47 protein-coding genes and 1 tRNA gene are annotated in these 57,671 nt (G+C 45.5%); 22 read left to right on the top strand and 26 right to left on the bottom strand.

The window, feature by feature from the left end:
- Nucleotides 1-1,246: 1,246 nt before the first annotated feature.
- The gene (locus tag C7H79_RS18710; RefSeq protein WP_242447122.1) at nucleotides 1,247-3,607 is read right to left on the bottom strand and encodes a TPR domain-containing protein; all 2,361 of its coding nucleotides are present in this window, start codon (nucleotides 3,605-3,607) and stop codon (nucleotides 1,247-1,249) included.
- Between the two features lie 231 nt (nucleotides 3,608-3,838).
- On the opposite strand from C7H79_RS18710, the gene C7H79_RS03655 reads away from it, so the two are divergent.
- Nucleotides 3,839-4,243 (top strand): hypothetical protein, encoded by a 405-nt coding sequence (locus C7H79_RS03655; RefSeq protein ID WP_106705943.1) that lies wholly within the window; start codon nucleotides 3,839-3,841, stop codon nucleotides 4,241-4,243.
- 53 nt (nucleotides 4,244-4,296) lie between these two features.
- On the opposite strand, the gene C7H79_RS03650 is transcribed toward C7H79_RS03655, so the two are convergent.
- Nucleotides 4,297-4,545 (bottom strand): type II toxin-antitoxin system PemK/MazF family toxin, encoded by a 249-nt coding sequence (locus C7H79_RS03650; protein ID WP_242447127.1) that lies wholly within the window; start codon nucleotides 4,543-4,545, stop codon nucleotides 4,297-4,299.
- On the opposite strand from C7H79_RS03650, the gene C7H79_RS18705 reads away from it, so the two are divergent.
- Complete coding sequence (locus tag C7H79_RS18705; protein WP_242447128.1) at nucleotides 4,493-4,708, top strand: hypothetical protein; 216 nt, start codon at nucleotides 4,493-4,495, stop codon at nucleotides 4,706-4,708. The two genes, C7H79_RS03650 and C7H79_RS18705, sit on opposite strands and share 53 nt — an antisense overlap.
- Nucleotide 4,709: 1 nt before the next feature.
- Here C7H79_RS18705 and C7H79_RS03645 read toward each other — a convergent pair whose 3' ends face one another.
- The 3 genes from C7H79_RS03645 to C7H79_RS03635 all read right to left on the bottom strand — a co-directional run bounded on the left by C7H79_RS03645 (nucleotide 4,710) and on the right by C7H79_RS03635 (nucleotide 5,545).
- Nucleotides 4,710-4,964, bottom strand: coding sequence for an AbrB/MazE/SpoVT family DNA-binding domain-containing protein (locus C7H79_RS03645; RefSeq protein WP_106705942.1), 255 nt, complete (start codon nucleotides 4,962-4,964; stop codon nucleotides 4,710-4,712).
- A gap of 66 nt (nucleotides 4,965-5,030) precedes the next feature.
- The gene (locus tag C7H79_RS19400) at nucleotides 5,031-5,270 is read right to left on the bottom strand and encodes a restriction endonuclease subunit S (RefSeq protein WP_374057996.1); all 240 of its coding nucleotides are present in this window, start codon (nucleotides 5,268-5,270) and stop codon (nucleotides 5,031-5,033) included.
- Between the two features lie 199 nt (nucleotides 5,271-5,469).
- Nucleotides 5,470-5,545, bottom strand: a tRNA-Thr gene (locus C7H79_RS03635).
- 221 nt (nucleotides 5,546-5,766) lie between these two features.
- Here C7H79_RS03635 and aroQ point away from each other — a divergent pair.
- The 7 genes from aroQ to C7H79_RS17865 all read left to right on the top strand — a co-directional run bounded on the left by aroQ (nucleotide 5,767) and on the right by C7H79_RS17865 (nucleotide 14,196).
- Nucleotides 5,767-6,219: a type II 3-dehydroquinate dehydratase gene (gene aroQ / locus C7H79_RS03630; protein ID WP_106705940.1), complete on the top strand. Its 453-nt coding sequence runs from the start codon at nucleotides 5,767-5,769 to the stop codon at nucleotides 6,217-6,219.
- Between the two features lie 68 nt (nucleotides 6,220-6,287).
- On the top strand, nucleotides 6,288-6,767 hold the full coding sequence (gene accB, locus C7H79_RS03625) for an acetyl-CoA carboxylase biotin carboxyl carrier protein (protein WP_106705939.1): 480 nt from the start codon (nucleotides 6,288-6,290) through the stop codon (nucleotides 6,765-6,767).
- 2 nt (nucleotides 6,768-6,769) lie between these two features.
- Entirely contained in the window at nucleotides 6,770-8,131 is a 1,362-nt protein-coding gene (gene accC / locus C7H79_RS03620) for an acetyl-CoA carboxylase biotin carboxylase subunit (protein ID WP_106705938.1), read from the top strand.
- 35 nt (nucleotides 8,132-8,166) lie between these two features.
- Nucleotides 8,167-9,084: a 50S ribosomal protein L11 methyltransferase gene (prmA, locus tag C7H79_RS03615; RefSeq protein ID WP_106705937.1), complete on the top strand. Its 918-nt coding sequence runs from the start codon at nucleotides 8,167-8,169 to the stop codon at nucleotides 9,082-9,084.
- An 89-nt stretch (nucleotides 9,085-9,173) separates the two neighbouring features.
- A complete protein-coding gene (locus tag C7H79_RS03610) occupies nucleotides 9,174-10,016 on the top strand; it encodes a zinc-ribbon and DUF3426 domain-containing protein (RefSeq protein WP_106705936.1) in 843 nt (280 codons plus the stop codon).
- 71 nt (nucleotides 10,017-10,087) lie between these two features.
- Nucleotides 10,088-13,798 (top strand): methionine synthase, encoded by a 3,711-nt coding sequence (gene metH, locus C7H79_RS03605; RefSeq protein ID WP_106705978.1) that lies wholly within the window; start codon nucleotides 10,088-10,090, stop codon nucleotides 13,796-13,798.
- A gap of 224 nt (nucleotides 13,799-14,022) precedes the next feature.
- A complete protein-coding gene (locus tag C7H79_RS17865; RefSeq protein WP_172592343.1) occupies nucleotides 14,023-14,196 on the top strand; it encodes a hypothetical protein in 174 nt (57 codons plus the stop codon).
- Between the two features lie 198 nt (nucleotides 14,197-14,394).
- On the opposite strand, the gene holA is transcribed toward C7H79_RS17865, so the two are convergent.
- The 4 genes from holA to C7H79_RS03585 form a co-directional block, all read right to left on the bottom strand.
- The gene (gene holA / locus C7H79_RS03600) at nucleotides 14,395-15,429 is read right to left on the bottom strand and encodes a DNA polymerase III subunit delta (protein WP_106705935.1); all 1,035 of its coding nucleotides are present in this window, start codon (nucleotides 15,427-15,429) and stop codon (nucleotides 14,395-14,397) included.
- A gap of 33 nt (nucleotides 15,430-15,462) precedes the next feature.
- Nucleotides 15,463-15,978 (bottom strand): LPS-assembly lipoprotein LptE, encoded by a 516-nt coding sequence (locus tag C7H79_RS03595; RefSeq protein WP_106705934.1) that lies wholly within the window; start codon nucleotides 15,976-15,978, stop codon nucleotides 15,463-15,465.
- A gap of 20 nt (nucleotides 15,979-15,998) precedes the next feature.
- Nucleotides 15,999-18,599 carry a leucine--tRNA ligase gene (leuS, locus tag C7H79_RS03590; protein WP_106705933.1) on the bottom strand — a complete coding sequence of 867 codons (2,601 nt, stop codon included), beginning with the start codon at nucleotides 18,597-18,599 and terminating at the stop codon, nucleotides 15,999-16,001.
- A gap of 212 nt (nucleotides 18,600-18,811) precedes the next feature.
- Nucleotides 18,812-19,018, bottom strand: a complete 207-nt coding sequence (locus C7H79_RS03585) for a dodecin (protein ID WP_106705932.1) — start codon at nucleotides 19,016-19,018, stop codon at nucleotides 18,812-18,814.
- Nucleotides 19,019-19,196: 178 nt separating this feature from the next.
- On the opposite strand from C7H79_RS03585, the gene C7H79_RS03580 reads away from it, so the two are divergent.
- Nucleotides 19,197-19,982 carry a M48 family metallopeptidase gene (locus C7H79_RS03580; protein WP_106705931.1) on the top strand — a complete coding sequence of 262 codons (786 nt, stop codon included), beginning with the start codon at nucleotides 19,197-19,199 and terminating at the stop codon, nucleotides 19,980-19,982.
- Between the two features lie 4 nt (nucleotides 19,983-19,986).
- Here C7H79_RS03580 and C7H79_RS03575 read toward each other — a convergent pair whose 3' ends face one another.
- Nucleotides 19,987-20,376, bottom strand: a complete 390-nt coding sequence (locus C7H79_RS03575) for a VOC family protein (RefSeq protein ID WP_106705930.1) — start codon at nucleotides 20,374-20,376, stop codon at nucleotides 19,987-19,989.
- 314 nt (nucleotides 20,377-20,690) lie between these two features.
- On the opposite strand from C7H79_RS03575, the gene C7H79_RS03570 reads away from it, so the two are divergent.
- Nucleotides 20,691-21,206: a chemotaxis protein CheW gene (locus C7H79_RS03570; protein ID WP_106705929.1), complete on the top strand. Its 516-nt coding sequence runs from the start codon at nucleotides 20,691-20,693 to the stop codon at nucleotides 21,204-21,206.
- Between the two features lie 43 nt (nucleotides 21,207-21,249).
- Nucleotides 21,250-22,974, top strand: coding sequence for a methyl-accepting chemotaxis protein (locus tag C7H79_RS03565; protein WP_106705928.1), 1,725 nt, complete (start codon nucleotides 21,250-21,252; stop codon nucleotides 22,972-22,974).
- A gap of 474 nt (nucleotides 22,975-23,448) precedes the next feature.
- On the opposite strand, the gene C7H79_RS03560 is transcribed toward C7H79_RS03565, so the two are convergent.
- The 6 genes from C7H79_RS03560 to C7H79_RS03535 form a co-directional block, all read right to left on the bottom strand.
- Entirely contained in the window at nucleotides 23,449-24,417 is a 969-nt protein-coding gene (locus C7H79_RS03560) for a septal ring lytic transglycosylase RlpA family protein (protein WP_106705927.1), read from the bottom strand.
- A complete protein-coding gene (gene rodA / locus C7H79_RS03555; RefSeq protein ID WP_106705926.1) occupies nucleotides 24,414-25,514 on the bottom strand; it encodes a rod shape-determining protein RodA in 1,101 nt (366 codons plus the stop codon). The genes C7H79_RS03560 and rodA overlap by 4 nt, the downstream gene beginning before the upstream one ends.
- Before the next feature lie 52 nt (nucleotides 25,515-25,566).
- A complete protein-coding gene (gene mrdA, locus C7H79_RS03550) occupies nucleotides 25,567-27,480 on the bottom strand; it encodes a penicillin-binding protein 2 (RefSeq protein ID WP_106705925.1) in 1,914 nt (637 codons plus the stop codon).
- Nucleotides 27,477-27,968 (bottom strand): rod shape-determining protein MreD, encoded by a 492-nt coding sequence (mreD, locus tag C7H79_RS03545; RefSeq protein ID WP_242447121.1) that lies wholly within the window; start codon nucleotides 27,966-27,968, stop codon nucleotides 27,477-27,479. Before mreD ends, mrdA begins: the two co-directional genes overlap by 4 nt.
- Nucleotides 27,969-27,999: 31 nt before the next feature.
- Nucleotides 28,000-28,899 (bottom strand): rod shape-determining protein MreC, encoded by a 900-nt coding sequence (mreC, locus tag C7H79_RS03540; RefSeq protein ID WP_106705923.1) that lies wholly within the window; start codon nucleotides 28,897-28,899, stop codon nucleotides 28,000-28,002.
- Nucleotides 28,900-28,969: 70 nt separating this feature from the next.
- Nucleotides 28,970-30,028: a rod shape-determining protein gene (locus tag C7H79_RS03535; protein WP_106705922.1), complete on the bottom strand. Its 1,059-nt coding sequence runs from the start codon at nucleotides 30,026-30,028 to the stop codon at nucleotides 28,970-28,972.
- A 128-nt stretch (nucleotides 30,029-30,156) separates the two neighbouring features.
- Between C7H79_RS03535 and gatC the strand changes: the two genes are divergently transcribed.
- The 3 genes from gatC to gatB all read left to right on the top strand — a co-directional run bounded on the left by gatC (nucleotide 30,157) and on the right by gatB (nucleotide 33,471).
- On the top strand, nucleotides 30,157-30,444 hold the full coding sequence (gatC, locus tag C7H79_RS03530) for an Asp-tRNA(Asn)/Glu-tRNA(Gln) amidotransferase subunit GatC (protein WP_106705921.1): 288 nt from the start codon (nucleotides 30,157-30,159) through the stop codon (nucleotides 30,442-30,444).
- Between the two features lie 92 nt (nucleotides 30,445-30,536).
- Nucleotides 30,537-31,985, top strand: a complete 1,449-nt coding sequence (gene gatA, locus C7H79_RS03525; protein WP_106705920.1) for an Asp-tRNA(Asn)/Glu-tRNA(Gln) amidotransferase subunit GatA — start codon at nucleotides 30,537-30,539, stop codon at nucleotides 31,983-31,985.
- 31 nt (nucleotides 31,986-32,016) lie between these two features.
- The gene (gene gatB / locus C7H79_RS03520) at nucleotides 32,017-33,471 is read left to right on the top strand and encodes an Asp-tRNA(Asn)/Glu-tRNA(Gln) amidotransferase subunit GatB (RefSeq protein ID WP_309477318.1); all 1,455 of its coding nucleotides are present in this window, start codon (nucleotides 32,017-32,019) and stop codon (nucleotides 33,469-33,471) included.
- Nucleotides 33,472-33,544: 73 nt separating this feature from the next.
- Here gatB and C7H79_RS03515 read toward each other — a convergent pair whose 3' ends face one another.
- The 4 genes from C7H79_RS03515 to C7H79_RS03500 all read right to left on the bottom strand — a co-directional run bounded on the left by C7H79_RS03515 (nucleotide 33,545) and on the right by C7H79_RS03500 (nucleotide 39,271).
- The gene (locus tag C7H79_RS03515; RefSeq protein WP_106705918.1) at nucleotides 33,545-33,916 is read right to left on the bottom strand and encodes a thiol-disulfide oxidoreductase DCC family protein; all 372 of its coding nucleotides are present in this window, start codon (nucleotides 33,914-33,916) and stop codon (nucleotides 33,545-33,547) included.
- Between the two features lie 631 nt (nucleotides 33,917-34,547).
- Nucleotides 34,548-37,283, bottom strand: coding sequence for a multicopper oxidase domain-containing protein (locus C7H79_RS03510; protein ID WP_106705917.1), 2,736 nt, complete (start codon nucleotides 37,281-37,283; stop codon nucleotides 34,548-34,550).
- 35 nt (nucleotides 37,284-37,318) lie between these two features.
- Nucleotides 37,319-38,320 (bottom strand): multicopper oxidase domain-containing protein, encoded by a 1,002-nt coding sequence (locus tag C7H79_RS03505; RefSeq protein ID WP_106705916.1) that lies wholly within the window; start codon nucleotides 38,318-38,320, stop codon nucleotides 37,319-37,321.
- 171 nt (nucleotides 38,321-38,491) lie between these two features.
- Entirely contained in the window at nucleotides 38,492-39,271 is a 780-nt protein-coding gene (locus C7H79_RS03500; protein WP_106705915.1) for a response regulator transcription factor, read from the bottom strand.
- Nucleotides 39,272-39,753: 482 nt separating this feature from the next.
- Here C7H79_RS03500 and C7H79_RS03495 point away from each other — a divergent pair, with 482 nt between their 5' ends.
- The 6 genes from C7H79_RS03495 (at nucleotide 39,754) to C7H79_RS03470 (ending at nucleotide 51,315) form a co-directional block, all read left to right on the top strand.
- Nucleotides 39,754-40,584 (top strand): inositol monophosphatase family protein, encoded by an 831-nt coding sequence (locus C7H79_RS03495; protein ID WP_106705914.1) that lies wholly within the window; start codon nucleotides 39,754-39,756, stop codon nucleotides 40,582-40,584.
- Between the two features lie 161 nt (nucleotides 40,585-40,745).
- Entirely contained in the window at nucleotides 40,746-42,029 is a 1,284-nt protein-coding gene (locus tag C7H79_RS03490) for a dicarboxylate/amino acid:cation symporter (protein ID WP_106705913.1), read from the top strand.
- 200 nt (nucleotides 42,030-42,229) lie between these two features.
- A complete protein-coding gene (locus tag C7H79_RS03485) occupies nucleotides 42,230-45,403 on the top strand; it encodes an AfsR/SARP family transcriptional regulator (protein ID WP_106705912.1) in 3,174 nt (1,057 codons plus the stop codon).
- Nucleotides 45,404-45,675: 272 nt separating this feature from the next.
- Entirely contained in the window at nucleotides 45,676-47,640 is a 1,965-nt protein-coding gene (locus tag C7H79_RS03480; RefSeq protein ID WP_106705911.1) for an FG-GAP repeat protein, read from the top strand.
- Nucleotides 47,641-47,716: 76 nt separating this feature from the next.
- A complete protein-coding gene (locus C7H79_RS03475; RefSeq protein ID WP_106705910.1) occupies nucleotides 47,717-49,045 on the top strand; it encodes an integrin alpha in 1,329 nt (442 codons plus the stop codon).
- A 551-nt stretch (nucleotides 49,046-49,596) separates the two neighbouring features.
- Nucleotides 49,597-51,315, top strand: a complete 1,719-nt coding sequence (locus tag C7H79_RS03470; protein ID WP_172592342.1) for a hypothetical protein — start codon at nucleotides 49,597-49,599, stop codon at nucleotides 51,313-51,315.
- Nucleotides 51,316-51,395: 80 nt separating this feature from the next.
- On the opposite strand, the gene scpB is transcribed toward C7H79_RS03470, so the two are convergent.
- The 6 genes from scpB to C7H79_RS03440 are packed head-to-tail and all read right to left on the bottom strand — an operon-like array spanning nucleotide 51,396 to nucleotide 56,262.
- Nucleotides 51,396-52,022, bottom strand: a complete 627-nt coding sequence (gene scpB / locus C7H79_RS03465; RefSeq protein ID WP_106705908.1) for an SMC-Scp complex subunit ScpB — start codon at nucleotides 52,020-52,022, stop codon at nucleotides 51,396-51,398.
- Entirely contained in the window at nucleotides 51,994-52,803 is an 810-nt protein-coding gene (locus C7H79_RS03460) for a segregation and condensation protein A (protein WP_106705907.1), read from the bottom strand. The genes scpB and C7H79_RS03460 overlap by 29 nt, the downstream gene beginning before the upstream one ends.
- Before the next feature lie 36 nt (nucleotides 52,804-52,839).
- Complete coding sequence (locus tag C7H79_RS03455; RefSeq protein ID WP_106705906.1) at nucleotides 52,840-54,042, bottom strand: tryptophan--tRNA ligase; 1,203 nt, start codon at nucleotides 54,040-54,042, stop codon at nucleotides 52,840-52,842.
- A gap of 26 nt (nucleotides 54,043-54,068) precedes the next feature.
- Nucleotides 54,069-54,734, bottom strand: a complete 666-nt coding sequence (locus C7H79_RS03450; protein ID WP_106705905.1) for a site-2 protease family protein — start codon at nucleotides 54,732-54,734, stop codon at nucleotides 54,069-54,071.
- Entirely contained in the window at nucleotides 54,727-55,359 is a 633-nt protein-coding gene (locus tag C7H79_RS03445; RefSeq protein ID WP_106705904.1) for an L-threonylcarbamoyladenylate synthase, read from the bottom strand. Before C7H79_RS03445 ends, C7H79_RS03450 begins: the two co-directional genes overlap by 8 nt.
- A 51-nt stretch (nucleotides 55,360-55,410) precedes the next feature.
- Entirely contained in the window at nucleotides 55,411-56,262 is an 852-nt protein-coding gene (locus C7H79_RS03440; protein ID WP_106705903.1) for a 3',5'-nucleoside bisphosphate phosphatase, read from the bottom strand.
- 127 nt (nucleotides 56,263-56,389) lie between these two features.
- Here C7H79_RS03440 and C7H79_RS03435 point away from each other — a divergent pair, with 127 nt between their 5' ends.
- A complete protein-coding gene (locus C7H79_RS03435) occupies nucleotides 56,390-57,613 on the top strand; it encodes an NnrS family protein (protein WP_106705902.1) in 1,224 nt (407 codons plus the stop codon).
- Nucleotides 57,614-57,671 lie beyond the last annotated feature (58 nt).

The following is a 57,671-nucleotide window of genomic DNA, read 5'->3' as shown; positions in this document are numbered from 1 at the left end:
CAGGTCAGTATCCTCCAAGTCAAGATATTCTGAAAGATCGCGATAGTGCGAATAAAGAGAACTAATTAAGTGTGGCTTTAGTAGTTTTGAAGGTATTATCAAGTTAAGTCAAATTGAGCTGATCTTTGCCTCTTGGCATAATTGCCAATACAGATCAATTAGATAGTTACAAATTATTGTATCGGCGTTTGCTCAAATTTTCTTAATTTGACAATACCTCAAATAAAAAAATAGCCACATGTAATTTACCAATATCGTCATCGTCTATGAAGATTCTCAAGCAACACATAAAAGTTACTGCTTTCAGTATTATTTAGCGTATAAACAAAAAGCAAAATTATTTATATTGTAATTCTTGTTTGAAGCTTATTGTGTCAGATTGTGGACGAAATACCATCGCTTGAGACTTCGTGGCGCTGACCATTCGCCCAGAATAAGTACAAGAAATTGATTTTTGATGTCTATCATTATAAATTACGTTTCGTAATCACTATACCTGAGGTTCGACTCATCTCAACTTCACGGCAAAATAGCCAGTCGTATAGCATCACAAAACTTGTTCATTTTATGTAAACGTAGCTCAAAGATTAGTTGATAACTTCAGTTATTGTTAACAAACTTTACTCTTATAACTGGTCACTCAGCACATAGTCATTATAAAACAATATTATTTCAATTTAGTGCCTGAAAGCGCGGTCATTTGTGCATCCGCCTAAGAATCGGCTTTTGGCGGAAAAGGCAAAAGATCATCGATATTCTGCAGAGTGCAGTCTTTAAAGTTTTTTCCAGTTTTAACGAAATCATCAAAGCTTGCTTCAATGTCGTGTCATTTAAAGCTTCTTGTTTATTCTCAGCAGTTCGATTGCAACACACGGCAATATGGCCCAGCTATAAATGTGCTTTTCTCTGACTTGTTCAACGGTTGATTTAGGTTATAACGATTTTTATAGAGATTGATTTAAAACTGTTAACCATGTTGCCGATCATTAACCCAGATGCCTAAACATTCGACATACTCCCCCGCTGTTACAGAAGCAGCGGAGCCAATTACTGTTATTAGTTCTCAATGCGCTTTGACCTTGACGCGCAAAACACAGAAACTTGATGATTCGCTATGAAAGATGATGCGCTCCATTGATTCCTGTAGCGTTTTCAGTGGATTATCAGCAGAGTGCTGAGACTTGGAAGATCTATTCATCAGATCATCGATATAACTAGTAAACTTGACTGGCTTTGTTTATACAACTTAACGACCACAACATTTTTTGAATTTCTTTCCACTGCCACAGGGACAAGGATCATTGCGACCAGTCTTTTGAGGTGTCTTTAACGAAGATGGATGCAACGCTGGCAAATCGTCTCTGCCCAGGCTTCGCCGCAATTGATTGTAAAGTTTAGCGAAATCTTGCCCAAAGTTTGATTGTGGCACAAGAAATTCCCAGTCGGCTAATTGATTGAGCGCATCTGTCAATATCTGGAATGCCTCTTCATTGGCGTCATTTAGAACAAGTGCATTAGCCAGCATCAGTTTGACATCAATAGCAGCAGGCTCCAATTGCAGAGCTTGTGACAAAGCCTGTATTCCGGCCTTCGGTCTATTGATATAGGCAAGAATCTTTCCCAATTGAAACCATGCGCTGGCATCATTAGGAGACTTGGCGACATGTTCTCTTAGCTTCTCCAAAGCAGTGGCGGCGGGTAATGTATGGCCATCTACTTGACAGCTCATCGTTGTAATGCGTGTGCTCGGTTGTTGTTCGTTCTCATGCGCCGCTTTCATCATCAGCATTTCAGCAGTCAGTGACGTCAATGCTGAGGATGTCAATTCAAACTCAACGTACTGGCCGCAGGATGCGCAGGGGAATTCATCATTGATCAAGTGTGGAATTTTTTCATCTTGATTTTTGCCGATAATAACGCCCTTGACTGCATACTGGTTGACGCCATTGCATGACGGGCAGTGTAATTCCAGATAGAGCGAATCGTTGGATAAGTCTCCAGATTCGAAAGACTTTCTGTTCCTTGCTTGTCTAGTCAAGTCTGCTATCGCGCGCTTCTTGGCAGCCTGTATTTCATCATCATCCTGGTCCAAGAGACGTGCAAGAATATAGCAGGCGCAATCAATTAGAGGTTGCTGGCGACGCAGTTCCGGCTTTAAGCGATCCAGCAAGCGTTTATCTGGAGCGGCTAATGCTAATTTACAATAAAACTCCACATTATCAGCCATCAATGTGTCGAAATGTTCATAAGCAAAATCTGCCGCTGCTTTGCCGCCGATATCGCTGATTACCGGAAGGCCAAATATTTGTTGAGACCAATCTAATTGATCCCAAAACTCAATCAAAGCTGCTTGGGCCGAGATACCTATTTTTTTCAATGCTGTTTGTGAGGCTTCACAGAGATAATCTCCTTGATCTTGCGTAATTGAGTCGATTAGGCATGGCACGAACTCTGCCCAGGCCAAATCACCCATAACTTCGGCCAATTGCACGCCACCATAGGTGTGTCTAACATAAGGTAAGCGAGAAATTAATGCGGTTGTAATATCTTGCTGATCATAGGTACGCAAATGCGCTAATAAAGCGGGATACCAATGCGGTTTCAAAAAGTCTCCCGACAACAAATCAACTGTTTCCTTGAGGTCGGGAGCCAGATTCTCGAATGTTGTCCGTGCAAAACCATGAATGCAGGTGGCTACAACGAGTTGAGATCGAATGGCATCAGGCAATTGCCGTTTGATTCTCGATGAATCCTTCAGTAAGCTTAGAATTCTTTTGCAACCACTTGATTGATAGGAAATTTTCTCCAGCATTGGGATAACCTCGGAGAAAGCAGGTGGTGAATCCAGCCACTGATCAAGTTGTGTCAGTGGTGTTTCTTCTTGAAATAAATAGACTAATGATTCAAGGTGTTGCTCTGATTGTTTCTCGCTACGATCAAAAACTATATCCAGGTATTCTTTATGACCGAACACACCTTGAATTAAGGCTATTAACACACTTCTGCGACGATCATTATCTTCACAACTTTGAAGCGCAGCTTCTAGCAAAGATGCGTGCATATCGAAAGATAAGCCGTTGCCTAGACGTAACAGGGATGGCAGAAAAAACATCCTGCCAAAATGAATCTTTGGGAGTAACAGAACTTTCTGACAAAGCCTATTTAATAATGGTTGGTACGACGTATCGATCCCAGTCTCTGATAACTCATAAATACTCAGGAGGCGTTCGATTTCAAAGGGAGCACCTTGCTCAACCTTATTCAAATAGCTTTCAAGCAAATGCAAAAGTTCTTTAGGTGCATTGACGGCTAGAATCTGTATCGTCGCATTAGCCAAAGAAGTAGGCCATTCGAGCCAGCGCTTGATGATCAGATTCGTAAATGAAGAGAAATGCTGGGCTGGTAACGTATTAAATAGGCGAAGCAATGTTTCTGTTTCATTTCGTTCGATTAGCTGTGCGATGAAAAGATCATGAAACCATGAAGATTCAATATGGGCCTTTTCTTCACGATTATTTTCGGGCAGATCTTTATAGTAACGTAGCGCCCACTCCAGCATGAGCGGGTCATCTAATTTTTCTTTTGCATTGAGAATAGGATCAATCATAGCGAATGATTCGTGACATCAGATTTAAAGACCATCATTTTACTTGATTGATTTTTGGCGCGGATTCAATTTCTAGGCGCAACGCCTAACGGTGATTTACTGGCGCTGGAATTGTGCATTCCGACAATTCCAGAGCAAACCAAAAATCGCTAACTTCCTCACGGCAGTAGATGAAAAAATCACTCAACTCACGCAAAAACACGACTTACTAAAACAATACAGAAAAGCGTCATGCATCAGCTTCTTAGCCAGAGGCTGCGGTTTAAGGATGAGGATGAGGATGAACGAGAGTTTCCGGAATGGGAAGAGAAATTCGGCAACGAAGTTTTCGATAGCATTACAGATAAAGATCACAATTCTGATTTGCCTGTTTTAGCAATTTCTCAGGAACTTGGTGCCGTTCCCCTTAAAATGATCGATTACAACATTTCTGCAGCCGAAAAAAGAATTGAAACTTACAAAGTTGTTCAAATTGGTGGTTTTATTATTAGTCTCCGTTCTTTTCAAGGGGGTATTGAGTATTCGGCATGCAAAGGCATATATAGCCATGCCTATGTGATTTTAAGGCCATCGATTGAAATTAATCGAATATTCTTCAGATTTTATTTGAAGACAAAAAATTATGCGGCTTTATGATCAATGCGCACCCGCGCATTTCATGCGTTGAAGCTGCTCAATCAGGCATTGTTTCAAAGCAAACTCGGATTGTGTAGACAATAAAGCTGAATGATTTGATTGAGTCGTTCGCAAACCTGTACAAACAAGTTATCGCCAAGCTTGCCCAATGGATGAGGCGTGGCACTCCGTGCCCGCCAATCAAATGATTTTGGTTGATGGCATAGCACATAACTGGTTTGCTCTATCTTGCGCTTGGATGTTTTACCAATGGCAACAGCAAAAGGATTGTCGGCATTATATGCAGCGGTGGTCGTGGGCAAACCGATTACCAGCGAAGTTTTATCGTTAAAGATGCTTGGCGAATACCAGAAAGGGATGAATATCGCGCATTTCCTGCTCGGCCTGCGGGTTGCAGTTGATCCAGATAATGTTTTGGCGCTCGGGTATCTACACACCGGCGCTGGCTGCTTTTGCCATTGCTAGGCTACCATTTCTCAGCGCCCAAGGGCTGGGTAGGTGTCATTACTTCACTGCCATGCTTGGCAGGATCAAATTGCGCCAAACGTTGTTCCAGCGTCAGCGGTTTATCCTGCACTGGGGTGATGATGATCTGGCCACCTGAAACGGTCAGCTTTACCTGTTGATCGGCATGCACATGAGCTTCACGTGCAATGGCTGCGGGCAGTCGCACACCCAGATTATTGCCCCATTGTTTGATATCCAGAATCACTTCGACCATGACGACACCTCAAGATTAAAATGTTTACACATAAGTATAAACATAGCTTAAACAGTAATCTAATGATCAAACAAATAATTGCTGTAAAAATTCTTTTTTGTACAACTTTAAAGCATTGAGCTGAATTTTGGTGTGGGTGATCTTGTCGATGATAGCGGCGAGGAAGTTGGCGATTTTGGTTTGTTCCGAAAGTGAGGGAAAGGGTAATAGTATTTCCGAGAAATATTTACAGCTAATCACCTTTTCATCACGAATACCTTCAATATTCCGATTCAATTCTTTAATGTAAGGCAGAAACAGAAAAATCGGAGAAAGTTGCTTAACTGGATTGCCCAGAATTAGTTGATCAAATCAATCTATCTTGGTGTTTTTAAGCATATTATGTCCAAAGATGTCCAGTTGTAGCCAAGATACTTACTGGGATTAAAACTGGGTCTAATTTTACGATAATCAATAAAATTGTTAAGATGTTATCGATTCAATATCTGTAATTTATTGATTTAATTGGTGCTGTTGAGAGGAGTCGAACCTCCGACCTACTGATTACGAATCAGTTGCTCTACCAACTGAGCTACAACAGCCCGGCTTAAATCAAGCGAGGTATTATAGATGGTTGGAGAATTGCGGGCAAATGATAAAGGGTTGAATTCAATAGTTTGTGTTTTATAGATATTTTTTATTGCAATAAATTGAACTTTTTCTAAAATACCAAATTCAATATTTATCTGACAATTTTCGCTTAAGTTCGGTTAATTTCGTCAAAAATCTGTACTTTCTGGCTGCAACGGTACATAATTCGCAAATGGATTCAAAAAAGATTAAAGTTGATAATATCTTGATTATTCATGGGCCCAATTTGAATTTGCTGGGTGTTCGTGAGCCGGAGGTTTATGGCGGTGCAACATTGCAGGATATTAACAGAAATTTAAGTGAATTAGTTGAAAACACTGAATTTAAACTTGATTTCTTTCAGAGTAATGCGGAATCGGCGTTGATTGAAAGAATACAGCTGACTATGAATGATGGGACTAGCTTCATCATCATCAATCCAGCTGCCTATACGCACACCAGTATTGCAATGCGTGATGCAATTGCTGCGGTCAAACTGCCATTTATCGAAGTGCATTTGTCGAATATATATTCTCGTGAATCTTTTCGTCAACATTCCTATTTTTCGGATTTGGCGATTGGTGTTATCAGTGGCTTGGGTGCTAAGGGTTATGAATTGGCACTAAAATATGCGATGACATATTGATGATCTGATGCCGTTGAAAATAGTTATAAAACTTCCTTACAGCGAGATGATATCTCGGGAGATTGGATATGGATTTAAGAAAACTTAAGAAACTTATTGAGTTGGTTGAAGAGTCGAGTATTGCTGAGCTGGAAATTACGGAAGGCGAGGAAAAAGTACGAATCAGTAAATCTGGTTCCGGTGTGCAGAACTATGCTTTCATGCCGCCTATGGCGGCAGTTATGCCCCCGGCTTCGCAACCCGTGTCGGCGGCAATCTCTGAAGTCAATACATCTAATGAAGCATCAGGCTCAAATAATAAATTAGTCCCGGATGGGCATATTGTCAAATCTCCGATGGTTGGTACATTCTATCGATCGGCATCGCCTGGAGCCAGCCCATTTGTTGAGGTTGGCCAGAGTGTGAAGGTTGGAGATACTTTATGCATTATTGAGGCAATGAAATTGCTGAACGAAATTGAAGCGGATAAAAATGGTGTGATCAAAGCGATCCTGCCAGAAAATGGGCAGCCCGTTGAGTACGGTGAGCCTTTATTCGTGATTCAATAATTATGTTTGAGAAGATTCTTATTGCAAATCGCGGCGAAATAGCGTTGCGGATTCAGCGTGCCTGTCGTGCGATGGGTATCAAAACAGTGGCAGTGCATTCGGAAGCCGATGCGGAGGCGAAATACGTAATGCTATCTGATGAATCAGTATGCATTGGTCCAGCTCCTGTCGGGCTGAGCTATCTTAATATTCCTGCCATTATCAGTGCCGCCGAGGTGACCGATTCGGAGGCTATTCATCCGGGTTATGGATTTTTGTCGGAGAATGCGGATTTTGCCGAGCGGGTAGAAAAAAGCGGATTTGTATTTATTGGTCCACGATCAGAAACAATTCGTTTGATGGGCGATAAAGTCAGCGCAAAAAATGCCATGAAAACTGCCGGTGTGCCGTGCGTTCCAGGATCGGATGGTGCGCTACCGGAAGACCTTGATGAGACAAGAAAGATAGCCAAGGAGATCGGCTATCCCATTATTCTTAAAGCCGCAGGTGGAGGTGGTGGGCGTGGGATGCGAGTGGTGCATACCGAAGCTGCACTATCCAATGCAGTCATCATGACCCGCAATGAAGCGCAATCAGCTTTTGGCAATCCGACAGTTTATGCAGAAAAATTCCTGGAAAACCCACGCCATATCGAATTTCAGTTATTGATTGATGAGCATGGAAATGCTGTTCATCTGGGCGAAAGAGATTGTTCATTGCAACGCCGCCACCAGAAAATTCTCGAGGAAGCGCCTGCGCCTGGTATCTCTGAGAAATTGCGCAATAAAATCGGTGAACGCTGTGCCGATGCCTGTCGCCGGATCAAATATCGCGGCGTCGGTACGTTTGAGTTTCTGTTTGAGAACAATGAGTTTTACTTCATTGAAATGAATACCCGCTTACAAGTGGAACATCCGATAACGGAAGCGATCACGGGTATTGATCTGGTACAGGCGCAAATAAATGTTGCGGCTGGTAAGGTTTTGCCGATGCACCAGAAAGATATTGTATTCAAGGGGCATGCCATAGAATGTCGCATCAATGCGGAAGATGCATACAAACTGACACCTTCTGCCGGGCGTATCACACAATATCATGCGCCGGGAGGCCCAGGGGTGCGGGTCGATTCGCATGTTTATCATAACTATATGGTGCCGCCCTATTATGATTCGATGATTGGCAAAATCATTACCTATGGCGATACGCGCGAGCAAGCAATTGCGCGGATGCGGATTGCGTTGTCTGAAATGGTGGTTGCCGGGATCAAAACTAATATTCCATTGCATAGAGACTTGATGAATGATGCATCATTTTTGCGCGGTGGTGTTTCAATTCATTATCTGGAACAAAAACTTGCATTGCATAATAAAACTAAAATCGATTGAGAAGCGGATTTGATCGCAGATTTCTTATATCAAGTATGTCCTGGGTTACGCTAATTATCCAAGCTGATGCAACGAATGCCGAGTTGCTGAGTGATGCATTGATGGAACAGGGCGCATTATCGGTGGACATTCATGATGCGGCGGTTGACACCCAGGACGAGCAAATGCTGTTTGGAGAACCCGGAGAGCCCTGCGGAGAAATCTGGCAAAACGCTGAGGTTTCAGCCTTGTTCGATCAAGCTGTCAATATCGATGAAGTTATGCACAGTCTGACAAATATTGCCCCATCGAGCGGCCAACTGAATTTCCGTCTGGAGCGTGTTGAAGAGCAGGATTGGGTGCGTCTGACCCAATCACAATTTGATCCAATTCAAATCTCGCAGCGTTTATGGATTGTTCCTACTTGGCATCAGGCACCTGATCCTGAAGCGATTAATCTGATACTTGATCCAGGCTTGGCATTTGGTACCGGCAGTCATCCCACGACCCAATTGTGTTTGAACTGGTTGGATCAAAATTTGCGGCCAGGGACTAAGATTATTGATTATGGTTGTGGCTCCGGAATATTGGCGATTGCTGCGCTAAAACTGGGTGCCAGCCATGTCACCGGCATTGATATCGATCACCAGGCAATTAAAGCCAGTCAGGAAAACGCAGCCAGAAATCATTGTGTTGCTTCAAAATTCTATTTCACAACAACTCATCAGGCTGCTGCACGGTATTTGCAGCCGCAAGAGTATGCGGATGTTGTGGTTGCCAACATTCTGGCAAATCCTTTAATCATGTTGGCGCCAGTTCTGGCGCAATTGGTTCGGCAACAGGGCACCATTGTACTATCTGGAATTTTGCACCAGCAAGCTGCAGAAGTTAAACATGTATATCAACAGTGGTTTGATATGCACAGCGACAATGAACAGCAAGGATGGGTGTTGTTAACCGGCTGCAAAAGATGAAATAATTATCACTTCTATCGAGCTCCTGAGCTTGGTAAATACATAGTTCACTGATTATTAATGTGACGATTCAATACAGGCAATAACCTATGGCGCTTGTAACACTTTGTCCAGGTTGCAGTACTACTTTCCGTGTGAATGCTGCGCAATTACAGGCGCATGGAGGCGATGTACGTTGTGGGTACTGCCAACGGATATTCAATGGATTTGCCACGCTGATTACGGTCAATGAATCGTCCATTGAATATACTTCTCAAATTCAACTGTATACTTTCAGCACACCTGAAGCTGCAACAGAAGAACAGATCAATCCGGAGAATTTAGACAATGTAACCGAGCCGCAAGCTTTTTCGGAGTTGAATCAAGAAACAACTGAAACGGCTGACATCACTCAAACAACCGAGATAATTGAAACATCAGATCAACTGTTTGGAGATGAGAAGCCGGATAAGCTGTCGTATGTGCAGTGGATATCGGTGAATGCATTTCTGGCGTTGCTCTTGATCAGTCAGATTGCCTATAGCTATCGCACCGAACTGACTATGATGGCACCTGAAATCAGGCCTCGTTTGGAGCGGTTATGTGAATTCTTGTCGTGTACAGTACCCTATTCGCAAGATATCAATCTGATCGGCATCGAATCATCCGAATTGCAGAAAAATCCTGCGCAACAGCCCGAGGTGGCCACAATGTATGCGACTATTCATAATTACGCGTCTTTTCCACAGGCTTGGCCCGTATTGCAATTGTCATTGCTGGATGCACGAGAAGAATTAATTGCCAGCCGTGTTTTCGCGGCGCAGGATTATTTGCAAGAAGCAGACAAGTCGTTGCAATTTATTCAGCCACATCAAGAGATAGAGGTTCGATTGGATTTTGATAGCAACCAGCTGGATGCACTGGGTTATCGGCTGCTGTTGCTTTATCCCTGATCGGTGACGCAGAAGCAGGCGTGCACTGAGGTATAATGGTCAATTCAGTTCCTTTTAAAACATGTTTTTCGATGAATAAAAATCCCCGCACTACTTTACTGGAAAGCTTATTTGCGCAACGCATCCTGATTCTGGACGGTGCGATGGGTACGATGATTCAGACATTCAAACTCTCTGAGGCAGATTTCCGCGGGCAGCGATTTGCTGATTTTCCGCATGATTTGAGAGGAAACAATGATTTGCTGACGTTGACTCAGCCGGATATTATCAAATCGATTCATGGCGGATATCTGGAAGCCGGTGCGGATATTATCGAAACCAACACGTTCAATTCCACTGCAGCTTCGATGGCTGATTACCACTTGCAGGATGTGGTGTATGAGTTGAATGTTGCTGCGGCAAAATTGGCATGCGAAGCGGCACAGGCGTATGAAGAAAAAACACCGGAGAAGCCGCGTTTTGTTGCCGGTGTGCTCGGCCCTACCACGAAAACCGCATCTATTTCTCCTGATGTCAACGACCCGGGTTTTCGCGGCATAACATTCGATCAATTGGTGGCTGATTACACTGAGTCGATTCGCGGATTGGTCGACGGTGGGGTTGATATTCTGCTGGTTGAAACCATTTTCGATTCACTTAACGCAAAAGCGGCTCTATTTGCTATCGATCAATACTTTGTCGATCATGACATACGATTGCCGATCATGATTTCAGTCACCATCACCGATGCATCCGGGCGTACATTGTCAGGACAAACACCGGAGGCTTTTTGGAACTCGATCAGCCATACCCGACCGTTATCGGTTGGTATCAACTGCGCCCTAGGTGCGGAATTGATGCGTCCGTATATTGAAGAGCTGGCAGGTGTGGCAGATGTGTATACCAGCGTGCATCCCAATGCCGGCCTGCCGAATCCTTTATCTGAAACAGGCTACGACGAGTCGCCGGAATATACTGCGAACCAGATCAAAGGATTTGCGGAATCTGGTTTTGTCAATATTGTCGGTGGATGCTGTGGTACCACACCGGCGCATATCAAAGCGATTGCGCAGGCAGTTGCCGATATCGCGCCACGCCAGGTACCCGAAATTCCGAAGAAATTGCGTTTGTCCGGCTTGGAACCTCTGAACATCGGCGATGATTCATTGTTTGTCAATGTTGGCGAACGTACCAATGTTACCGGCTCCCGAGCATTTGCTCGTTTGATTCTCAGCGACGATTACGCGGAAGCGTTGAACGTGGCACGCAGTCAAGTGGAGAATGGTGCGCAGATCATCGATATCAATATGGATGAGGCCATGTTGGATTCGCAGAAAGCCATGGTGACCTTCCTGAATCTGCTGGCGGCCGAGCCGGATATCTGCAAGGTGCCGATCATGCTCGACTCCAGCAAATGGACCGTAATTGAGGCTGGTTTGAAATGCGTGCAAGGTAAACCCATTATCAATTCCATCAGCATGAAAGAAGGTGAAGCGGAATTTTTTCATCATGCCAAGTTAGCTCGTCGTTATGGTGCGGCAGTGATTGTGATGGCGTTTGATGAGCAGGGTCAGGCCGATACCTTGCAGCGTAAGGTGGAGATTTGCACTCGTAGCTATCGTTTGCTGGTAGATAAGATAGGTTTCCCACCCGAAGACATCATTTTTGACCCGAATATTTTCGCTATTGCAACGGGCATTGAAGAGCATAATAACTACGGCGTCGATTTCATCGAGGCGATCCGTCTCATTAAGCAAACGCTGCCGTACGCCAAAATAAGCGGCGGAGTTTCCAATGTCTCGTTCTCCTTCCGTGGCAATGAACCGATTCGTGAAGCGATTCATACCGCTTTTTTGTATCACGCGATCAAAGCTGGTATGACAATGGGTATTGTCAATGCCGGTCAATTAGGGGTGTATTCGGATATCCCGGCAGAACTGCTGGAAAAGGTGGAGGATGTCATCCTCAACCGGCGTGCGGATGCAACCGAGCGCTTGGTTGAATTCGCCGAGAACTTTAAAGGCAAGAAAAAAGAACAGGTTGAAGATCTGGCGTGGCGTGATGAGCCCTTGCAGCAGCGCTTGACACATGCTCTGGTTAGGGGTATTTCCACCTATATTGTGGAAGATACCGAAGCCGCGCGCTTAGAAATCGATAAACAGGGCGGACGCCCGATTCAGGTGATCGAAGGTCCGCTGATGGAAGGCATGGGCGTGGTTGGCGATTTATTTGGCGCTGGCAAGATGTTTTTGCCGCAGGTGGTCAAATCGGCGCGCGTGATGAAGCAAGCGGTGGCGCACTTATTGCCGTTCATCGAAGCCGAAAAGAAATTATCGGGAGACAATAAGCCCAAAGGAAAAATCGTTATCGCTACTGTCAAAGGTGATGTGCACGATATTGGCAAGAATATTGTTACCGTGGTTTTGCAATGCAATAACTATGAAGTGATCAATATGGGTGTGATGGTACCCAGTGCACAAATTCTTGATATGGCGCGGCGCGAGAAAGCCGACATTATCGGTTTATCCGGCTTGATTACCCCTTCTTTAGAAGAAATGGCACATGTCGCCAAGGAAATGCAGCGCGAGGGATTTACCATTCCGTTGCTGATCGGCGGTGCAACTACGTCGCGAGTTCATACGGCCGTCAAAATTGCACCGCACTATGAAGGCCCAACCGTTTGGGTGCCAGATGCCAGCCGTGCAGTAGGTGTGTGCAGTAATTTGCTATCACAGGATTTGCGGGCAAGTTATGTGCAAGAAATAAAAAACGAATACGAAAAGGTGCGCACCCAGCACAAAAATAAGAAAGGGCCCGCGAAACTGTTAACACTCGCTGAAGCCCGCGCCAATGCGTTTAAAACTGATTGGGTAAATTATCAGTCTTATCAACCGGAGCTGATAGGTATTCGTACGCTGAATAATTACCCGCTGGAAAAGATTGTGCCGTATATCGACTGGACGCCGTTCTTTCAGGCATGGGAGCTTGCCGGACGTTATCCTGATATCCTGCAAGACGAAGTGGTTGGAGAAACAGCAAGTCAGCTATTTCGCGATGCACAAACGATGTTGAAGAAAATAATCGAACAAAAATGGTTGAGCGCGAACGCAGTAATTGGCTTGTTTCCGGCCAATTCTGTCGGCGACGACATCGAAATTTACACTGATCCGTCACGCAATAAGCTCGCCATGACTTATCATTGTTTGCGACAACAAGACCAGAAGCCATCAGGTAAACCGAATCGATGCTTGTCTGACTTTATCGCTCCCAGGGAAACGGGTATTCAAGATACGATTGGACTGTTTGCGGTTGGTGCGGGATTTGGTATTGACGAGCGAGTGAAGGCTTTTGAAGATGCCAATGATGACTATAGCGCGATTGTACTCAAAGCATTGGCAGATCGTCTGGCGGAAGCGTTTGCTGAACACATGCATGCGCGGGTACGGCGCGAATTCTGGGGTTATGCAAAAGACGAGACTTTAACCAACGCGCAACTGATCAACGAAGAATATCGCGGTATCCGTCCTGCTCCTGGCTACCCCGCGTGCCCGGATCATACTGAAAAAGGCGCGCTGTTTGCGACATTGAATGCTACCGCAAATGCCGGCATCGTCATCACCGAATCGTTTGCCATGGTTCCTACTGCTGCAGTATCTGGCTTCTATTTCGCGCACCCTGATTCAACATTTTTTGCTGTCGGAAAAATTGGTAAAGACCAGGTGGAGGACTATGCGAAAAGGAAATCCTGGGTAGTAGAGGAAGCCGAGCGATGGTTGGCACCGGTGTTGGCGTATGAGCGATAAATGTCACAATATTGCAATTACTTTTCGCCTCGTTAAGTAACTGTAAAATCCCGGTAATGTTATAACACACTACTGGGAGATTATTCCCTAAGCGACTTTCTCTTGTGCCTCAAGCATCATATAAGTTATAGTGAGGATTCGAATTAGTCATATGCTCATGTATTAATTAGGTTACTGATTATAATATATATTTCATGTATTGATAAATTTTGTTGGAGGCTGCGATGAAATCAAAGTTGATGCACTACTTGGCAATTTTACTCGTGATCCCACTGATGTCGGGATGCTGGCTGCTTGCTGCAGGTGGCGCCGGAGCATACGGCGGCTACAAGGCTAAGGAAGAAGGCTATGAGCTGCGGAATCCTGTCACAAAGGAAAAGAAGATTAAGACCGAGTGACAGCGGCACGAGTAGGAACATTCCGAATTACCCCCCTGCTTGCCTCGGATTCTTGTTCAGGTGAGCAAGGTCGGGGTTGATGGGATCTAACTCGTTTAATTGGCGCAGAAAGCGATAATTGCCAGCTAAGAGCGTTAATTCTTCTTCTCATCCGAGAATTATTCTTTTAACCTGTAATGGGTGGGATTTGAAATAAAGTTACTTAGTAACTTTTGCGAAATTCTTATTTTCGTGAATTGTAAGTCGCAAACCCAATTGCAACAATTCATCCCAAACATCTCCCTGTGCTACCCCTTTGATCATCCGGTCTATTTCTGCGGCATCCGATAATCCCTGCACAAGAGTTGGCAGGCTGATGCGTTTGGCCGCAGCTTGTACTGGTTTTTGTCGGTCGCCCCAGATTCTGGTGGCCTGCAGTAACTGTGCAAGTGGTTGGCCATTGTCGAGGCCTTTTCGAATGGTAATCAATTGTCGTATTTGCTCGGTCATGGTGGCGAGTAAAAGCAGCGGAGCAATGCCTTCACCTTGCAAGCCCGATAGGATACGGATAAAGCGCAAGGCATCCGCATTAATCATGGCGTCTGATAATTGAAATGCATCATAACGTGCCACATTCAGTACTGCATCTTTTACTTGCTCGAAGGTTAAGTTGCCATTGGGGTACAGTAGTGCGAGCTTCTGGATTTCCTGATGTGCGGCGAGTAGATTACCTTCCACCTGATTCGCTAGAAACTGTAATGTAGCAGAATCAGTTTTTTGTTGATGTTTGCCGAGACGCTGCTCGATCCAATCGGATAATTGATTACGCTCGATCGTGTAGGCTTGGACTAAAACGCCGGCAGTCTCAAGCGCTTTGAACCATTTCGTTGCTTGCCCCTGCTTATCGATCCGGGGTAGCGTGAAAAGAGTGAATGTGTCGGGTGGTAACGCACCGCAATAGGTTTCGATTGCTTTGCCGCCTTCCTTGCCGGGTTTGCCGGAGGGGATACGGATATCCATGATTTTGCGATCAGCAAACAAGGACAGGTTATTGCCTGCATTTAACAGATCAGACCAATCGAAGTGCTGATCTACAGTGAATAATTCACGTTCGGTATACCCATGCTGGCGTGCATGGGTGCGGACTAAATCTGCAGCTTCCTGAATCAGCAGGGGTTCGTTGCCAAATAAAGTGTACAGTGACGCGGGTTGCTTTTGCAGGGATTGCGATAATTGCTCGAGCTTTATACGCATGGTGATGAGGCATTATGCGAAACGATCACGGAATTACTGTGTACTTTCGGTGGGAAGCTTAACTGTTGATAAGCGCCATAGAATTTGTTGAATTGCATCGGATTGCATATCTTTTAGCAACAATCTCTCTTCCGCTTCCTTGGCGAGAATTTGTGCATCCAGAAAAGGTAGAATCCGGGTTAAGGTGATTTCAGTATGCGGCATGATTTCGATGCCTTTGTTATTCAATACGCGATAAATTACCCGATAAATCAAATTAAAGTCCCGCACGCGACCACCACCGGACAAAGATAGAATTGCTCTTTCATTAATCGCGCTAATAATATCCAGGGTCGCTTCGGCTTCTGTAGCGTTGGCAACTAAGTGGGTTGTCGGCGTGGCTTTGATCATGCGTTCCATCTCGATGCCGATCGTATGTCCATCCGGTGCAGTGACATACATTGTCTTGAACGGCAGTGCAGTCGCTTGTCCGCGCAACTTAAAACCGCAGGCTGACAGCAAGATCACGACGATCAGAATAAGTAATTGTTGTTTGTGTGTTTTTATCATGAGTGAAGGATGCAAATTATTTATACGACGATATTAACCAGTTTGCCGGGTACCACAATGATTTTTTTTATGGTTTGTCCTAGGGTAAATTTTTGCACCTGTTCATTGGCCAAAGCGGCTTTCTCCACAGCTTCTTTTTCAGCATTCAAGGCCACACAGATTTGCCCGCGTAGTTTGCCATTGACCTGCACAATTAATTTGATTTCCTCCTGTACCATGGCGGCATGGTCTGCTTGTGGCCAGGGTTGTGCAAAAAGCTCGGTGCCTGGTCTGAGTTCATGCCAAAGTTCATGGCAGATATGCGGAACAATCGGAGAGAGCAATAGCACAATATTTTCCAGCGCTTCCTGCATCAGATTACGGCTGGCAGGGTCGTCATCCTGATCCTTTGCCAAGGCATTCATAAGTTCCATTACAGCAGCAATGGCGGTATTGAACGTGTGGCGACGCTCCAGATCATCTGTTACTTTTGCGATGGTCTGGTGCAGTTGATAACGCAAATCTTTCAGTTCCGGGGGTAACGCTTGGAGTAATGCGGGATCAATCTTTATCACACCCGACTGAACATGAATATAAGCCTGTCGCCATAAGCGTTTGAGAAAACGGTAAGCGCCATCGACACCGGCATCTGCCCATTCCAATGTCTGTGTAGGAGGGCTGGCGAACATCATAAACAGACGGGCAGTGTCGGCACCATACTCTTCCACCAGATTTTGTGGATCAACGCCATTATTTTTGGATTTCGACATAGTGCCGATGCCACCTGATTCAACCGGTTGGTTGTCAGCCAATAAAATCGCACCGCAGCGCTTGTTTTGTTCGTCATACTGAATCTGAACTTGAGAAGGATTATAATATACAACTCGCCCGCTGTCGGTTCTGCGATAATAAATTTCATTCAGCACCATGCCCTGTGTCAACAGATTGGCAAACGGCTCATCCAGAGCCAACAAACCAAGATCGCGCATAACCTTGCTCCAGAAGCGCGAGTACAGCAAATGCAGAATAGCGTGCTCAATACCTCCGATGTATTGATCAGCCGGCAGCCAGTAATTAACGCGCTCGTCAGTCATTGCCTGGTATTGATCCGGGCAAGCATAACGTGCGTAATACCAGGATGAATCGACGAAGGTATCCATGGTATCGGTTTCTCGGCGTGCGGGCTTGTCGCATTTGGGGCAGGTACATTCGTAAAAAGACGGAGTTTTTGCTAGCGGGTTGCCCGAGCCATCGGGCACCAGATCTTGCGGCAACACTACCGGCAATTGATCATCCGGCACCGGCACCACGCCGCAATCGGCGCAATGAATCAGTGGAATCGGACAGCCCCAGTAACGTTGACGTGAAATGCCCCAGTCACGCAAGCGATATTGCACGCGTTTATTGCCTAAATCCTTTTTGGTAAGCGCCGCTGCAATAGCGTCTACTGCAGCTTGAAATTCCAATCCAGAAAACTCGTCCGAATCAAATGTTCTGCCATATTTTTCATAAGCTTGTGTCATCGGTAACTCCAGTTCGGAGTCTAAGGGTTTGATGACAGCCCGAATCGGAAGGGAGTATTTTGTGGCGAACTCAAAATCACGTTCGTCATGCGCAGGAACCGCCATGACGGCTCCCTCTCCGTAACCCATCAAGACATAATTGGCAATCCACACAGGTAGTTTCTGGTCATTGAGAGGATGGATTACGAATAAACCGGTATTCATACCTTTCTTTTCTTGTGTGGCCAGATCTGCTTCCTTGGCAGAACCGAGTTTACATTCTTGGATAAAAGCCTGTAGTGATGGATTATTGTGAGCAGCATACAGAGCGATCGGATGTTCAGCAGCAACTGCTACATAGGTGGCGCCCATCAGAGTATCTGCGCGGGTAGTAAATACTTTCAGATCCTGCGGCGTACCGGATTCGATATCGGCGGGGAAGGTAATGTCGACACCGTAGCTTTTGCCGATCCAATTAGCTTGCATGGTCTTGACTCGTTCTGGCCAGCCGGTCAGCGTATCAAGAGCAGTAAGCAATTCGTCTGCATACTGGGTGATTTTCAGGTAATACATTGGAATCTCGCGTTTTTCCACCGGGGCCCCAGTGCGCCAACCGCAGCCATCAATCACTTGCTCATTGGCCAGCACTGTTTGGTCAACCGGGTCCCAATTGACCGTGCCGGTAGTTTGATACGCCAGCCCCTTTTCCAGCATGCGCAGGAATAGCCACTGATTCCAGTGATAATAGCTTGGGTCACAAGTAGCGATCTCGCGTTCCCAATCAATACCCAGCCCCAGGCTTTTCAGTTGCTTGCGCATATAGGCAATGTTGTCGTAAGTCCATTTAGCAGGGGATACATTATTCTGCATAGCAGCATTTTCTGCGGGAAGGCCAAACGCGTCCCAACCCATTGGCTGCAATACATTAAAGCCCTGCATACGACGGTATCGCGACAATACGTCGCCGATAGTGTAGTTTCGTACATGACCCATATGCAACTTGCCGGAAGGATAGGGAAACATCGACAAGCAGTAGTACTTAGGTTTTTCGGGAGCCTCGATTGCTTTGAATGCGGATGTTTGTTCCCAATATTGTTGCGCGTTTTTTTCAATTTCCTGGGGATGGTATTTTTCTTGCATGGGCGTGGTGTTTAGCTTTTTCTTAAGATAGCCAATTATAGCGTGAAGTATTTAGATGAATTGCGTCTATTATGGACTCTTGTTGGTAGACCATATATGTTTTGAGTCTATATGGAATTCTTTGTTTTAGTATAATAAGCTGCAATTGAGTAGAAATCGGAATTTCACTCCATTGCAGCCTCAATGCACTGAACCATTATCTTGATAATTGACTACTCCAGTCGAAAGCCGATTTTAAGTTTGACTTGATAGTGTGCAACTTTGCCATCAATAATATGCCCGCGCGTTTCCACTACTTCAAACCAATCCAGGTTACGCACACTTGTTCCAGCTTTTGCAACCGCTAATTGAATGGCATCATCACTGCTTTTGGTTGATGAACCAACAATTTCGATGATTTTATAAATATGATCGTTCATTTTGGACTCCCTATGCTATTGTTGAGAGTTAAGTTATATCATATTCTTGGCTGACAACTGAATTAGTCTTTGTGATAAGGATTAATCAAAAGAATTTGCATATCCTTATGTTTCAAACTTGTATCATGGTCAAAGCGAGCTAAAATCCCACTGGTCCAACTTACGGAGAATATTAATCATGAAGTTTAGATTATTACTAATTCTGTTTATTATCGTTTTACTTGTGGCATGTGCAACCACACCCACGGGGCGAAGCCAGCTGGCTTTTATGCCTGACAGTGAGCTAGATGCTATGGGGCTGCAGGCATTTACAACTATGAAGAATGAAAAAGAGATAAGTCAGAATACGCGAGAAAATCAGTTTGTGCGCTGTGTTGCAAATGCCATCACGCGAGAGACTGGAGGTGATTGGGAGGTGGTGGTGTTTGAGGATAATACTTTGAACGCCTTTGCCTTGCCAGGAAACAAAATTGGCGTGCATACTGGATTAGTTGATTTAGTGGACAATCAAGATCAGTTAGCTTCCGTGATTGGCCATGAGATCGGCCATGTAATGGCGAAACACAGCAATGAACGGATGTCGCAGAAACTGGGAGCGCAAATGGGGATGTCCATCATCGCTGCGGTTGCTGCGCCGACTACTCCCATGGGGCAAACTGCATTAGGCTTGCTTGGAGTCGGGACACAATATGGATTGATTATGCCATTTAGCCGCCTGCATGAAAGTGAAGCCGATGCAATTGGTATTGAATTGATGGCAAAGGCCGGATTCAACCCTGCGGAAAGCATTACACTGTGGCAAAAAATGGCACAGGCAAGCCAAGGTGCACAACCGGTTGAATTTTTGTCGACTCACCCATCTCATGAAACGCGTATTGAAGATTTGAGAGCGCTTTTACCTAAGGCGAACAAGATAATGGGACAAGCGCGATCAACCGGCAAGAATCCAGCTTGTAAGAAATAAACCGTTATTGCCGAGGTTCTGGTTCGTCTGCAGAAAAATCAAGCTCAACTTTTGCGCCATCGGGATCATGGCAGAATAATTGCCAAATTTCCAATTCCTTCATGCGATGCAATTCATAGTCAATATTATGCTGCTTTAGAGTATCAACAACAGCTTGCAGGTCGGATGCAGTGAAAGCCATGTGATCAATCACGCCCGCCGCCTGGACTGGCATGGGCCTCCCTGCCATGATATGCAGGATAGATTGATCCCCGGCGGCATAAAGCCACGCACCCGGCATTGCAAGCGGTGGACGATAACCTTCTTTAAGCCCCAGAATATTAATATAAAATTCCTTGCTTCTCTCCAGATCGCTGCTTAACACGGTGAAATGATTCATATCTGCGATCGCCATATTGCTGTTCTCCTTCATAAATGTGGTTTAGATATAGTACGAAATTAAATAAGTAGGCGCTACCGATTCAACGGAGGTGGCGAGAAATAGATCCATTGGATCGATTAGTTAATCAGCGATTTTCTTCGGGTCAATATACATTATCTTTATAGAAAACAGGTGCTTTTGTTTTCTTTTTCCACGCTTTGTCGGTTGCTGCTTGTAATAAAATTTGCAAGCCCGTTTAAGAAAATCTTCTTTCTTCCGTAATTCATATCCTTGAAGCTAGTAATGTGATGGTGATTTTTTGTATAGAGATAACTGGAGAGGGCTTTATGTTGCAAGAGCGAATTGCAAGTTTAACTGCTGAGCAGGCTGGTCAAGTAGTTAATCATTTAACCAACGAGTTTCTGACTTTCCGTCTAGGAAACGAAGAATATGGGATTGAGATTCTCAAAGTACAAGAGATTCGAGGCTATGACGCGATTACTCAAATTGCTAATGCGCCTGATTTCATCAAAGGTGTTGTCAATCTGCGCGGGATTATCGTGCCGATTATTGATATGCGGATTAAATTCCAGCTAAGTGATGTGAAGTATGATCAATTTACCGTAGTGATTATTTTAAATGTAGCCGGTCGTGTAATAGGAGTCGTTGTGGACGGTGTGTCGGATGTAATCACTTTGGAAGCCGGACAGATGCGACCTACTCCGGAATTGGGTTCAGTAATCAATACAGAGTACATCATGGGGCTTGGTGCTGTCGATGAACGCATGTTGATATTGATAGATATCGAGAAACTGATGGATAGTAGTGATATGGGAATATTGGATCGAAGTATCAATTTGTAAATGTGGCAGTTTGTTAAATAAGACCTAATTAAAGGAAAAGTTTATGCTTAATAACATGACGATTAAATCACGACTGGTATTTGTCATTGGTATGCTATCTGTTTTGTTGGTTGGTATCGGTAGTATGGGGATATATGGCTTAAATCAAACCAATGATTCTTTTAGAGGCGTTTATGAAGATCGTGCGGTTCCATTGGGGGACCTTGGTTTGGTTTTGGATCGTATGCAACGTGCAAGGCTTAATGCGGCAATGTCCGCTTACGGGAGAAGTGCTGAAATTGTAAAAGAACGGCAAGTTATGACGATTCAGCGAGATGCAGAGGTTGCCGATCTTTGGAAAAAGTATATGGCCACTACTCTAACACCTGATGAAGCGGCACTTGCTGAAAGCTTTAATCAGCAGTGGAGGATATATACAGAATCGCGTAATCACACATTGAATTTAGCTGCTGCAGGAGATTATGATGCCGCGATTGAAAATTTGACACATGATGCCGGTGCTAAATTCGATGCAGTCCATGGAACCATGCTGAATCTGTTGGAGCTGCAACGTAATGTGGCGGCTAAGGAATATGCTGAAGCTCAAAGTAACTATAACAGCATTTTTGTGGTTTCTTCTACAGTGATTACGTTGGGAGTATTATTGGCTGTCATAATGGGTTTCTTGCTGATACGAGCGATTGTGGGTCCGTTAAATGAAGCAGTTGCGGTTGCGAATGCGGTGGCATCGGGTGATTTGACCAGTCGAATCGAAGCCAAATCGACCAATGAAACAGGTCGTTTGCTTCAAGCTCTTAAGACCATGAACGAAAATTTGGTTGATCTGGTGAGTAAAGTGCGTACAGGTACAGATCAAATTGTTACAGCTTCCGGTGAAATTGCTTCAGGTAATTCTGACTTGAGTCAACGCACTGAAGAGCAGGCGTCCAGCTTGGAAGAAACAGCATCTTCCATGGAGGAATTGACTTCTACTGTGAAACAAAATGCCGATAATGCGCGCCAAGCCAACCAATTGGCGGCCGGCGCTTCCGAGGTTGCTGTGAAAGGCGGCGCAGTCGTTGGTCAGGTAGTACAAACCATGAGCGCCATTAATGAAAGTTCCAAGAAGATTGTTGACATTATCAGTGTCATAGACGGCATTGCATTTCAGACTAATATTCTGGCGCTGAACGCTGCGGTCGAGGCAGCGCGAGCAGGTGAACAGGGTCGTGGTTTTGCCGTAGTTGCGACAGAAGTACGTACCTTGGCGCAGCGTTCTGCAGCGGCGGCAAAGGAAATTAAGGAATTGATCAGCGATTCGGTAGCTAAGGTAGAAGATGGTACACGATTGGTTGATGAAGCTGGTGCCACAATGGATGAGATTGTAACTTCGGTTAAGAGAGTAACAGATATCATGAGCGAAATTTCCGCAGCTTCACATGAACAAAGCTCAGGCATTGAGCAAGTAAATCAGGCTGTGACGCAGATGGATGAGGTTACCCAGCAAAATGCTGCTCTGGTCGAAGAAGCGGCTGCGGCGGCTGAATCCATGAATGATCAAGCACAAGCTTTAACCCAGGCAGTTAGTGTCTTTAAGTTATCTGGTGGTATTGGTTCTTCACAGGGAATGCCAATTAAGAGAAGTAACCGCCCATCTGCCACAGTTGCCAAACTGCCAAATCGCATGCCTGCGATGAAAAAAGCAGCAGCGAAGCCCAACGAGAGCTCCATTTCAGGGCAGCCACGCAAAGTGGCGTCTGGTGGTGGAGATGATTGGGAGGAGTTTTAACGCGAAGGTAATCAGTCCGATCAAATAGTTGCTCATGACTACCGAATGATCAGACTTAAGAAATTTTTGCAATAAGCACCACTCAGTACCTGAGTGGTGCTTTTTTATTCAGTCTGATCAACTGCATATTGTTCATATTGGCTTTCCGTTAGCTCCAATCTGTTACGTGGCAACACTTCAATGTGTTCTGGGTGTCTGATTGAATTCTCACTATATCTTTAACAGTATGTGACAAAAATTACAGTCATAAGTAAGATATAAAGTTATTTTCCCCCTTTGTTTTTAACTTCAAAAGTGTTCGGTAGGTATTAAACTTATAAACAGTTGTCGCAATATCGAAACCGGAATTTAAAAAATGTATCGATATCTTTACTGAGGAAGATGCTTTACATTTGACCGTTGATGGCGATGGATGATTTTATGACGAGGCCCTTTAATCCCTATTGCTTGCAATAGGGATTTTTTTTATCCTATTCAGTCATTCACCATAACAGGCGTTATCGCAAGCTGTCGACCGATCGTATTGGCTGCCAACTTTGCTACAGTAAGATCAGGATAAGGACCGGCGTGTATTTTGTACAACCCCTTATTCTTGGTAATACTCACCGTATCTCTGAGCGAAGGGAGTCTCTTATGTATGTGAGTGAGAAAGTTCCGCGCATTATCCGATGAACCAAACGCAGCTAATTGTAGATAAACCATGCTCATCTCTGCATTACTGTCGGCTACAGACAACGTGGGAGATGTTTTTGGAGCTGCCATCATACCTTGTCCATCATTGGGCATGAGAGTTTCAACTTCCACCTGACCGCTGCCACCGGCCAGTATTCCCAATTTATATGCCGCAGTATAAGAAAGATCAATGATGCGATCAGAAAGAAAAGGGCCTCGATCATTTAAACGCACGATCACCGTTTTGCCGTTTTCCAGATTAGTGACTCGGGCATAGCTGGGTAGCGGCAATGTGGGGTGAGCAGCCGTCATTGCATACATATCATAAACTTCTCCCGAGGCTGTATTGTTTCCATGATAGCGACGCCCATACCATGAAGCAATTCCGCGTTTTTTATAAGGTTCTAGTTCAGTCATTGGCTTAAAATATTTTCCTAATGCAACATAAGGTTGCATATTGGCTGTACGCAATGGCTCAGCTTTAGGCACGGCATCTGGGACAAGATGTAAGTTTGGTGGAGGATTATCTCCCGGACCATCGTCCAGATAGTACCCACCTCCGCGCCTAGTAATTCCATTTGCGCTGGTACCTGATAAATTGGTTGTTGTAGTTTTCTTCTTCTGCTCTTGAATGCTGCTACTATATTGTGGTGTACTGCCGCACGCAGCTAAGAGCACATAAATCAATGCAAATGCCAATCCAGAAATTGGTCTTGATAGTAAAGATAAATATTTGTCCGCTTCAAAGTATGAAAAATTAGTGTTTGTCATGTTTTTACTAGTTTAGGGTGTGTCTGAATACTCATCAAAATACCAAAACCAAGCAGCATTGTAACCATAGATGTACCGCCATAACTGATCAACGGAAGCGGTACACCTACAATGGGTAGGATGCCGCTCACCATTCCCATATTAACAAATATATAAGTGCAAAAGGTCAACGTAATTGATCCAGAGATCAAACGTGTAAACTGTGTTGAAGCATTTGTAGTAATCGCTATGCATCGTCCAATCACTAGCAGATATAGTAATAATAATACAGTATTCCCAATTAGCCCGAATTCTTCTGAAAAAACAGCAAAAATAAAATCGGTGCTTTGCTCTGGCAAAAAATCTAATTGAGTCTGTGTGCCATTCTGCCACCCTTTACCGGCAACTCCACCAGATCCTATTGCAATTGAAGATTGTATCGTATGATAACCAGCGCCCAGCGGATCTTGTGTTGGATCAAGCAATGTCATGATACGCTGTCGTTGATAATCGTGCATCACTGACCAAATTACCGGTAAACTTGCGGCCGCTGCCGTCATCAATCCAACAATGATACGCCAAGACAATCCAGCCAGAAACAGAACATAAAAACCGCTAGCGGCAATTAGCAATGCAGTACCTAAGTCCGGTTGTCGTAAAATCAGTAACACTGGCAACAATAACAATATCGTAGCCCCAAAATAATCTCTCAAACGTAAAGCAATTTCATGTTTATCGAAATACCAAGCCATCATCAGCGGTATCGCAATTTTCATCAATTCAGATGGCTGAATGCGAGTAACCCCAATGTTCAGCCAGCGCCTGGCGCCATTGTTTATTTCTCCAAATAACGCCACGCCGATAAGTAAAATCAATCCCAGCATATACATCGGTAATGCTAGGCGCATTATTTGTTGCAGCGGAATATTTGCAACTAACCACATAATTACCAGCGCTATCAGCATATTGATTGCTTGATTGCCGATTTTGGATATATTTCCACCCGTAGCGCTATATAGCACAATCAGCCCTATCGTCATTAATATTAGGATTACGGCCAGCAGAAAGCTATCCATATAGCGTGTAAGATAGTGCCAGATTTTTCTAATTGCAATCATGCATTACGTATGTCGGACGATAGCTAGTTTGTTGAATGTATAATGATTTTTCTCAGAGATGATCATGCGCGTGATCTTGAATGGGCTCAATCAAATGTGCAGGATCCGTTTCAGGTAATGTACCTAATAAGAAATAATCAAATACTTGCCTTGCAATAGGAGCTGCTGTTGAACCGCCGGTTCCAGTATTTTCGACCAGAATTGCCAAAGCAATCTTGGGATCGTCTGCTGGGGCATAGGCGATAAACATCGCATGATCGCGGTGACGTTCATTGATCAATTTTTCATTGTAACGCTCTCCCTGTTTAATGCCGACAACCTGCGATGTACCCGTTTTGCCAGCAAAAGTATAGGCTGCATTGGCACCCGCTTTCGCTGCCGTGCCACCAGGGCGGGTGACATCCACAAGTGCATTTTTGACAACCTCAAGATTTTTAGGCGTAAGATTCAAACTATAGTGCAGTTTAGCTGGGATATCCTCAACTTCACCGGTTTGACTATTTTGTATTTGTTTAACCAGGTGGGGTAAATATGCCTTGCCATTATTTGCGATGATCATCGTGGCGAAAGCGAGTTGAAGCGGCGTAGTCAAATTATATCCCTGTCCAATTGAAACCGAAATAGTATCTCCAGCGTACCATTTTTGTTTATGTTGCCTCATTTTCCAGGCAGAAGAAGGCAATAACCCGGATGCTTCTCCTTCGATGTCAATTCCCGTTTTACTTCCCAGCCCGAACTGACTGATAAAATTGTGTATATTGTCTATTCCCAGATCGTTAGCAAGACTGTAGTAATAAGTGTCGCAAGAAACAACTAAAGATTTGTGCAAATCGACTCTGCCATGTCCACCGGGTTTCCAGTCGCGATAGCGGCGGCTGACGCCGGGTAGTGAAAAGTATCCGGGATCACTCATACTATATTCGGCCGTGCGCTTTCCCAGTTCAAGTGCGGCTAGCGCCATAAAGGGTTTGAATGTAGAGCCTGGAGGATAAACTCCCCTTAGTGCTCGGTTATTGAGGGGACGGTCAATCGAATTGTTAAGAATACTCCAGTTTTCTTGATCAATGCCACCGATAAAGAGATTATTGTCGTAACCTGGTTTACTAACGAAAGCAAGCACTTCCCCATTATTTGGATCCAAAGCAACCAGTGCGCCACGGCGATCACCAAATGCGATTTCCGCGGCCTCCTGCAAACCAAGATCTAAAGTAAGAATTAAGTTATTGCCAGGAATGGGCGGTGTTCGAGACAAAACGCGAATAGAGCGACCTGCTGCATCTGTTTCAACTTCTTCAAATCCTGTGACGCCATGTAATTGTTTTTCATAGCTCTGCTCAACGCCAATTTTCCCAATGTGATGAGAACCGCGGTAATTGTGAAGCTCACCACTGCTTTCGAGTTGCTCGAGATCTTGATCATTGATACGGCTGATGTAGCCGATGACATGTGAAACAATCTCTTTTTCAGGGTATTGACGGTATACTTGGGCATTGATTTCAATGCCTGGGAAACGATACCGATTAGCTGCAAAGGTAGCAATCTCGACATCTGTCAAACGATTCTTAATAGGTAGGCGTTTAAATCGTTTGCTCTCTTTGAGCAATTTCCTGAATCTCTGGCGGTCCGTAGGGGTGATCTCAATAATTGCTGCCAGCTCATTCAATGTCGATTCAAGATCCTGAATTTTACTGGGCACTACCTCCAACGTATAAGCTGAATAATTTTGCGCCAATACCTTTCCATTTCGATCGGAAATTAGTCCTCGATTGGGAACCAGTGGCAAAATGGAAATACGATTCGCTTCTGCCAGTGTATGATAATGCTCTTGCTGAATAACCTGTAAATAATAGAAGCGCGCATAGAGAAATAGGAACAGAACAAAAACGAAGCCTGCGCTGATGGCAAGCCGCAAACGAAACTTGTACAGCTCGACAGGGTGGTTCCGCAGTTCTACACGTTGTTTCATAATGCGTTAGGATCTTGTTTTGGCTTTAATAGCAGCGTTATCAGAAAAGAAGTTGGTGCCCACAGTAAAGTACCTGTGACAGTAGCTAGAAAATATTTCCAGCCGGGCAGTGTTGATCCGCTCGATAAGGCTATCAGAACGATGACTATTTGCATTAGAAGTAAGAAAAAGCCAATTTGGGGTGCTTGCTCTAACAAACTGAATAGTCTCAAACGTCGACCGGAAATCAGCGTCAGATAAAAAATGACAGAATAAGCCAGAGCATGTTGTCCCATAATTCCTGCGCTGCCCACATCCATCATTAACCCCATGCCAAATGCCACACTCATCCCTAATTTGTATGGATGATTGACATTCCAATAGGCTATTGCAAGCGCTACAAAATCAGGGCGCGAAATTAAAAGTTGGCCTTGCAATGGCAGAAAGTTGAGGATAAGTGCGATCACTAGGCTTATAGCAATAAACCAACTACTGGCAGGTACATACATATCCTGCCCCAAGTAGTTCTCTTTAATTGAGTTACTTACTTTGATTCTTTCCTGATTCAATTGTTGAAGTCTCTAGAGAGTCGTCGGATTCAATCTGCGCCAAAGGCAAAATTAAAACCTGTCGATTGCGATTCACACCAGCGATCGGTATGCTGGTAACTAGCGCAAAATCACTCGCAGGGTCCTGCTTAATTTTGAGCACAATTGCAACTGGAATCCCTCGAGGATACACTCCTCCAATCCCGGAAGTAACTAATATATCACCTTGCTGAATATCCGTATTTATTGATATGTAACGCAATTCCAGCTCATTACTCTTGCCAGTTCCAGATACAATCGAACGTAAACCATTGCGAACAACTTGAATGGGAACAGCATGATCTTTATCAGTCAGCAGTGTCACTTCAGACGACCAAGGATATAGTTGAGTAATTTGCCCGATGATACCCTTGTCATCAATCACTGCTTGACCGAGCTGAATATCATGATAACTACCTTTGCTCAAGGTGACTTTATGATTGAACGGATCACGCGGAGTATACTGGATTTCTGCTAAAACTACTTTCGTTTTGGTAGTGGTTTCAACTTGCTGCGCCGCGCCTAACAATCTGCGTAAGTGAATATTTTCTGCCTCCAGCGCATCTAATTTCAAAAGCTGTTCACGGCGTTCCAGATAAAGATGTCTCAATTTGACATTCTCTTCGAGCAAGTTAAGGCTGGTAATGAATTTCTCAACTCGATCATATATATCCGATGGGATATAAGCAATTTTTTGTATAGGAAAGACAATCACACCAATTGTTTGACGCAACTGAGGAAAATATTTAAACCGCGTATCTTCTGCAATCAGCAAACAGGATAGTAACGCAATAATAAACAACCGCGTAAATGGTCCGGGGCCATTCCTGAAAAACTGTGGTGCTGTTTCCATTACGTCTCCTCTTCAAGAGAAAGACTTGGTTTTGTGTCAGAGAAAAAAGTAATTTGTAATTAATCAACAGTTAATCACGAGCAAAAATGCCAATAGATCGATCCATATTTTCCAGCGCGACGCCAGCTCCTCGCACGACACAGGTCAGCGGATCATCGGCAACAATGACCGATAAGCCGGTTTCTTCCATTAATAGTCGATCAATATCGCGTAGCAGAGCTCCGCCTCCTGTCATAACCATACCTTTATCAGCAATATCCGAGCCCAATTCTGGTGGTGTATGTTCCAAAGCAGATTTAACTGCACTGATAATACTATTGATCGGTTCAGCCAATGCCTCCAGGATTTCATTGCTGGAAATTGTAAAACTGCGCGGTATTCCTTCCGCAAGATTACGACCTTTTACCTCAATTTCCCGCACTTCGGAGCCTGGAAAAGCTGAACCAATTTCCTTCTTAATGATTTCTGCCGTAACTTCACCGATCAACATGCCATAATTGCGACGAATATAGTTGATAATCGCTTCATCAAATTTATCTCCTCCAACGCGTACAGAGTTGGAATAAACGATACCACCCAAAGAAATAACGCCAACTTCTGTAGTGCCACCACCAATGTCAACCACCATCGAACCGGTCGGTGATTCCACAGGAAGATCAGCTCCTAATGCAGCTGCCATCGGTTCTTCGATCAACTCAACCTTGCGCGCACCAGCGCCATAAGCTGCTTCACGAATTGCACGGCGCTCCACTTGCGTAGAGCCATAAGGTACACATATTACAATGCGCGGATTGGCGGAAAATAGGCGGGGCGGATTTACTTTGCGGATAAACATCTTTAGCATCTGCTCCGTCACGGTAAAATCGGCAATCACACCATCTTTCATAGGACGGATTGCGGTAATGTTACCAGGGGTACGGCCTAGCATTTGCTTGGCTGCTAGACCGACCTGCTGGATCATTTTCTTACCGTTGGCTCCACTTTCTGTGCGGATAGCCACTACTGAGGGCTCATCCAGCACAATACCTTGACCGTGGACATATATTAGCGTATTTGCTGTGCCCAAATCAATCGCCATGTCTGTTGAGAAATAGCTTCCGAGAATGCTGTTGTTCAAGAAATTAAACATTGTGGCAATATCCGATATTAGTAATTATGTGAGAGCGAATAATAAATAAAACCATCAAAAATAATACGCCAGTTAAACTGCGGCATGATACCCTAATACTTCTTTGAATATAAGGTTACCTATTTAAAATGACTTTATCGGTTAATGACGTTAAACGGATTGCTGATCTTGCCTATATTGAGATTAACGATGTCGAGGCGAAAGAAACTCTGGATCAGTTATCCGGTATTTTTGATCTAATAGAAACCATGCAAGCCGTCGATACTTCAACAGTAGAGCCCATGTCTCATGCGCAAAGTGTCTTGCAGCGCCTACGCGAGGATGAGGTCACTGAAGCTGACCAGCACGAATTATATCAATCGAGTGCACCCCAAGTCGAAGCCGATCTCTATCTGGTTCCTCAAGTCATTGAATAAAAAAATAATTGAATGAAATTCAAAGAATTTCATAAGCTCATAAAGCATAGCCATTATACGCAACAATTTATTTCTCTCTAATCAGTAAATCCATGTTTAATGCCAGTCTTAAACAACTCTCGATCCAGCTTGCCGAAAAAGAAATTTCCAGCACTGAACTAACCACTCAATTTTTGCAGCGTATCAAACAACACAATCCTGAATACAATGCGTTTATTACAGTCAACGAAGAAATAAGTCTTGCGCAAGCAAAGGCAGCAGACAAAATGATTGCCACTGGGCAGGCCGGTCCATTAACCGGGATTCCGATAGCGCAGAAAGATATTTTTTGCGCCAAAGGTTGGTTGACCACTTGCGGCTCAAAAATGCTGTCAAATTTTGTTTCTCCGTATGATGCCGGTGTCATTGAGCGTTTTAATCAGGCTGGTGCAATCAATATCGGTAAGACCAACATGGACGAATTCGCCATGGGATCAAGCAATGAAACATCCTATTATGGAATAGTAAAAAATCCTTGGGATATTGCAGCAGTGCCTGGAGGCAGTTCAGGTGGCGCAGCGTGTGCAGTTGCAGCCAGATTAGCGCCCGCAGCCACGGGCACTGATACCGGTGGCTCCATCCGCCAGCCAGCCGCATTATGCGGCATCTGCGGAATTAAACCGACATACGGACTGGTATCGCGCTACGGCATGATCGCTTTTGCTTCCAGTTTGGATCAGGGCGGTCCGATGGCGAAAACGGCCGAAGATCTGGCCCTCCTGCTAAATGTCATGATCGGATTCGATCCGCGTGATTCCACCAGTCTGCAACGCGATGCTGAGAATTACGCGCGAGATTTGCAGAAACCATTAGCCGGTCTGCGTATTGGTTTACCGAAAGAATATTTTGCCGAAGGCATGAGTCATGATGTCGCAAGCGCGATCGAGAAAGCCTTGGTTGAGTACCGCAAATTAGGCGCGCAAACTGTCGAAGTTTCATTACCCAATGCGCCACTGTCAATTCCGGTTTATTATGTGCTGGCACCCGCCGAGGCATCGAGCAATCTGTCCCGTTTTGATGGAGTACGCTACGGTTATCGAGCCCCATCATACAGCGATCTGGCGGATATGTACCGCAAAACGCGTGCACAAGGCTTTGGGGCGGAAGTGAAACGACGAATTCTGATCGGCACATATGTGTTGTCGCATGGTTATTACGATGCATATTACATCAAAGCGCAGAAACTGCGTCGTCTGATCGCGCAGGATTTTACTGAAGCCTATAAGCAATGCGACATTATCATGGGACCTACCACTCCCACCGTCGCATTTAATCTGGGAGAAAAGAGCGGCGATCCGATTCAAATGTATTTATCGGATATTTATACCAGCGCGGCAAATCTGACCGGAATGCCGGCGATGTCGATCCCTATTGGTTTTGGTGATAAAAACCGACCAATCGGTTTACACATTATCGGTAATTATTTTAAGGAGGCGCAAATGCTGAATATTGCACATCAATATCAACTGGTGACAGATTGGCATTTGAAGTCTCCAGTTTAAAGCTATCGTTATCACGTGAAATCAATTATTTATCCGGAAATTTATCATGCAGTGGGAAATTGTCATCGGTCTTGAAGTTCATGCTCAACTTTCAACGCAATCTAAGATCTTCTCAGGCGCCTCCACTGCCTATGGGGCGCCACCCAATACTCAGGCGTGTGTAATCGACCTGGCATTGCCCGGTGTTTTGCCAGTGCTCAACAAGGGCGCGGTTGAGCGAGCAATCAAGTTTGGTTTGTCGGTCGGCGCAAAAATCAATTCACCCTCCGTTTTCGCGCGTAAAAATTACTTTTATCCCGATTTGCCAAAAGGTTATCAAATCAGTCAATATGAATTGCCAGTGGTGCAGGGTGGCAGCATTCACATCCAAGCCGATGGCGTTGATAAAATCATCTACTTGACTCGCGCGCATCTGGAAGAAGATGCGGGCAAATCGCTGCACGAGGATTTTCATGGCATGAGCGGGATTGATCTGAACCGGGCCGGTACACCATTGCTGGAAATCGTATCCGAACCGGATATGCGCAGCAGCAAGGAAGCCGTAGCCTATGCCAAGATGCTGCATGGTCTGGTACGCTGGATCGGCATTTGCGATGGCAATATGCAGGAAGGTTCTTTTCGCTGCGATGCCAATGTCTCGGTACGTCCGCACGGCACGGAAAAACTTGGCACGCGTTGCGAAATCAAGAACTTGAATTCATTCCGTTTTCTAGAGAAGGCGATTGATTATGAGGCCAGAAGACAGATTGAAATCCTGGAAGATGGCGGTACTATCCGGCAAGAAACCCGTTTGTACGATGCCAGCAAAGATGAAACACGTACTATGCGTACCAAGGAGGATGCCAACGATTACCGCTATTTTCCCGACCCGGATTTATTGCCGCTCGAAATCTCCGCAAACTGGATTGAGCAGGTCAGATCTGCCTTGCCGGAATTGCCTCAGGCGCGCCGCGATCGTTATATTTCCGAATTCGGACTATCCGGCTATGATGCTTCCGTATTGACAAGCTCTCGTGAAACTGCTGATTACTTTGAAGCCACGGTCAGGCAATTGCCCGCGCAGGCAAAATTGTGTGCCAATTGGATCATGGGCGAGATTAGCGGACAATTAAACAAAGAAGGACAGGAGATCACCGACTGCCCAATCACACCTTCTCAACTTGCTATGCTGCTGGAACGCATCGCTGATGGCACCATTTCAGGTAAGGCAGCCAAAACAGTATTTGAAAGCATGTGGAGTGGTGAACTGGAAAAAAATGTCGATGCTATCATTGCCGCTAAAGGGTTAAAACAGATTTCTGACGAAAGCGCCATTGAGAAACTGGTTGATCAAGTATTGGCAGCCAATGAACAACAAGTCGCTGACTATCGTAACGGCAAAGAAAAAGCTTTTAATTCACTGGTTGGTTTGATCATGAAAGCAGCTCAGGGTAAGGCCAATCCAGCACAAGTGAATACAATTCTGAGAAATAAACTGGCAGGATAGAAATTAATACAGCGATATTATCTTTAAATCTGATCTGCTGATAAGGTTTAAAGCACGAAGCTAATTAACTCAACTACCAATGCTTTTTTGCTTTATTCCAGCGATAGAGCGCAGCTGCAAATAGATTGTAGCCCAAAGTGCACAGTTGTCTGACAACCGGAATTCCCAGCACCTTCGCTTTCCAGCGTTCATGCGCAGATGCTCGCCAGATGGCCAAGAAAGCATCGAAACCAACATGAAGATTTCCTGATTCATCAATAACATGCAATCGCTCGCGAACAAACTCAAGATCAGCGTTGATCTCTGAAATAAGCGCGCGATGTGTGTGAATATCGTTCCACTTGATTTCACAACGGCTTTCTTTGTCCATCTGAGCTTCAATTCCAGCTTTGCATACCGGACAGGCCGAGTTGTAATACACTTTTATTTTTGGTTGACTTGTCATAGTGATTTTTCATGATAAATAGCCAAGAAGATAACGTTCCCGCTCAGGTCAAAGAGTGATCAAGTTTTTCTATTTTCTCTTCTCGTATATCATTAAACCCAAGTCTTATATTTAGAATTCTTGTCTTGTATTTTCTACGCATTTTGTAGTCTGACTCACAGTAGCATAATTGACTTCAAAATGCTTGAGCTTGTGTTTGTGTCATGAGTGATAGGTGTCTCAATGCGTCTGAGTCTTTTTTATAGTAGCTGCCTATCATACGCGCGAAATAGCTTGAATTGTCTTTCATTCCGCGTATGTCGAGTCGTGTCTGGACTCCTCGTCCGTTTTATTAGGTCAAGGAGTCCGCGCGCGTGCTTTGTATGCTTAGTAGCCCGATGACGCGGAAACACCTGATTTATCAGAAGATCTGTTCAGTCTATGCCGTTCTCTGTGGTAATCGACAAACAGCGCCGTCATATTTCACCAAAATTAAGCGCTAACTGAAATAAATATGTCGATACTTTGCGCACTTGTATTTGCGATTTTCTTGCGTATTGCCAGAAAAATATAGACGTCGCAGGTTTGCAATGACGGGGAGAATTCTCAGGAAAGTACAGCTACCAGTTCGATGCTGGTAGCTGTACTGACGTTAGTCTCCGATTGGATTTTTCTGTGCGGCAGTCAAGCCGGCTTTCCAATCTTCTGGCAGGTTTTGCACCCAACCATTATATACATTGGGAACAGCGAGTATTCCCTGACCACCAAATCCAGCCAAGCTGCTGATAGCGTCATCTTTGGCAACACTTGCATCCGCTACCATAGAGATGTCGCCTGCTATTGTCGCATCCGATAAATCACCGTCACCATTCGGGTCTACATCAACCACGATAATGCGGTTAGAAAACTTGCTTGTAACATAGGCATAGTAGCCGCCACCCTGTTTGGCACCAAAATTTGCTCCATGACAACCTGGATCACAAGGCAGCATCTTGACGATGGTATCCGTCTTTGTATCGATGATAACAATTTGCCCACCAGTGGCTGCCACTACGGCTGCTTTACCATCCGGCGAAACAGGGATCTGAATAGGAAGCACACCTACAGCAATGTTTCCATTGCCATCATTATCGGCAAAAGTTCCAGCTATCGGATTATAGTCAGCGATCAGATCGATCGTTTTCAATAAAGCTCCCGTATCTCCATTCACCACACTTACAGTGTGATGCAATAAATTGGATGCGTAAGCTTTGCTGGCATCCGGCATCAAACCGATAGCAATAGGATGAGCGCCTGGAGCTTTATTTCCTATGGCCGTTCGGTGTTCTATGGTGCCGTTAGCAGTGTAAATTCCTACATCGTCGGTATTGATATTGGGCGTTACGATTCTCCCGTCTGAACTAATCCAATGTCCATGCGGATTGGCAGATGTATGTCCAAGAGCTTGTGTTGGCATCATTTTACTGATTGTCGTTGTTCCTGCCGGAATAACCATAATGCCGTTTTCGCCGTTGATTGCTATCGTAATGTCATCATTACTGGGTTGCGTCATTACGTGTGATGGCGAATTTCCGACCTGAATATTTTTGATTAATTTTCCATTTTCACGTTTAATCAGAGTCAATTTGTTATCAAACCATTGCGTCTGGAAGATAATTGACTGATCTCGGTTACTCCACATATTATGCGGATTATTCATGTTAATTTCAGGTAATGCAATTTTACGTTTGATCTGCCAGGTTTCAGCATCCAATACTGTAATGGTTCCTGGTTTTGTTTTACCTGAAGTTTTTTCAAATTGAGTATTGACCCATACTTCTCCGACACCTGGAGTCAAAGGTGGAATCGGCGCTGCAAGCGGCGCGTCTACCACATTAAGAATACTCAGTGAAGCAGCGAATCCGCCGTCCCGAATACCACCAGAGGGTTCGCCTGAAATTCTGACAGGAATTGTTGGAAATCTTACATTCCATAATCCGGAAGAATAATCTTGCCAATTAACAGGAGAGGTGGCGACAAAAAAAATTCTTAGTAACCGAATCGCCAGATCACTGTTGGTGGGAAGACCTTGAATACCTGTTACAAGATCAATTTTAAACTCTTGTGCCGGGTTACCTAAATCAAGTCCATTAGTATCAGGATCATCGACTATGACTGCCCCGAACATATAGGGATGTACTTTGCAGGTGAATACGTACAATCCCGGTGTATCCAGTTTGACGATACCACCGCCCTTATAGGCACTGGTTTGAGTAAATGGCATATGGTGTGCACCTGTAGGCCATAGCAGTGTACTCATCGTATGTACTCCATTCGTATCCGACATGATAAAGTTGACGCTACTACCGGGAGCAATTACTTCCAATGATTTAGTTTTGATGTCAAGCGGTAGACCAATAATAGCATCCCCCCGAGCGCTTCTAAACCAACTGGCCGGCTCATCGGTTATTTCAAATGTTACCAAGCCTGGCTCATCTTTCGTGCCGAGTAAAATTCGGCCGTAAGGTGATGCGCCTACTACACTGGCCCCATCGCCTCCGATTGGATCAACCTTGAAACTACCATGCATACCTGCTTCCATATGAGACATCAAATGGCAATGATATTGCCAGCTTCCAGTACCGACGCCCGTGCCTGCCTTGACGGTAAAGGAATGAGTATCTGTTTTTTCTTTTAGCAATTTGACATCAATCACTTCGCTGGTATCTTTTTTTAGCCAGCGATGTGCATGTAGATGAAAGGTGTGCCCGGGCCCTATTGATAAGATGTGAAAACGTACAATGTTATTCTCAATCGCGCCAGGATCAGGATTCGCCCAGAGTGGTTTCTGCTGTATACCATCCCCGGAGATTTCGGTTCCCCAGAAAGTTGAACCTACCATGAATAGAACAAATTGTTTATCGACATCATCCGAGTTGACAGGAATGATACTGCCGTCTGCATTGACATAACTGTCGATCGGTCCATGTGCTTTATCAACAATGATTGCGCCAAATAAACCCAGTAGTTCCTTACCATTGCTATTGCCGTGATAAACGAAGCTACCTTCGTTACTGGCTTTTAGTTTGTAACTCCTGGTCTTTCCGGGATTAATTTTTCCTGAATCTGATTGCTTAAGGTCAGGCACCTTAAACCCGATTTTGATACCGGTGTTATTTGTTAGTGAAACATTGACCGTATCACCTTTCTTTACGAAAATGGTGGGTCCAGGTATTACTGCTTCATTCCCTGCCATAGCGTATGCGACCTGTCCGTTAGGTAAGGTTTCAGCTGTAAGTGAAATGTTATGAACAGCGGCCAGAGCGAGCGGTGAGATTAAGAGAGTAACTACAACAAACACGATCGTAACTATTAGTTTTCTCGGGCTAAATATATTGCTAGCTTGCATTTTCTATCCTTATTATTTAGGTGCCAAACATTTACTTAGTGGACTAGAAATTTTCCTCTCATGCCCAGTAGCTTATTGGAGAAATTATCGTCTTTGTAATGGGCGCTATTTTTGGCGATAACACTGAAAACATGTTTCTCTAGCGGACCAATTGCAATCTGATTAATAAAATTAGTAGTTCCCGGATCGATCCACTTATAGCCGTTAAGCTTAAAGGTGTGAATGTCAGTACCTAAGGCGATTAAATGAAATCTGACATTGGAATTTTTTGTTGCGGCGAATGTTGGATTGGCGCCATGCTTGGATTGAGTCTTGCTGGTTCCATTGATTTCCATGCCCCAGAAAGCATCGTCGCCTAAATAAAGAACATATTCCTTGTCATGGCTTGGAACGCCGATTGGGTTGACGATGATTGCTCCAAAAAGTCCTTTATGTTCTGAACCATTATGGGTTTCAAAATTATGGTCGTGGTATGGCCAAGTGCCAGCAGTTCCAGGTGCAACGTTCCATTGGTATTCATAAACGACATATGTTTCTTCAAACCCGGCACCTGCACCCTCGTCAAGGTTTTTATTGATAACTTTGAGTGTTCCATCGCTAAGGATATCGTAATGGACCCCATGCACATGAATGCTGACTTGTTTGCTGATTCCGGGAACAAAAATATTATTACCGGGAATCGCATTCGCGATCGATATCTTAACCGTGTCTCCTTCGGTTAACTCAATAGTGGGGCCGGGGATGGTGGCTTCCGGGCTATAGCGTGATGTAATATCGACGCCATCAACTTTGTGGTTTATCATTTTGTAAGCCAGCAACTTGTTTCCAAAACCATCATCCTGGGTTTCTTCCGCAGTCAATTGAATAATATGACCGGCAGCAAAACTTGTGGAATTCACAACCAAAGTTGATAGTGTCAGAGTAAGCGCAAATATTGCCGCAACTCGTTTTATTATCGACCTTTGCGACATGCTCGTAATATTGGTATTTTTTATGAGCTTTATGTCATCCTCAGCTCGATTGGATTGAAATAACATTTAAATGACCCTCCTGATGTGAAAAGCGCACAGCAAGTGAAGCGTGTATGGAAGATGCATCAAGGCCGATCAATGCAGGTGCTTACATCTGGGGTTCACGACTCACTTGCCTCTTAAGTTAGCAAGTTGATTGCAAAGGGAGAATGCAATCTTAGCTGGGGGGGGATTCTATCAAATTTGTTTTTTTTCAGGAAGAAGGTTTTTGTCCTTAACTTCTTGCTTAATCTCTTTATCAAATGGGTGAGATGTCCCGACTGGATGGGGATCTTTGAAGTAATTGTATAAGGGGGCTTTCAGACATAGCTCGATTTGTTTCTTGACGCCAGTTTTTCTATAGATAGCTGACAGCTGGTTTCTCACGGTCTTATCTGTTATAGATAGTTGCGCGCTTATTTCCTTAGCGCACAATCCCTTACATGCAAGATGTGCAACGTGACGTTCACTATCACTTAATCTGACTTGCTGGAACAGCGGAGTATCGGGTTGTGGTTGAATGTTTGGAGCGGGATCGCAATTGAATTGTGCTTGCCACAGTAGCTTGATAGTGTTGCGATCAAACCAGATGTGCCCAGTATGGATTGCAAGGATCGCCTTTAATAACAGATCTGTCGAGTTGTTTTTGCTGATTACGCCCACTGCGCCAGAACGGAATGTTTGCAGATGAGTTTGTGCGTTATTGTGATTTGATAAAGCCAATACTTTGCTGTGCGGGCAAACTTGCAGTAATTGCGTAATATGCTCTTCGTAATGGTCACTGCTCAGGAGTAAATCCAGAAGGATTACGTCAGGCTGATGTTGTTCGGCCAAGTTAAACAAATCATCGATTTGATAAGTTTCTGCAACTAAACGAATGGTAGCGTGATTATCAAACAATGAACGCAACCCCAATCGCACAAGCTCAAAACTTTCTGCGACCATTACTCGTATTTTTAAATGAGAATATTGAATCATGTTTTTTGTTTGTAAACTCTCAAAAATACTGGTTTAACGGGCAGAACTGTCAATTTTAATTATTGCTTGGACATTAAATTAGAAATTACACGCTTGCGTGCAAGACAGTAATCGTTATCTACGTTATATTCATTGAATTCTAACAGATATGCTTGTGGGTAAATATATGTCATTTGTCCTAAAGGTGCAGTAATATTTAGAGATCTCATGTAAGAATATGCTGATTTCGTGGGACTATTTGAAGTACTTATAAAGTGCAGCTTTTAGGTATAAGGGCATAAGGGCATAAGGGCATAAGTCAAGATGCTTTCTCATCAGCACACATGGGGTCAGTGGTAATAAACGTTGGCAGGCAGTTTGGAAGATGTTGATTGCCAGTTATTGCGCTGGCTTTGGTAAGTTCGTATTAATAATGAAAGCATGTATGTGTGATTCATATTAAAATCACACCTTGCCCTTTTATTAACCTCTGAATCAAGATCATGCATCCAATGTTGAGTATTGCGGTGAAAGCCGCGCGTCGTGCAGGTAATATTATTAACCAGGCTTCCAAAAATCTGGATTTGCTTACTGTGTCAAAGAAATCGCACAGTGATTTTGTCAGTGAAGTGGATGGTGCAGCTGAAGAGGCTATTATCAAGGTTCTGCAAGCAGCTTACCCCGATCATGCAATTCTGGCGGAAGAAAGTGGACATCGGGGTGATCATAACAATTCTGAATATCAATGGATTATCGATCCTCTGGACGGAACGACTAATTTCCTGCATGGTTTTCCCAAGTATTCCGTCTCCATCGCATTGAAGTATAAAGGTGTGCTGACGCATGCGGTGATTTATGATCCGAATAATAATGAGTTATTCACTGCAAGCCGAGGCAGCGGCGCTTTTTTGAATGACCGTCGGCTCCGTGTCAGTAAACGTATCAAGCTTGAAGATTGTTTGATCGGTACCGGATTGCCGTTCCGTGACTTGACGCACATCGATGCGTATTTTGCGATGTTGAAGGACATCGTACCTCGCATCGCGGGGATTCGACGGCCGGGCTCTGCCGCGCTGGATCTGGCCTATGTTGCGGCTGGACGCTATGATGGCTTTTGGGAAATTGGACTGGCACCATGGGATATGGCCGCCGGTTGTTTACTCATTACTGAAGCGGGCGGATTGGTGGGTGATCTGGAAGGCAATGAGACACAGCTGGAAAGTGGACAAATCATTGCCGGGAACCCTAAAATTTTTGGGCAATTGCTTCAGGTGATTGCGCCTCATCTCACCCCTGAGTTGATCGAAGTGCAGCGCTCTGCCAAGTCAATCTAGCATAAAATCGATATCGGATTGTCATTCGGCATCCAATGCGATCGCCGGATGCGCGATCATTCTTCTCCTCATGCGCTTTGATGGCTAGGCAGCAAGTTTTGTGACTCATTGGACGTTTATTCAATATAAGACTGCGCTTGTTTTTCCTATAAGCCATCAATATGGCCACTAAAATAATTATTTGGATGATTGCAGGTTTTCTGCTGGGTAGTTTGATTAATACCTTTGCCTTTGATGTCGCTTTCATTCAGGATTATCTGGTTTATGGTTTGTTTCACATTGTAGGCACAATTTTCATTAACTTATTGAAAATGCTGGTTGTCCCACTGGTGACTTTTTCATTGATTTGCGGCGTTTGTGGCATTGGCGATGTTAAAAAACTGGGCCGGGTGGGTATCAAAGCTTTTTGTCTTTTTCTACTGACCACTACGCTTGCAATTTCATTAGCACTCCTTGTTTCTGTCACGATAAACCCGGGTAAGGATTTTCATTTGGCACCCAATGCCCAGACGGAATTTGTAGCGCCTGAGCCACCGCTCATAACGCAAGTCTTTATTGATCTTGTTCCCAGTAATCCAGTGACGGCCTTTGCAGAAGGTAACATGCTGCAAATCATTTTTTTTACCATTCTGTTTGCAATTTGCCTGCTGATGATCGGTAAGCGAGGGCGCAGTCTAATTGATGGCGCAGAAAAACTGAATGAGGTCATGATGCAGGTGGTGAGTGTTGTCATGTCTATTGCACCTTACGGGGTATTTGCAATAATGACCAAGACCTTTGCGTTGCAAGGAATTGACTTGATTCTGCCAATGATCGGTTATTTTGGCATCGTTATACTGGTGTTATTCTGCCATGTAACCGGCACGCTTATGTTGCTATTGAAATTCTTTGGGCGTATCAGTCCAATACAGTTTCTTAAGAAAATGCGTACTGCTCAGATTTTTGCTTTCAGTACATCCAGCTCCAATGCAACCATACCCGTTACACTCAGAACAGTCGAGAAGCGTATGGGCGTGGATAATTCGACGGCTTCATTTGTTGTGCCTTTTGGTGCGACCATCAACATGGATGGCACAGCTATTATGCAAGGTGTTGCCACAGTGTTCATTGCCAATATTTATGGTATTGAACTGGGTTTAACGGGCTATTTGACTGTCATTGGCATGTCGGTACTGGCATCTATCGGTACTGCGGGCGTGCCTGGCGTCGGGCTCATTATGCTGGCCATGGTTTTCGATCAGTTGGGGTTGCCGGTTGAAGGCATTGCGTTGATCATGGGTGTGGATCGTGTGCTGGACATGATGCGTACTGCGGTCAATGTTACGGGAGATGCCGTTATCACCATGATTGTTGCACGTAGTGAAAACAATGTATCAATGGAAATATTTAATGATCAAGATGCTGGAACATTGACGCACATAGAATTGCCACATGATAAAAAGTGAAGCAGGCAGGTTGGTATCGTCTAAAAACGTAATATGCCTCTATACAAAATACAGAAATGCTCATTTATCCTGCATAAATTGCATTTTATCTCCGGAGCCGTTGGAGCGATTCAAAAAAGCGCCTTAGTTTATACTCAACTGCATTAAGTATAAATATGGCATCATCTTTTAAGATGAATCCATAGCTTAACGATTATCTCATGTCAAACTGGCCTAATATTGCGAAGCTGAGCCCGCCAAATCTTTACAGAGTTGTTGCTCGCAATCGTTTATTTATGCTGTTAGATAAAGTATGCAACGATTATCCTGTTGTCTGGATTAAAGGCCCCCCGGGATCGGGTAAGACTACGCTTGTGGCAAGCTATCTTGAAGAACGTCAACTGCCAGCCATCTGGTATCAAGTTGATGGTGGCGACTCTGACCTCGCGACATTCTTTTATTACATGAGGTTGGCTGGATTACACGCTTCCACTAGCAAGCGTCTTTCATTACCCCATTTAACGCCAGAATATCTGCCAGATCTGTCAGAATTTTTCCGTCGCTTCTTTCGCAAACTTTTCACAGCAATTCCTGAAACCTCCATACTGGTATTCGACAATTATCAGGAAATGGTTCCAACATCAGCATTCCATAATGCAATTAAAGGTGCTATCGCAGAACTACCAAAAGGTATCCACATCATTGTCATCAGCCACCTCGAATCTCCGCCTCATTTTGCACGATCACTGGCCTGCAACCTTATCGGGCAAATAGATTGGGAGGTTCTCCGCCTGACACCGATGGAAGTTAAGGCAATTATTGCAGCGTCCAACCTACAGAAATTCGATGAAAACACACTGCAATTGTTGCAAGTTCAAACTAATGGCTGGGCAGCAGGACTCGTATTGATGTTGGAATGTTTCAGGCTGGCGGGCACAGTCAACCATGTTCTCCAGACAGAAACCATGGAGCCCATATTCGATTATTTTGCTAGCCAGATCTTCGACAAATCATCTGTGGACATGCAGAGATTCCTGATGAGCACGGCTACTTTGCCGTACCTGACTGTTCAGATGGCGCAAGCTATTAGTGGAAATACAAGTGCCCATGAATTGCTTGATTTTCTCTATCGTCGCCGGCTATTTATTGACCTGCGCGCCGGTGACGAAATCAGCTATCAATACCACACTTTGTTTCGTGAATTTTTGCTGGCTCGGGCGAATAAACATTTTTCCGGATCTGAGCTTCTCGACATCAAGCGCATGGCTGCTGACCTTGCCGAGCAAAATGGCAAATTCAAAGTCGCCGCTGAGTTATATGCAGAGATAAAAGAATGGACAAGGCTTGTCGAAATGATCATCAGGCACGCAACCATTCTACTCGGCCAGGGGCGGCATCAGACCCTGCAGGATCTGATAGATTATCTACCCGCTGAAGTGAGCCAAACCACATCCTGGTTGCTTTACTGGCGTGGAATGAGTCATGTTCTGCTGAACCCTCGGGAGGCTATTGCAGATTTTGAGCAGGCATATGTTATGTTTCAGCGTGAAAATGACCTTGTCGGACTGTTTCTGACCTGTGGCAGCATAATCGACGCCTATGTTTTAATCGAAGATGATATGGCGCTCGTATTAACGTGGGCCGAGCAATTAAAAGATCTTTTGATCCAGTGTCACGGCTTCCCGTCACTTGACGTTGAAGCCAAGGTATTAGCCAGTATGCAAGGTTTGATATATGCCGCGCCCCATCACCCGCTGTTAGAAACGCTCGAGAAGCGAGCAGAAATTGTATGTGAAACCGCAATTGATCCATTTTTGCGATTCGGAATTGCCTGTGCATTCATATGGCTACCACTTTGGCGTGGTGATATTTACAGGGCTCGGAAGATCATAGAAGAAACTAACCTTCTTATGACTGCCATGTCAGTGCCTCCTCTTGATCTTATCCGCTGGCGGGTGATTGAGGCCGCCTATGCCTGGTCTACTACAGCGTCTTATCAGATTGCAGAAATAAAGATTCTGGAAGGTATTGATATATCGCGTGAAGCGGGTATTGCAATTTTGGATTGTATGCAATGGGGAAATGCCGTATACAGCGCGCTTTCCGCTGGTGAATTAACCCAAGCGAAATTTTTTCTAGAGAAAGTTGAAGCGACATTGGATGTGCAAGGTAAACATACTTTAGCGGAATACCGATTCTTGCGAGCAGGCATTGAATTGCTGGAAGGAAATTTACTGGGCGCACTCGATGACGCGTCATCATCGTTTAATCTTCATGAAAAGCTGGGAAGGCCATTTCTGACCGAGGGGGCACGATTTGGTTTGGCGCAAATTCTGGTTGAATTGAGTCAATTTGAAATTGCTCATTTTCATCTTGATCAAGTGATCCAGTACAGTCGTACGATGAAAAGTACATTTTTAGAACATCAATGCTTGTTAATAAAAGCGCATGCATGGTTAAAACAGGGAGAGGAGGCGAAAGCCTTGACACTGCTGAGTGAAGGACTGCAACTTGGCCGTGAAAACGATTATATCGTTCTCAATCTGTGGTGGCGCCCACAAGTTATGGCGCGCTTATTTTTCCTTGCTCTTAAATCCGGCATCGAGGAATCCTATGTGACAAGTGTGATTCAACGACGCAACATCAAAGCCGAGCCGCCGGAACCGGATAATTGGCCGTGGCCAATCAAGATCTACACACTCGGGCGGTTTGAAATAACATTCGACGGCAACCCATTCCGCACTTCGGGAAAAGCTCAGCACAAGCCGTTGGAATTATTAAAATGTTTATGTTCCTATGGAGGCCAGGCAATTAACCAGGATCGGATAATTGACGCACTGTGGCCTGACTCAGTAAGCGGTGCCGCGGAACAAGCACTCAGGACTACACTGCATCGTTTGCGCAAACTGTTGCAACATGCTGAGGCAGTTCGATTCGAAGACCGCCACTTATCTTTGGATCGGGGCTATATCTGGGTAGATTGCCTGGCCTTTGATCGCGTCGCACATCATCCAGGCATGACTGATCGAGCTTCGTTGCAGCGTGCATTGAATTGGTATCGTGGCCACTTTTTGGAGGGCGATACTTCACCTTGGGTATTAACTTTCCGCGACCGGCTGCGTATCCATTATCGGAGATTAATTGAGCAATATGGTGCTATGCTCGAGCAGGATGCTGACTGGCTGAGTGCAGCTGAGTGTTACCTTAAAGCTATTGAGACTGAACCTACCGTAGAACTGTTCTACTGCCGTCTCATGAATGTCTATTTGCAACTGGGCCAGCGCATCGAAGCGCTGGCTATCTATCAACGCTGCCACCAGGCTCTGTTGACCCGTTTGGGTGTTAGCCCCTCCCAAAACTTTCAAGCCATCTATCAAACACTCGTCAAAAATTAATTCCTCGCATTTTCAGGTCAATTTGCTTTCCCTTCTGATTTAGCCACAACATGAGTTTCCCGATGAATCTGTGCCTGTATCGATTAGCCTATTTTTCTTAAAACCAATTTAATGCAAATTATTTTTGAATCTGTAACTAATCTGTAACGTTCTTGTTGATATGCTCATTTCGTTAAGGGTTGATTTCCACAAAGTTGCCCAGTGTGTATAAGCGAGGCTGTGGGAATTCTTCAAGCAGCTTATTGAATTATTCTTTTGAAGGAGTTCTTATCATGGCTATCTCAACAATTAATTTATCCAGTCTCGATGGCAATAACGGTTTTCGCATGGATGGGGCCGCGGCGTATGATTATGCGGGTTTTCGGCTCAGCGATGCGGGAGATGTCAACGGCGACGGTTTTGCTGACGTGATTCTCAGTGCTGGTGGTCCTCGTTTTTCCGGCTTGAATGCATTTCATTATGTAGTGTTTGGCAAGTCATCCGGGTTTGATGCCACGCTGGATTTATCCAGCCTCGACGGCAATAACGGTTTTCGCGTGGATTCGACCGCCCCACTTGGTTTCTCACGTGGGCTGGTTAGTGGCGCTGGGGATGTCAACGGCGATGGTTTTGCTGATGTGATTGTCGGTGCTTACGCCGCTGATCCGAACGGCCCTTACTCCGGCTCCAGCTACGTAGTGTTTGGTAAGGCTGCTGGGTTTGATGCCACGCTGGATCTAGCCAGCCTCGATGGCAGTAATGGTTTTCGCCTGGATGGTGCAGCGTATGATTTTTCCGGCAATTCGGTAAGCAATGCCGGGGATGTCAATGGCGATGGTTTTGATGATGTGATTATTGGTGCCCAATATGCTAGTCCGAACGGTATAAACGCTGCTGGCTCCAGCTATGTGGTGTTTGGCAAGGCTGGCGGTTTCGATGCCACGATGAGTTTAGCCAGTCTTGATGGCAGCAACGGTTTCCGTCTGGATGGAGTAGCAGCAAGTGATAAAGCGGGCTTGTCACTTAGTAGTGCAGGGGATGTCAACGGCGATGGTTTTGCTGATATGCTTGTCGGTGCTCCCACTGCTGACCCGAACGGCAGTGCCTCCGGCTCCAGTTACGTGGTGTTTGGCAAGGCTGGCGGTTTCGATGCCACGATGAATTTAGCCAGTCTTGATGGCAGCAATGGTTTTCGTCTGGATGGAACAGCGAGAATTGATTTTTCGGGCTTATCACTTAGTAGTGCAGGGGATGTCAACGGCGATGGTTTTGCCGATGTGCTTGTTGGTTCCACTGGAACTGGCTCCGGCTACGTGGTGTTTGGCAAGGCCACCGGTTTCGATGCCACGCTGGATCTATCCAGTCTGGATGGTAGCAATGGTTTTCGCTTGAAAGGAGAAGTTTTTTCCGGTTATTCTGTTAGTGGCGCAGGAGATGTTAACGGCGACGGGTTTGCTGATGTGATTGTTGGTAATGAAGGTGCTAGCCCAAATGGCACTTACTCAGGATCCAGCTACGTGGTGTTTGGCAAGGCTACCGGTTTTGCTGCCACGTTGGATCTAACCAATCTTGATAGCAATGATGGGTTCCGTGTGGATGGAGCAGCTGCGAATGAATTATCGGGCAATTGGGTTAGCAGTGCGGGGGATGTCAATGGCGATGGTTTTGCGGATCTAATGGTCAGCGCTCCCTTTGCTGACCCGAACGGCAGTTACTCCGGTTCCAGTTACGTGGTGTTTGGAGGAAACTTTAACGGCGCGGTGACCGCTTTAGGCACATCTGGCGCAGATAAACTCAAGGGCACCAAGGCAGCAGACCGTATGGTGGCTGGTGACGGCGACGATACGCTGATTGGTCGTGGCGGTGCGGATGTGTTTCATGCCGGAGCGGGTGACGACACGATTGAGATCAGCGATGTCAACTTCCAGTTAGTCGATGGCGGCGCCGGCTACGACACCTTGAAGCTTGACCGCAGTCACCTGGACTTGGATCTGTCCAGCGTGTACGGCAGAATCAGCGACATTGAAGCCATCGATATGAAGGGCAACGGTCATAATACGCTGACCTTAAACGCGTTGGATGTACTCAATTTATCGAGTACCAGCAATACCTTGACAGTGGACGGGAATAACAATGATAGCGTCGTTGGGCTCAGCAACGGCTGGACGAACGGCGGCATTGATCATGGTTATCACACTTTCACCCATGGTGCGGCGGTGGTGCTGGTTGGGGTTCATGTGATGACGGATTTTGTTTAGGACAGCGCTGTAAAAGCAGAGTTGCGGCAATTCTTCAAGCAGCTTATTGCAATATTCTTTTGAAGGAATTCTTACCATGGCTATCTCAACAATTAATTTATCCAGTCTCGATGGCAATAACGGTTTTCGCATGGATGGGGCTGCGGCGTATGATTTTTCGGGCAGACCGGTCAGTAACGCAGGGGATGTCAATGGCGACGGTTTTGCTGATGTGCTTATCGCTGCTCCAGGTGCTCCGAACGGCAGTTTTTCCGGCTCCAGTTACGTAGTGTTTGGCAGGGCTTCGGGTTTTGATGACAAGCTGGATTTGTCCAGTCTTGATGGCAGTAACGGCTTTCGCCTCGATGGAGAGTTATATAGTCTTTTTAGTTATTCAGTTAGCAGTGCGGGGGACGTCAATGGCGATGGTTTTGATGATGTGATTGCCGGCGCTCCAGGGGCTAACTCCAGTTACGTAGTATTTGGCAAAGCTGCCGGTTTTGACGCCGCAATGGACGTATCCAGTCTTGATGGCAACAACGGTTTTCGCTTGGATGGGGCGGCAGGGGACGGATCGGGCGCTTCGGTCAGCAGTGCGGGGGACGTCAACGGCGATGGTTTTGACGATTTAATTGTTGATGCTTCTAGTGCTGATCCGAACGGTAGTTATTCTGGCTCCAGTTACGTTGTATTTGGCAAGGCTGTCGGTTTCAGTGCCACGCTGGATCTGTCTAGTCTCGACAGTAATAGCGGTTTTCGCTTGAATGGAGTGGCGGCGTATGATTCTTCAGGTTTTCCGGTCAGCGGTGCGGGAGATGTTAATGGCGATGGTTTTGCTGATTTGATTGTCGGCGCTGAGGGTGCTGATCCGAACGGCAATTACTCCGGCTCCAGTTACGTGGTGTTTGGCGGTAACTTTAACGGCGCAGTGACTGCTTTGGGCACAGCCGGAGCAGATAAACTCAAGGGCAGCAAGGCAGTAGATCGTATGGTGGCTGGTGACGGCGACGATACGCTGATTGGTCGCGGCGGCGCGGATGTGTTTCATGCCGGAGCGGGTGACGACACGATTGAGATCCGCGATGTCAGCTTCCAGTTGGTCGATGGCGGCGCCGGCTACGACACCTTGAAGCTTGACCGCAGCCACCTGGACTTGGATCTGTCCAGCGTGTACGGCAGGATCAGCGACATTGAAGCCATCGATATGAAAGGCAACGGTCACAATACGCTGACCTTAAACGCGTTGGATGTGCTCAATTTGTCGAGTACCAGCAATACTTTGACAGTGGACGGGAATAACAATGATACCGTCGTAGGACTTAGCAACGGCTGGACGGACGGCGGCATTGATCATGGTTACCACACTTTCACCCATGGTGCGGCGGTGGTGCTGGTTGGGGTTCATGTGGCGACGGATTTTGTGTAGAAATAACTTACTTGCCATGAGTTGATTACGTTCAGTATTTGAATCACTCTACGAACGTAATCAACATCTGAGTTCCGATAGCTTAAGACGGCAGGTACATGGCCGCACGAATTCAATCAGAACGCATTTCACGGCTGCTCTCGCGTGAAATAGAACGATACGTTTTTACGAAATCTCGTTTTATTGGGATATTCCTCTGTCAAAATTTTTATGACACTTGAGATTTCAAGAAAATTAACATGGATCAACCTGTCCATTCCGGATCAAGCACAGATCGATGAGATACTCATAGTGTTCAATTTCTAGCCAGTCTTCTCGAACTTGAATAGCCAACATCCTAAGCAGCTGTGCTGACGCGTACACGGTACGTCGTTTGCTCCTGAAACTTTGCAACGTTATAATGGATTCAAGTGTTGACGTCGCACGGGAAGTGGTTGAGGCGTAAGTATCAATTAAGATGATTTTAAATCAATTACTTGACTAAAAGGTATTTTTTGCGCATTTATATTTTCCAATTCATTATTCTTCGTATATTCCCCTTAATGCTGCTGTTGAGCATAGGGTTACCTGGGTCGGCGCTGTATGCGCATGCGATACCACAGGTTAAACCCCAAATTAATGACTCAGCCGCTAGCAATTCAGTCAAAGATGCTGATACCGCCAGTAAAGGTCCAGCAGATCAGTTATCCGTTATTGTTCAATCGCTGCAGGAAAAGCGTAAGCAACGAAAAGAGTTGCAACAGCAGTTGGCGAAAGCCACCCAAGAAGATGAAAAAAAAGATTTGCAGCAGCGGATTGATGAACTCAAGACAGTTATAAAGCAACTAAATCATTCATTTGAGCAAATAATTATTGGCGGCTTGGATCTGGATCCGTTTTCGGATGGACCTGCGAAGCCGTTTGATTGGAAAGAAGAGCTGATTCTGGCGACCAAACCGATCATTGATGCGCTTAAGGATTTCACCGAAAAACCACGTAAAATTGAGAATCTGCGCAGTAAAATCAGTTTATTGCAAGAGCAACACGATCTAATTGCGCTTGCGCTGAACGCAATGACGCGGTTTCAACCAGATACTATGGCCCGGCCGATCAAAGAAGAATTTGAATCTGTTACTAAAAAATGGTTGCAGAGACAAGCCGATAACGCCCAAGATTTAGAAATTGCCCATTATCAGTTGGCCAGCCTGGAGGAAAGCAATAAAGATTGGGGGCAGAGCCTGAAAACTGGGATGGTAGACTTTGCGCAGGGTCGCGGGCTCACGCTGACAATCGCTATCATTGCAGCACTAAGCATCTGGCTACTGATGCGCAGTTTACTGTGGCTGTATCAGAAAAAACTGGTTCCCCCCGGTCGCCGCAACAGCATTCAGGTGCGTTTGGCGGGATATGCCTATCGCATTCTGACCGGATTGCTAGTGATGCTGGCAATTCTGATGACATTTTATCTGGCCAATGATTTTTTGCTGCTGACATTGGCATTTGTTTTATTAATCGCAATTGCGCTGAGCCTTCGGCATATCTTGCCGCGCTATATCAACGAGACTCGATTATTGCTGGATATCGGGCCGGTAAGAATTGGTGAAAGACTCATCTATAATGGTTTGCCGATGCAGGTTAGATCGATCAATGTGCATTCGTTACTACGCAATCCTGATCTAAAGGGGATCGTCCGACTGCCATTAAGCGCACTGGATGATATGGTGTCACGTCCAGACATTGATGAACCCTGGTTTCCTTGTCGTCCAGGTGAGTATGTCATGTTGCCGGATGGTCGTTTCGGAGAAGTATTAGAGCAAACCTTGGAATTGGTGTTGCTGCAAATGAAAGGTAGTCTGGTGCAATTTCCAGCCGCTGATTTTTTTCGTCTGGACTTGCTAAATCTATCTCGCCAGGGATTCGTGGTGGTGGTTATATTCGGCATTGATTATAAGCATCAGGCACAGTGTCTGGATGAAGTGCCGACTCGTTTAAATGATGCGCTGGAGCATGCGCTTGCGCAAGCGGAATTTAGCGATAAGATCGTCAGTTTGCTGGTCGAATTTAAGGAAGCCAATACGAACTCTCTGGATTATCTGATTGTTGTCAACTGCAAAGGTGAGGCAGCCAATTCGTATTTTACGATTAATCGTCTGATTCAGAAAACATGTGTTGAAGTTTGTAACCGGGAAGGCTGGGTTATTCCATTTACTCAACTGACGGTGCATCAGGGCGAAGGATTTAAGGCGCTAAGTGAACGCAATACTCAGATACACCAGCAACTCAATCCATAATTTTAAGCCAGCAAACAGTATTTCTGTCTGAGTTGATTGAAATTAGAGTTAGGCAATTTGTTAAGTCATTCTGGGCTGAGCTAGTTGTGTTCCTCGGGAACTTCAAAAGGCAGGTCTTGGATTTTTTCGTTGGAATCAATCAAGGATTTCATCTCTTCCAGTGGTGGGAGTTCTTCCAGCGAGCGTAGATTCAAATCGTTCAGGAAGTGCTGCGTGGTGGCAAACAATGCCGGTTTTCCCGGTGCATTACGGTGTCCGATTGCTTCTATCCACCCACGTGCTATGAGTGTTTTAAGCACTGAGCCGGAAACGCTCACGCCTCGAATTTCCTCGATATCGCCGCGAGTTACTGGCTGACGGTAGGCTATGATGGCGAGTGTTTCCAAAACCGCGCGTGAATAGCGCGGTGCCTTGGGCGGTGTCAGGCGCTCTAGGTACGGCTGTATGTCTGCTTTGGTCTGAAAACGCCAACCGCTCGCGACGGTGACCAGTTCCACGCCACTATCACGCCATTTATCACGAACATCTTCTAGCAATTTCGAAAGCACGGCGGCGCTTAACTCTTGGTTGAATAATTTACGTAACTCGCTGATGGAGAGGGGTTCTGAAGTTGCCAACAAGGCAGCTTCCAGAATTCGCCTGACTTTTTCAGGATTCAGCGAACCTGGCGTATTGAGCTCACGAAGCGGCGTCAATGGAGCGGACATAAATAATATCTGAGTCAAGTGATTGAGAAATTTCCAGCAACAGTTCCTTGGCTAATTCCAAAACGGCCAGGAAGATGACAACGACTTCAGCGATGGTGGCCGCAGGGCTGAATAATTCGTAAAATTCTACTTGATCACGTCCACCCAGGTCACGCAGTACCTGGCTCATATAAGCTCTGACCGAAAGGGTTTCACGTTTAATTTGATGGTGCCGGTTGATTTTTGCGCGCGTGAGAATAGCCGCCCAAGCGTTACGAAAATCGTCCATGCTGATATTGGGTATCTGTGCGGCAGCTTGTTGTTCAACCCATACCTGGATCACGTTGAAGTCGCGACTTGCTTGTGGCAGATCATTGATACGGGTAGCCGCATATTTCATTTGTTCATATTCAAGTAAACGCCGCACCAATTCAGCGCGTGGATCATGCTCTTCTTCCGTTTCCGTCTTAGGATTGGGTAGCAGCATGCGTGACTTGATTTCGATCAGCAAGGCGGTCATCAGCAAATATTCGGCTGCCAGTTCCAGTTGATCCACGCGCATCATTTCAACATAAGCCATATATTGTTGTGTCAGCTCCGCCATCGGAATGTCCAGAATATTCAGATTATGCTTGCGAATCAGGTACAGCAGTAAGTCCAGCGGGCCCTGAAAGGTGTCCAGGAAGATTTCCAGTGCATCTGGGGGGATATACAAATCCTGTGGAATTTCCAGCAGCGGTTCGCCGCAGATTCTGGCGATCGGTTGTACTTCATTGGTTTCGATTACTGAATTGTCGTTCATTGACCAATAAGTTCAGTCTCGCGGTGTGCCGTAAAATTATGAATAACTGAGTCCCATGGCTGCGCGCACGTCGCGCATGGTTTCTTCCGCAAGCTTGTTGGCTTTTTCGCAGCCGTCCGCAATGATGTTACGCACCAGAGTCGGGTCTTCTTCATATTTTTTAATACGCTCTATCATGGGTTTTTGTTCGGCCAGGATCTTGTCGATCACGGGTAATTTGCAGTCCAAGCAGCCTATTTCAGCATTCCGGCACCCGTGTTGTACCCATTTTTTTGTATCTTCATCAGAATAGACTAAGTGAAATTGCCATACCGGACACTTGGCCGGATCTCCTGGGTCAGTACGCCGCACACGCGCCGGATCGGTCGGCATGGTACGGATTCTCTTGCGAATGTTTTCTGGATCTTCGCGCAAGCTGATGGTGTTGTGATACGATTTGGACATTTTCTGACCGTCCAGCCCCGGCATTCTGGAAGCTTCGGTAAGCAATGTTTCCGGTTCGGACAGAATCATTTTGCCGCCACCTTCCAGGTAGCCGAACAGCCGCTCACGATCCCCCAGGCTCAGATTCTGCTGCTCGTTCAATAATGATTTGGCTTCTTCCAGTGCGTGCTCATCGCCCTGTTCCTGATACAGCGTACGCAGTTCAGTGTACAGTTTGGACTTCTTCGAGCCCAGTTTCTTAATGGCCTGCTCCGCTTTTTCTTCAAAACCGGGTTCTTTGCCGTAGATGTGATTAAAGCGGCGGGAAATTTCTCGCGTAAATTCCAGATGCGGCGCTTGATCTTCTCCAACAGGAACCAGATTGGCGCGATAGATCAGGATATCCGCGCTTTGTAGCAATGGATAGCCCAGAAAGCCAAAGGTGCTAAGATCTTTCTCGGATAGTTTTTCCTGTTGATCTTTATAGGTAGGCACGCGCTCCAGCCAGCCGAGCGGTGTCATCATCGACAACAATAAATACAGTTCTGCGTGGGCAGGGACTTTGGATTGAATGAATAAAGTCGCTTGCGATGGATCAACGCCTGCAGCCAGCCAATCAACCACCATATCCCAGGCATTCTGTTCGATGATTTCAGGTGAATCATAATGGGTCGTCAAAGCATGCCAATCGGCGACAAAGAACAAACATTCGTATTGTTGCTGCAGCTTCACCCAATTTTTCAAAACACCGTGATAATGCCCTAAATGCAGGCTCCCAGTGGGGCGCATGCCTGATAAAACACGATCAGCAAACATGTTGATTTTCCATGTATAAAACGTTATTAAATATAGAGTCCAAAAATTGACACAAGCATGATTTTAGCCCATGTAATCATGGGGCCAATCACAGCGCCCAACACGCCGCTAAATAACAATACCAGTAATATCATAAAACCATACGGTTCAATCCGAGAAAACTGAAAGGCCAGTCGATGCGGCAGCAAGCTCACTGCCATTCGACCTCCATCCAAAGGCGGCAGCGGCAGCAGATTGAGCACCATTAGGATAACATTGATTTCAATTCCAGCAATTCCCATCAGTGCCAACGGTTTTGCAAAACTATTATCCGGCATGGCAATGGCCAGTTTGATCATCAAAGCCCAGAAAAATGCCATCAGCAAATTAGCGCCGGGTCCGGCAGCGGCTACCCACAGCATATCGCGTTTGGGTTGGCGCAAATTGGCAAAATTAACCGGCACCGGCTTGGCCCAGCCAAACAAGAACCCCGCACCGATCGTTAACTTGCTCAGAATAAATAATGACAGTGGAACCAGAATCGTACCAACAGGGTCGATGTGTCGCAATGGATTGAGGCTGATGCGTCCTTCGTTATATGCGGTAAAGTCACCGAAGTGCCTGGCGATATAACCGTGCGCAGCTTCGTGCATGGTAATGGCAAAAATAACGGGAAGCGCATAAATGGCGATACCCTGGATAATCTCATCCATGCTCGATTCCAAAAGGCTCGAGACCACCTTTCCCCTGACGCACCAATGCGGGCACATCAGTGGTTAAATCAATCACCGTGGTCATGTCTATGCCGCACGAACCTGCGTCCATAATCAATTCAACTTGATGTTCCAGTCGATCACGGATTTCTTCAGCATCATTCAGTGGATATTCGTCCCCTGGCAGAATCAGTGTTGAGCTTAGCAACGGTTCGTCGAGTTCTTCCAATAGTGCAAGCACCACCGGATGATCTGGAATGCGCAAACCGATGGTATTGCGTTTCGGATGCTGCATCCGCCTTGGCACTTCTCGAGTTGCTTGTAAAATAAATGTGTAGCTGCCTGGTGTCGTGGCTTTAAGCAACCGATATTGGCTGTTATCCACCTTGGCATAGATGGAAATTTCCGTCAGATTACGGCACACCAATGTGAAATGATGGCGTTCATCCACCTGTCGAATTGTGCGGATACGTGTCATTGCGTCCTTGTCACCCAGATGACAACCGAGGGCATAACAGGAATCCGTTGGGTATACGATAATTCCGCCTTTTCGGACAATAGCAACGGCTTGCCGGATCAGACGTGCGTGTGGAGTATCAGCGTGAATTGAAAAAAATTGAGCCACAGTAAACCGGTATCAGGGTTAAGTTAAGTAATCAATCAATATGCTGGTTAATCAGCTCGGATGTAATGGTGGTTTCCAATGATGCCATACCGGCGTGCAGCCATGCGGTAATTCCGGTAACCGACCCAGATCAAAATAGCTTTCACCCGGACCATGAAAATCTGAACCGCACGAAGCCAGCAAATTTCTGTTTTTTGCGTGCAGCGCAAAATGTTGCATTTGCTCGGGTGTGTGGCTCGACGTGACCACTTCAAGACCCGATCCACCCAGTGCGCAAAAAACATCAAGCAGATCATTCAAGACGTTCTTGCCTAAATCATAGCGTGCTGGATGTGCGATCACCGCTTCGCCACCACTGCTGCGAATCCAGTTCACAGCATCACTGAGCGTGGCCCATTCGTGCGCAGTATAGCCTGGCTTGCCTTTCACCAGATATTTTTTAAACACGGATTTTACGTCTTTGGCATAACCTTGTTCAACCAGAAAACGAGCAAAATGCGTGCGTCCGATCAGGCCCCTCTTGCCCACATGTGCATATGCGCCTTCCAGGCTACCCTGAATGCCAATTTTTTGCAGCTCGAGAGCGATATTTTTGGCGCGTTGCTCGCGTCCAGTTCGTATGCCCTCCAAACCTTCGACCAGCGGTGCATAGGTCGGATCAATATTCAATCCAATAATATGCAAGGTGCGGCTGCGCCAGCTTACGGAGATTTCCACGCCGTTTATAAATGTTATACTTTTCGTTTCGGCCATCTGCTGTGCTTCCGCTAGTCCGGCGATATCGTCGTGATCGGTTAGCGCGAGTATTTCGACGCCGCGCATAGCGGCGCGCTCAACCAGTTGAGCCGGTGTTAAAACGCCATCAGAAATGTTGGAATGACAATGCAGATCAATGTTAAGCATGAGGTGATTCGTAGCAACGCAGGACATGCATGATAGCAAATAACTGCATCGAAGAGAAATAATTGCATTGGATAATGAAAGAGATAGTTAGAAACCTGAAAGAAAAACCGTTTTACAAGGAACTCAAATGAATAAGCTATTGGCTATCCGTGAGCATCTTTCCGCTGCGCCGCATCGCAGCTTCTTTTTAGCGGGCGCATTGCAAGGTGTGCTGACCGTGTTGTGGTGGGTGTTTGATCTGACCGGGCGTTATGGTATCGCCGGATCAATGACTCATTGGAGCATTGCGCCAACCTGGGCGCATGCTTTTTTGATGGTCTATGGTTTTTTTCCATTTTTTATTTTTGGTTTTCTGTTTACCACTTATCCCAACTGGATGAACGGCGACAAAGTAAAGCCGCGCGAATATGTCACCACCTGCGCGTTGATGGCAACTGGCGTGGCGCTGTTTTATGTCGGCGTACTTACGCACAAAGCAATCATTATCGCTGGCATCGAACTTATGTTGATCGGGTGGAGCATCGCCGTTTATGTGTTGTTTCGCATTCTGTTGACAACACCCGCGGAGGACAAACGTCATGCTAGGGTAACCAGTATAGCGCTGCTGATGGGCTGGCTGGGCGTTGCGGCGTATTTGCTCTGGCTGGTGACCGAAAACCAGGTTGTGCTTAACTTTGCGCGTCATGCGGGGATCTGGTTTTTTCTGCTGCCAATTGTGCTGACGGTTTCGCACCGCATGATCCCGTTCTTCTCCAGTCGGGTATTGGCCAATTATGAAATGGTGCGGCCATACTGGATGCTGTGGCTGATGCTCGCATGCATTGCGGCGCATGGGAGCCTGCAATGGCTGGAATTGTCTACCTATCTATGGATCGTTGACTTCCCGCTGGCAGGCTGCGCGATTTATCTGTCGTACCGATGGGGATTTTTGCGTAGTTTTAGCGTGAGCTTGCTGGCGGTATTGCATTTCTCCTTCGCCTGGCTGGGTGTATCCATGTTGTTGTATGGGGTGCAGAGCTTGACCTATATGTTGTCCGGCAACATGATACTTGGCCTCGCGCCATTGCATGCACTGGGCATCGGCTTTTTTGCCAGCATGATTCTGGCGATGGCTTCGCGCGTCACTATCGGGCATTCGGGGCGTCCGTTGGAATTAGATCGATTGACCTGGGTGTTGTTTTTAGGCTTTCAGACAACGGCTGTGCTGCGGATCCTGGCTGATATCGTACCGACGATAGCACCGATGCTTTACGTAGCTGCCGGACTTGTCTGGCTGACTTGCTTTGGACTTTGGGCTGCCAAGTATGCGCCGGTTTATTGGCGGCAACGGGTGGATGGGAAACCGGGGTAGTTAAGGAATCTCCAAATAATTGTCATTTCGAGCATAGTGAGAAATCTATGTATTGACT

The sequence above is a fragment of the Nitrosomonas supralitoralis genome, from assembly GCF_003011925.2.
GTDB lineage: Bacteria > Pseudomonadota > Gammaproteobacteria > Burkholderiales > Nitrosomonadaceae > Nitrosomonas > Nitrosomonas supralitoralis.
This window is presented reverse-complemented; position numbering and strand designations above follow the sequence as displayed.

Bases quoted from the DNA above. Each gene is read 5' to 3' on its own strand.
- C7H79_RS18710 (WP_242447122.1), bottom strand. From the start codon at position 3,607: ATGATTGATCCTATTCTCAATGCAAAAGAAAAATTAGATGACCCGCTC.
- C7H79_RS03655 (WP_106705943.1), top strand. From the start codon at position 3,839: ATGCATCAGCTTCTTAGCCAGAGGCTGCGGTTTAAGGATGAGGATGAG.
- C7H79_RS18705 (WP_242447128.1), top strand. From the start codon at position 4,493: ATGGCAACAGCAAAAGGATTGTCGGCATTATATGCAGCGGTGGTCGTG.
- C7H79_RS03645 (WP_106705942.1), bottom strand. From the start codon at position 4,964: ATGGTCGAAGTGATTCTGGATATCAAACAATGGGGCAATAATCTGGGT.
- aroQ (WP_106705940.1), top strand. From the start codon at position 5,767: ATGGATTCAAAAAAGATTAAAGTTGATAATATCTTGATTATTCATGGG.
- accB (WP_106705939.1), top strand. From the start codon at position 6,288: ATGGATTTAAGAAAACTTAAGAAACTTATTGAGTTGGTTGAAGAGTCG.
- accC (WP_106705938.1), top strand. From the start codon at position 6,770: ATGTTTGAGAAGATTCTTATTGCAAATCGCGGCGAAATAGCGTTGCGG.
- prmA (WP_106705937.1), top strand. From the start codon at position 8,167: ATGTCCTGGGTTACGCTAATTATCCAAGCTGATGCAACGAATGCCGAG.
- C7H79_RS03610 (WP_106705936.1), top strand. From the start codon at position 9,174: ATGGCGCTTGTAACACTTTGTCCAGGTTGCAGTACTACTTTCCGTGTG.
- metH (WP_106705978.1), top strand. From the start codon at position 10,088: ATGAATAAAAATCCCCGCACTACTTTACTGGAAAGCTTATTTGCGCAA.
- C7H79_RS17865 (WP_172592343.1), top strand. From the start codon at position 14,023: ATGAAATCAAAGTTGATGCACTACTTGGCAATTTTACTCGTGATCCCA.
- holA (WP_106705935.1), bottom strand. From the start codon at position 15,429: ATGCGTATAAAGCTCGAGCAATTATCGCAATCCCTGCAAAAGCAACCC.
- C7H79_RS03595 (WP_106705934.1), bottom strand. From the start codon at position 15,978: ATGATAAAAACACACAAACAACAATTACTTATTCTGATCGTCGTGATC.
- leuS (WP_106705933.1), bottom strand. From the start codon at position 18,599: ATGCAAGAAAAATACCATCCCCAGGAAATTGAAAAAAACGCGCAACAA.
- C7H79_RS03585 (WP_106705932.1), bottom strand. From the start codon at position 19,018: ATGAACGATCATATTTATAAAATCATCGAAATTGTTGGTTCATCAACC.
- C7H79_RS03580 (WP_106705931.1), top strand. From the start codon at position 19,197: ATGAAGTTTAGATTATTACTAATTCTGTTTATTATCGTTTTACTTGTG.
- C7H79_RS03575 (WP_106705930.1), bottom strand. From the start codon at position 20,376: ATGGCGATCGCAGATATGAATCATTTCACCGTGTTAAGCAGCGATCTG.
- C7H79_RS03570 (WP_106705929.1), top strand. From the start codon at position 20,691: ATGTTGCAAGAGCGAATTGCAAGTTTAACTGCTGAGCAGGCTGGTCAA.
- C7H79_RS03565 (WP_106705928.1), top strand. From the start codon at position 21,250: ATGCTTAATAACATGACGATTAAATCACGACTGGTATTTGTCATTGGT.
- C7H79_RS03560 (WP_106705927.1), bottom strand. From the start codon at position 24,417: ATGACAAACACTAATTTTTCATACTTTGAAGCGGACAAATATTTATCT.
- rodA (WP_106705926.1), bottom strand. From the start codon at position 25,514: ATGATTGCAATTAGAAAAATCTGGCACTATCTTACACGCTATATGGAT.
- mrdA (WP_106705925.1), bottom strand. From the start codon at position 27,480: ATGAAACAACGTGTAGAACTGCGGAACCACCCTGTCGAGCTGTACAAG.
- mreD (WP_242447121.1), bottom strand. From the start codon at position 27,968: ATGTATGTACCTGCCAGTAGTTGGTTTATTGCTATAAGCCTAGTGATC.
- mreC (WP_106705923.1), bottom strand. From the start codon at position 28,899: ATGGAAACAGCACCACAGTTTTTCAGGAATGGCCCCGGACCATTTACG.
- C7H79_RS03535 (WP_106705922.1), bottom strand. From the start codon at position 30,028: ATGTTTAATTTCTTGAACAACAGCATTCTCGGAAGCTATTTCTCAACA.
- gatC (WP_106705921.1), top strand. From the start codon at position 30,157: ATGACTTTATCGGTTAATGACGTTAAACGGATTGCTGATCTTGCCTAT.
- gatA (WP_106705920.1), top strand. From the start codon at position 30,537: ATGTTTAATGCCAGTCTTAAACAACTCTCGATCCAGCTTGCCGAAAAA.
- C7H79_RS03515 (WP_106705918.1), bottom strand. From the start codon at position 33,916: ATGACAAGTCAACCAAAAATAAAAGTGTATTACAACTCGGCCTGTCCG.
- C7H79_RS03510 (WP_106705917.1), bottom strand. From the start codon at position 37,283: ATGCAAGCTAGCAATATATTTAGCCCGAGAAAACTAATAGTTACGATC.
- C7H79_RS03505 (WP_106705916.1), bottom strand. From the start codon at position 38,320: ATGTTATTTCAATCCAATCGAGCTGAGGATGACATAAAGCTCATAAAA.
- C7H79_RS03500 (WP_106705915.1), bottom strand. From the start codon at position 39,271: ATGATTCAATATTCTCATTTAAAAATACGAGTAATGGTCGCAGAAAGT.
- C7H79_RS03495 (WP_106705914.1), top strand. From the start codon at position 39,754: ATGCATCCAATGTTGAGTATTGCGGTGAAAGCCGCGCGTCGTGCAGGT.
- C7H79_RS03490 (WP_106705913.1), top strand. From the start codon at position 40,746: ATGGCCACTAAAATAATTATTTGGATGATTGCAGGTTTTCTGCTGGGT.
- C7H79_RS03485 (WP_106705912.1), top strand. From the start codon at position 42,230: ATGTCAAACTGGCCTAATATTGCGAAGCTGAGCCCGCCAAATCTTTAC.
- C7H79_RS03480 (WP_106705911.1), top strand. From the start codon at position 45,676: ATGGCTATCTCAACAATTAATTTATCCAGTCTCGATGGCAATAACGGT.
- C7H79_RS03475 (WP_106705910.1), top strand. From the start codon at position 47,717: ATGGCTATCTCAACAATTAATTTATCCAGTCTCGATGGCAATAACGGT.
- scpB (WP_106705908.1), bottom strand. From the start codon at position 52,022: ATGTCCGCTCCATTGACGCCGCTTCGTGAGCTCAATACGCCAGGTTCG.
- C7H79_RS03460 (WP_106705907.1), bottom strand. From the start codon at position 52,803: ATGAACGACAATTCAGTAATCGAAACCAATGAAGTACAACCGATCGCC.
- C7H79_RS03455 (WP_106705906.1), bottom strand. From the start codon at position 54,042: ATGTTTGCTGATCGTGTTTTATCAGGCATGCGCCCCACTGGGAGCCTG.
- C7H79_RS03450 (WP_106705905.1), bottom strand. From the start codon at position 54,734: ATGGATGAGATTATCCAGGGTATCGCCATTTATGCGCTTCCCGTTATT.
- C7H79_RS03440 (WP_106705903.1), bottom strand. From the start codon at position 56,262: ATGCTTAACATTGATCTGCATTGTCATTCCAACATTTCTGATGGCGTT.
- C7H79_RS03435 (WP_106705902.1), top strand. From the start codon at position 56,390: ATGAATAAGCTATTGGCTATCCGTGAGCATCTTTCCGCTGCGCCGCAT.